This is a genomic window from Flaviflexus sp. (genome assembly GCF_052087705.1).
In the GTDB taxonomy this organism is placed as follows: Bacteria; Actinomycetota; Actinomycetes; order Actinomycetales; family Actinomycetaceae; genus Flaviflexus; species Flaviflexus ciconiae.
This window is the reverse complement of sequence record NZ_JBQCYC010000001.1, coordinates 218,989-271,235: the sequence shown is the minus strand read 5'-3', so window position 1 is coordinate 271,235 and position 52,247 is coordinate 218,989. Positions and strand designations below refer to the sequence as shown.

51 protein-coding genes and 2 pseudogenes are annotated in these 52,247 nt (G+C 57.5%); 23 read left to right on the top strand and 30 right to left on the bottom strand.

Annotation, left to right across the window (positions count from 1 at the left end; all coding sequences use genetic code 11):
• Nucleotides 1-328 precede the first annotated feature (328 nt).
• Nucleotides 329-1,753 (bottom strand): sensor histidine kinase, encoded by a 1,425-nt coding sequence (locus ACTHUY_RS01260; protein ID WP_441677327.1) that lies wholly within the window; start codon nt 1,751-1,753, stop codon nt 329-331.
• 52 nt (nt 1,754-1,805) lie between these two features.
• Here ACTHUY_RS01260 and ACTHUY_RS01255 point away from each other — a divergent pair, with 52 nt between their 5' ends.
• From ACTHUY_RS01255 to ACTHUY_RS01210, 10 genes are all read left to right on the top strand, one after another.
• The gene (locus tag ACTHUY_RS01255; protein WP_441677325.1) at nt 1,806-2,294 is read left to right on the top strand and encodes a DUF2505 domain-containing protein; all 489 of its coding nucleotides are present in this window, start codon (nt 1,806-1,808) and stop codon (nt 2,292-2,294) included.
• Entirely contained in the window at nt 2,291-2,704 is a 414-nt protein-coding gene (locus ACTHUY_RS01250; RefSeq protein ID WP_441677323.1) for an OsmC family protein, read from the top strand. The genes ACTHUY_RS01255 and ACTHUY_RS01250 overlap by 4 nt, the downstream gene beginning before the upstream one ends.
• A 474-nt stretch (nt 2,705-3,178) precedes the next feature.
• Complete coding sequence (locus tag ACTHUY_RS01245) at nt 3,179-3,595, top strand: Hsp20/alpha crystallin family protein (RefSeq protein WP_126703863.1); 417 nt, start codon at nt 3,179-3,181, stop codon at nt 3,593-3,595.
• A gap of 251 nt (nt 3,596-3,846) precedes the next feature.
• Nucleotides 3,847-4,659 (top strand): thymidylate synthase, encoded by an 813-nt coding sequence (locus ACTHUY_RS01240; RefSeq protein ID WP_323052642.1) that lies wholly within the window; start codon nt 3,847-3,849, stop codon nt 4,657-4,659.
• Nucleotides 4,656-5,189, top strand: coding sequence for a dihydrofolate reductase (locus tag ACTHUY_RS01235; RefSeq protein ID WP_441677321.1), 534 nt, complete (start codon nt 4,656-4,658; stop codon nt 5,187-5,189). The genes ACTHUY_RS01240 and ACTHUY_RS01235 overlap by 4 nt, the downstream gene beginning before the upstream one ends.
• Before the next feature lie 99 nt (nt 5,190-5,288).
• Nucleotides 5,289-5,912 (top strand): ABC transporter ATP-binding protein, encoded by a 624-nt coding sequence (locus tag ACTHUY_RS01230; RefSeq protein ID WP_441677320.1) that lies wholly within the window; start codon nt 5,289-5,291, stop codon nt 5,910-5,912.
• A gap of 2 nt (nt 5,913-5,914) precedes the next feature.
• A complete protein-coding gene (locus ACTHUY_RS01225) occupies nt 5,915-6,457 on the top strand; it encodes an ABC transporter permease (RefSeq protein WP_441677318.1) in 543 nt (180 codons plus the stop codon).
• A gap of 9 nt (nt 6,458-6,466) precedes the next feature.
• Entirely contained in the window at nt 6,467-7,078 is a 612-nt protein-coding gene (locus ACTHUY_RS01220; RefSeq protein WP_441677316.1) for an ABC transporter permease, read from the top strand.
• A complete protein-coding gene (locus tag ACTHUY_RS01215) occupies nt 7,075-8,439 on the top strand; it encodes an ABC transporter permease (RefSeq protein WP_441677314.1) in 1,365 nt (454 codons plus the stop codon). Before ACTHUY_RS01220 ends, ACTHUY_RS01215 begins: the two co-directional genes overlap by 4 nt.
• A 237-nt stretch (nt 8,440-8,676) precedes the next feature.
• Nucleotides 8,677-9,348 (top strand): HD domain-containing protein, encoded by a 672-nt coding sequence (locus tag ACTHUY_RS01210; RefSeq protein WP_441675945.1) that lies wholly within the window; start codon nt 8,677-8,679, stop codon nt 9,346-9,348.
• 266 nt (nt 9,349-9,614) lie between these two features.
• Here the strand turns inward: ACTHUY_RS01210 and pflA are convergent, their stop codons facing one another.
• From pflA to ACTHUY_RS01140, 14 genes are all read right to left on the bottom strand, one after another.
• Complete coding sequence (gene pflA / locus ACTHUY_RS01205) at nt 9,615-10,484, bottom strand: pyruvate formate-lyase-activating protein (protein WP_441675947.1); 870 nt, start codon at nt 10,482-10,484, stop codon at nt 9,615-9,617.
• Nucleotides 10,481-12,724, bottom strand: coding sequence for a formate C-acetyltransferase (gene pflB, locus ACTHUY_RS01200; protein ID WP_441655700.1), 2,244 nt, complete (start codon nt 12,722-12,724; stop codon nt 10,481-10,483). Before pflB ends, pflA begins: the two co-directional genes overlap by 4 nt.
• 233 nt (nt 12,725-12,957) lie before the next feature.
• Nucleotides 12,958-13,794: a lytic transglycosylase domain-containing protein gene (locus ACTHUY_RS01195; RefSeq protein WP_441677312.1), complete on the bottom strand. Its 837-nt coding sequence runs from the start codon at nt 13,792-13,794 to the stop codon at nt 12,958-12,960.
• Nucleotides 13,795-14,394: 600 nt separating this feature from the next.
• Complete coding sequence (locus ACTHUY_RS01190) at nt 14,395-14,664, bottom strand: metal-sensitive transcriptional regulator (protein ID WP_441655702.1); 270 nt, start codon at nt 14,662-14,664, stop codon at nt 14,395-14,397.
• 51 nt (nt 14,665-14,715) lie between these two features.
• Entirely contained in the window at nt 14,716-14,970 is a 255-nt protein-coding gene (locus ACTHUY_RS01185; RefSeq protein WP_441677310.1) for a hypothetical protein, read from the bottom strand.
• Nucleotides 14,971-14,981: 11 nt separating this feature from the next.
• Nucleotides 14,982-16,499: an FAD-dependent oxidoreductase gene (locus tag ACTHUY_RS01180; protein WP_441677308.1), complete on the bottom strand. Its 1,518-nt coding sequence runs from the start codon at nt 16,497-16,499 to the stop codon at nt 14,982-14,984.
• A 504-nt stretch (nt 16,500-17,003) separates the two neighbouring features.
• Nucleotides 17,004-17,816, bottom strand: coding sequence for a siderophore-interacting protein (locus tag ACTHUY_RS01175; protein WP_441677306.1), 813 nt, complete (start codon nt 17,814-17,816; stop codon nt 17,004-17,006).
• Between the two features lie 126 nt (nt 17,817-17,942).
• Entirely contained in the window at nt 17,943-18,698 is a 756-nt protein-coding gene (locus tag ACTHUY_RS01170) for an iron ABC transporter ATP-binding protein (RefSeq protein WP_441655706.1), read from the bottom strand.
• Nucleotides 18,695-19,891, bottom strand: a complete 1,197-nt coding sequence (locus ACTHUY_RS01165) for an iron chelate uptake ABC transporter family permease subunit (protein WP_441677304.1) — start codon at nt 19,889-19,891, stop codon at nt 18,695-18,697. Before ACTHUY_RS01165 ends, ACTHUY_RS01170 begins: the two co-directional genes overlap by 4 nt.
• 46 nt (nt 19,892-19,937) lie before the next feature.
• A complete protein-coding gene (locus ACTHUY_RS01160) occupies nt 19,938-20,966 on the bottom strand; it encodes an ABC transporter permease (protein WP_323052599.1) in 1,029 nt (342 codons plus the stop codon).
• Between the two features lie 82 nt (nt 20,967-21,048).
• Nucleotides 21,049-22,134 (bottom strand): siderophore ABC transporter substrate-binding protein, encoded by a 1,086-nt coding sequence (locus tag ACTHUY_RS01155; protein WP_441677301.1) that lies wholly within the window; start codon nt 22,132-22,134, stop codon nt 21,049-21,051.
• Nucleotides 22,135-22,600: 466 nt separating this feature from the next.
• The gene (locus tag ACTHUY_RS01150; RefSeq protein WP_441677299.1) at nt 22,601-23,497 is read right to left on the bottom strand and encodes a class C sortase; all 897 of its coding nucleotides are present in this window, start codon (nt 23,495-23,497) and stop codon (nt 22,601-22,603) included.
• 320 nt (nt 23,498-23,817) lie between these two features.
• Nucleotides 23,818-24,069 (bottom strand): DUF7218 family protein, encoded by a 252-nt coding sequence (locus tag ACTHUY_RS01145; protein WP_126703877.1) that lies wholly within the window; start codon nt 24,067-24,069, stop codon nt 23,818-23,820.
• Between the two features lie 197 nt (nt 24,070-24,266).
• Nucleotides 24,267-25,028 carry a sulfite exporter TauE/SafE family protein gene (locus tag ACTHUY_RS01140; protein ID WP_441655711.1) on the bottom strand — a complete coding sequence of 254 codons (762 nt, stop codon included), beginning with the start codon at nt 25,026-25,028 and terminating at the stop codon, nt 24,267-24,269.
• Between the two features lie 305 nt (nt 25,029-25,333).
• Between ACTHUY_RS01140 and ACTHUY_RS01135 the strand changes: the two genes are divergently transcribed.
• The 3 genes and pseudogenes from ACTHUY_RS01135 (at nt 25,334) to ACTHUY_RS01125 (ending at nt 27,031) form a co-directional block, all read left to right on the top strand.
• Nucleotides 25,334-26,245 (top strand): tyrosine-type recombinase/integrase, encoded by a 912-nt coding sequence (locus ACTHUY_RS01135; protein ID WP_441677297.1) that lies wholly within the window; start codon nt 25,334-25,336, stop codon nt 26,243-26,245.
• A 5-nt stretch (nt 26,246-26,250) separates the two neighbouring features.
• Nucleotides 26,251-26,370: pseudogene (locus ACTHUY_RS01130) on the top strand (nucleotide-binding protein); the annotation flags it as partial.
• A gap of 67 nt (nt 26,371-26,437) precedes the next feature.
• Complete coding sequence (locus ACTHUY_RS01125; RefSeq protein ID WP_441677296.1) at nt 26,438-27,031, top strand: ParA family protein; 594 nt, start codon at nt 26,438-26,440, stop codon at nt 27,029-27,031.
• A 29-nt stretch (nt 27,032-27,060) separates the two neighbouring features.
• Here ACTHUY_RS01125 and ACTHUY_RS01120 read toward each other — a convergent pair whose 3' ends face one another.
• The gene (locus ACTHUY_RS01120; RefSeq protein ID WP_441677294.1) at nt 27,061-27,219 is read right to left on the bottom strand and encodes a hypothetical protein; all 159 of its coding nucleotides are present in this window, start codon (nt 27,217-27,219) and stop codon (nt 27,061-27,063) included.
• A gap of 137 nt (nt 27,220-27,356) precedes the next feature.
• Between ACTHUY_RS01120 and ACTHUY_RS01115 the strand changes: the two genes are divergently transcribed.
• A complete protein-coding gene (locus ACTHUY_RS01115) occupies nt 27,357-28,274 on the top strand; it encodes a hypothetical protein (protein WP_441677292.1) in 918 nt (305 codons plus the stop codon).
• 1,008 nt (nt 28,275-29,282) lie between these two features.
• On the opposite strand, the gene ACTHUY_RS01110 is transcribed toward ACTHUY_RS01115, so the two are convergent.
• Together ACTHUY_RS01110 and ACTHUY_RS01105 are read right to left on the bottom strand one after the other, a co-directional pair.
• The gene (locus ACTHUY_RS01110; RefSeq protein ID WP_441677290.1) at nt 29,283-30,464 is read right to left on the bottom strand and encodes a hypothetical protein; all 1,182 of its coding nucleotides are present in this window, start codon (nt 30,462-30,464) and stop codon (nt 29,283-29,285) included.
• The gene (locus tag ACTHUY_RS01105) at nt 30,448-31,185 is read right to left on the bottom strand and encodes an ATP-binding cassette domain-containing protein (protein WP_441677288.1); all 738 of its coding nucleotides are present in this window, start codon (nt 31,183-31,185) and stop codon (nt 30,448-30,450) included. Before ACTHUY_RS01105 ends, ACTHUY_RS01110 begins: the two co-directional genes overlap by 17 nt.
• A 1,195-nt stretch (nt 31,186-32,380) precedes the next feature.
• Here ACTHUY_RS01105 and ACTHUY_RS01100 point away from each other — a divergent pair.
• The 3 genes from ACTHUY_RS01100 (at nt 32,381) to ACTHUY_RS01090 (ending at nt 34,855) form a co-directional block, all read left to right on the top strand.
• Nucleotides 32,381-32,710 (top strand): hypothetical protein, encoded by a 330-nt coding sequence (locus ACTHUY_RS01100; protein ID WP_441677286.1) that lies wholly within the window; start codon nt 32,381-32,383, stop codon nt 32,708-32,710.
• Nucleotides 32,711-33,125: 415 nt separating this feature from the next.
• A complete protein-coding gene (locus ACTHUY_RS01095; RefSeq protein WP_441677284.1) occupies nt 33,126-34,202 on the top strand; it encodes a DUF4192 family protein in 1,077 nt (358 codons plus the stop codon).
• A 287-nt stretch (nt 34,203-34,489) separates the two neighbouring features.
• Nucleotides 34,490-34,855: a glutaredoxin domain-containing protein gene (locus ACTHUY_RS01090; protein ID WP_441677282.1), complete on the top strand. Its 366-nt coding sequence runs from the start codon at nt 34,490-34,492 to the stop codon at nt 34,853-34,855.
• A 48-nt stretch (nt 34,856-34,903) separates the two neighbouring features.
• Here ACTHUY_RS01090 and ACTHUY_RS01085 read toward each other — a convergent pair whose 3' ends face one another.
• On the bottom strand, nt 34,904-35,218 hold the full coding sequence (locus tag ACTHUY_RS01085; protein ID WP_441677281.1) for a hypothetical protein: 315 nt from the start codon (nt 35,216-35,218) through the stop codon (nt 34,904-34,906).
• A gap of 370 nt (nt 35,219-35,588) precedes the next feature.
• Here ACTHUY_RS01085 and ACTHUY_RS01080 point away from each other — a divergent pair, with 370 nt between their 5' ends.
• The 6 genes from ACTHUY_RS01080 to ACTHUY_RS01055 all read left to right on the top strand — a co-directional run bounded on the left by ACTHUY_RS01080 (nt 35,589) and on the right by ACTHUY_RS01055 (nt 40,500).
• Nucleotides 35,589-35,975: a MobC family plasmid mobilization relaxosome protein gene (locus ACTHUY_RS01080; RefSeq protein ID WP_441677280.1), complete on the top strand. Its 387-nt coding sequence runs from the start codon at nt 35,589-35,591 to the stop codon at nt 35,973-35,975.
• Nucleotides 35,932-37,311: a relaxase/mobilization nuclease domain-containing protein gene (locus ACTHUY_RS01075; protein WP_441677278.1), complete on the top strand. Its 1,380-nt coding sequence runs from the start codon at nt 35,932-35,934 to the stop codon at nt 37,309-37,311. Before ACTHUY_RS01080 ends, ACTHUY_RS01075 begins: the two co-directional genes overlap by 44 nt.
• On the top strand, nt 37,308-37,904 hold the full coding sequence (locus ACTHUY_RS01070) for a PcfB family protein (protein WP_441677276.1): 597 nt from the start codon (nt 37,308-37,310) through the stop codon (nt 37,902-37,904). The genes ACTHUY_RS01075 and ACTHUY_RS01070 overlap by 4 nt, the downstream gene beginning before the upstream one ends.
• A gap of 62 nt (nt 37,905-37,966) precedes the next feature.
• Nucleotides 37,967-38,170: a hypothetical protein gene (locus tag ACTHUY_RS01065; protein WP_441677274.1), complete on the top strand. Its 204-nt coding sequence runs from the start codon at nt 37,967-37,969 to the stop codon at nt 38,168-38,170.
• Nucleotides 38,163-38,708, top strand: coding sequence for a hypothetical protein (locus ACTHUY_RS01060; protein ID WP_441677272.1), 546 nt, complete (start codon nt 38,163-38,165; stop codon nt 38,706-38,708). The genes ACTHUY_RS01065 and ACTHUY_RS01060 overlap by 8 nt, the downstream gene beginning before the upstream one ends.
• Nucleotides 38,701-40,500 carry a VirD4-like conjugal transfer protein, CD1115 family gene (locus tag ACTHUY_RS01055; RefSeq protein ID WP_441677270.1) on the top strand — a complete coding sequence of 600 codons (1,800 nt, stop codon included), beginning with the start codon at nt 38,701-38,703 and terminating at the stop codon, nt 40,498-40,500. The genes ACTHUY_RS01060 and ACTHUY_RS01055 overlap by 8 nt, the downstream gene beginning before the upstream one ends.
• Before the next feature lie 366 nt (nt 40,501-40,866).
• Here ACTHUY_RS01055 and ACTHUY_RS01050 read toward each other — a convergent pair whose 3' ends face one another.
• From ACTHUY_RS01050 to ACTHUY_RS01000, 11 genes and pseudogenes are all read right to left on the bottom strand, one after another.
• Nucleotides 40,867-41,517: a hypothetical protein gene (locus ACTHUY_RS01050; RefSeq protein ID WP_441677268.1), complete on the bottom strand. Its 651-nt coding sequence runs from the start codon at nt 41,515-41,517 to the stop codon at nt 40,867-40,869.
• Between the two features lie 11 nt (nt 41,518-41,528).
• Entirely contained in the window at nt 41,529-42,806 is a 1,278-nt protein-coding gene (locus ACTHUY_RS01045; RefSeq protein ID WP_441677266.1) for a hypothetical protein, read from the bottom strand.
• Complete coding sequence (locus ACTHUY_RS01040) at nt 42,796-43,527, bottom strand: ABC transporter ATP-binding protein (protein ID WP_441677264.1); 732 nt, start codon at nt 43,525-43,527, stop codon at nt 42,796-42,798. Before ACTHUY_RS01040 ends, ACTHUY_RS01045 begins: the two co-directional genes overlap by 11 nt.
• Before the next feature lie 759 nt (nt 43,528-44,286).
• On the bottom strand, nt 44,287-45,072 hold the full coding sequence (locus ACTHUY_RS01035) for a nucleotidyl transferase AbiEii/AbiGii toxin family protein (RefSeq protein WP_441677262.1): 786 nt from the start codon (nt 45,070-45,072) through the stop codon (nt 44,287-44,289).
• 332 nt (nt 45,073-45,404) lie between these two features.
• The gene (locus ACTHUY_RS01030) at nt 45,405-46,217 is read right to left on the bottom strand and encodes a hypothetical protein (protein ID WP_441677260.1); all 813 of its coding nucleotides are present in this window, start codon (nt 46,215-46,217) and stop codon (nt 45,405-45,407) included.
• Nucleotides 46,217-47,878 carry a transglycosylase SLT domain-containing protein gene (locus ACTHUY_RS01025; protein ID WP_441677259.1) on the bottom strand — a complete coding sequence of 554 codons (1,662 nt, stop codon included), beginning with the start codon at nt 47,876-47,878 and terminating at the stop codon, nt 46,217-46,219. Before ACTHUY_RS01025 ends, ACTHUY_RS01030 begins: the two co-directional genes overlap by 1 nt.
• The gene (locus tag ACTHUY_RS01020) at nt 47,872-48,804 is read right to left on the bottom strand and encodes a hypothetical protein (protein ID WP_441677257.1); all 933 of its coding nucleotides are present in this window, start codon (nt 48,802-48,804) and stop codon (nt 47,872-47,874) included. The genes ACTHUY_RS01025 and ACTHUY_RS01020 overlap by 7 nt, the downstream gene beginning before the upstream one ends.
• A gap of 91 nt (nt 48,805-48,895) precedes the next feature.
• Nucleotides 48,896-51,310: a VirB4-like conjugal transfer ATPase, CD1110 family gene (locus ACTHUY_RS01015; protein ID WP_441677255.1), complete on the bottom strand. Its 2,415-nt coding sequence runs from the start codon at nt 51,308-51,310 to the stop codon at nt 48,896-48,898.
• A complete protein-coding gene (locus tag ACTHUY_RS01010; protein ID WP_441677253.1) occupies nt 51,228-51,617 on the bottom strand; it encodes a PrgI family protein in 390 nt (129 codons plus the stop codon). The genes ACTHUY_RS01015 and ACTHUY_RS01010 overlap by 83 nt, the downstream gene beginning before the upstream one ends.
• Before the next feature lie 9 nt (nt 51,618-51,626).
• Nucleotides 51,627-51,824 carry a hypothetical protein gene (locus tag ACTHUY_RS01005; protein WP_441677251.1) on the bottom strand — a complete coding sequence of 66 codons (198 nt, stop codon included), beginning with the start codon at nt 51,822-51,824 and terminating at the stop codon, nt 51,627-51,629.
• Nucleotides 51,818-52,247: pseudogene (locus ACTHUY_RS01000) on the bottom strand (hypothetical protein); the annotation flags it as partial. The gene ACTHUY_RS01005 and the pseudogene ACTHUY_RS01000, both read right to left, overlap by 7 nt.

The window sequence follows — 52,247 nt, the reverse complement described above, 5'->3', positions numbered from 1 at the left end:
TGTGTGGCCCGCCCCCCCCCCCTCCTCCCCTCCCCCGGGGCCGGCCCCTCACCAAAACAACTGTTTTCGGTGTTTGTTTCAACATTTCCGGCCCCCCCCCACTTCTCTATTGCTTTGATACCGAGCACTCACCCGCCCACACCAAGCTTGGTTCACAACTCGTACCTAAATGGAGCAGCGTCCCCCGCTTGGTGGGATCGGAATTCTGCCACCGACGGGGATTAGATTCCTGGGCTGCGTTCGAGCGTCACGGGTTTCCGGATCCAAATCCAGCCTGTCTCCAAACTGTGCAGGGCCTCGAAGCACTCGCGGACGGCGCCGGGTAGGCCTAGTCGCGACGACGCATTTGGGCGTGGATCTTGACGGTCGTGCCCCCCTCAGGCCTGGGATTCCACGAGATATCCCCAAGCAGGTCGGACTTGATCATTGTTTCAACGATCTGGGTACCCAGGCCACTGCCGCGTTCACCGTCCTTGATGCCAACACCGTCATCGATGATTTGCACATCGAGCTGGTCCCCTTGGCGGTCGGCGGTGACGACAATGGAGCCGTCCCGCCCCTTGAAGCCGTGCTCGACGGCATTCGTGATGACCTCGTTGAGAACGACGGCAAGCGAAGTTGCTTCTTCGGCATGAACTTTTCCGAAGGATCCTTCGAACCGGGTGCTGACGTGCTGGCCGGTTGTGGCCACGCCGGCCGCGAGCCTCATGAGGCGGGCAAAGGTTTCATCGAATTCGACCTTGTCGGCACCCGTGGCGGCGAGTGCTTCGTGGACCATGGAGATGGTATAGATCCTGCGTTGAGCATCCTCAAGGTTCTGCTTTGCACCGGGATCCGATGCTCGTCGCGCCTGTAGCCGTAGCAGGGCCGAGACGGTTTGCAGATTGTTCTTAACCCGGTGGTTGATCTCCCGGATCATCGCATCCTTCGTCATGAGCTCGCGTTCAGAGCGCCTGATCTCCGTCACATCACGGCACATGAGGACAGCCCCTGCCCTCATACCGTTCTTTTTGAGCTGGATGGCGCGCAGGGAAAGAACAACTCCCCGCGATTCGATTTCGGTTGCCCAGGTACCTCTGCCGAGGATGACGACGGGAAGCATCTCATCAACATTGGAGCTGTACTCCATGATGTCGGTGACCTGCTCGGCCAGTACCTTCCCGGGGAGCCTGCCCCGCACACCGAGCCGGTGGAATGCTGACAGAGCATTCGGGGAGGCATAGAGAACGACTCCCTCCGCATCCATGTGGATAAGGCCGTCGGAGGCGCGCGGCGTTCCATGTCGGAACGAAGACGGTGCAGCATCCGCCGGGAAGTCCCCGCGGGACACCATGTGGAGCAGGCTTTCCACGATCTCGTGATAGTTCTTCTGTACCGCGTCCGGCATCCTATCCGTCCGATCATCGGCGACGACCACCAGGACACCGATAGTCTTCCCGGACGGCACGCGAATCGGGACCATCGTGAAACGCAGGTGATCCACACCCGTTCTGAGGATCTCGCCGGTCTCGAAGGACTTGCGGACGGCACGCTCGATGCTGTCGGAAACATTATCGCCCACGACGTCTTCACCCTCGATGGTCCCTGCCGTGGCTGGCCGACAATGCGCGGCTATGAGGAACGTGTCGTCCTTCGTGTGAAGCGCGATGAAGAGGTCTGAGAAGGAAATATCGGCAAGCGGATGCCAGTCACCGACGAGGTGGTGGATATGCTCGACACCCTCAGCGTCGAGGGTACCTGCCTGATTTATCATGTTGGAGAGCGTTGGCACACTGCCAGCCTATCCCGTCGCGACAGGAGAACATATGCATCTCGAACGGACCATCTCATTTTCCGCCGATCTCGTATCCGTTCAACGGGTGCTGATCTCCGAAGAACTCGCCCGCGCGCGCACCGAAGCAGGCGACCTTGACGCACCCCAGCACACCGTAACGAACGCAGAAACTGCGCCAAAGGCAGTCACGGTTGTCACGGTCCCCGCCGCGAAGCTTCCCGATAAGTTCCGCCGCCTGATCAACCGCGATGTCATCGCAACGATCACCCAGACCTGGGACGGCACGGGCCCGGACGTTGCGAGGGCCGACTTCACGGTCGACGTGGGATCCCTCCCCGTCACGGTCTCCCTCACCCAGACGCTGACCGCCAACGGCAATTCCGCCTCCTGCACGTACTCTGGCGAAGTGAAGGTCAACGTGCCTTTCGTCGGTGCCAAGATCGAGAAAATCGCCGCCTCGAAGATCGATGGCATTCTCGAGGGCGACCAGAAGCTCGTCAACGCCATCCTGGCATCATGAAAGCCGTGCGGACAGGGGTCCGCGAATGGATAGCAACGAACGACCGCGGCGCGATCGTTAAGATCGGTGACCCCGAAGCACCGGAGGTCTTCTCCCCCGGAGAACTCCTCCAGTTCGCAGGTGCTACCTGCGTTGGTCTCTCAATGGATCACCGGCTCACCTACGAACTCGGAGACGACGTCCACGTCGTGCTCGATGTCGAACCGGAACGCATGGAAGAAGAGAACCGCTACTCGGCTATCAAAACCGTCTTCTCCCTCGACCTGTCGGGCCTCAGCGAGGACGAACTCGTTGCCTTAAAGAAGAAGGTTGACGGAGCGGTCGAACGCAACTGCACCGTGGGACGCACCCTCGAAGCGTCCGCCGAGAACACCTACGAATTCAAGGACTCGCGCAACTCTTCCACGTAAGCGGTGCCTTCTAGTCGCACGTCATGAATCGGTAGTATCGGGATCTCAACCGGGGTCCCGATACGTTCGCCACGGGACGACCAAACCCACCCCACAGAATAGCTAGCTTCTTATAGCTCGGCTCTTCCGCTTGCCCGGTGACTCTCACGATTTCCGAATGCTTATCCCTGCCCATCACCGGCAACGCCGGGCTCGGGTCCGGGACGCACACTGGGAATCCCCAGGGCAGCTTCACATTGAAAACTCCGCGCAGCCCTCAACAGGCGGTGGAGCAGACCTTCATCTCACCTTTCCTGGCGGACCCGCGGAATCCAGGAATTGAGCCAATCCAGCACATGCAGTTCACCTTGAGCGAAGAACGCTCAACTTTATTTGACTCTTTCAGAATCTAGTTCGATACTTATATCAGTCGGTCCGAGAGCCTGGTCAGAGGTAAGGAACAGGTGGAGGACCCTGAGAGAAAAGAGAGACCTAATGGCAAAGCGAAACGATCCCTTCCACGACCTTGAGCGCATGTTCTCCTCGAGCTTTACGCGCCCGTCCGTCCCCGGTATGCCGATGGACCTGATCCGCACCGGTGACGAGTACGTGGCCGAGCTGGACCTGCCCGGCGTGGACCCCTCAACAATCGATATCGACATTGATGACCGCACCCTGACGATCCGCGCCGAGCGGAAGGCACGGGAGGGCGAGATCGAGTGGCTCTCCAAGGAGCGCCCGACGGGTACCTTCGCCCGCCAGCTCACCCTTGGCTACGGCGTCGCAGTCGACAAGATCGATGCCAACTACACGGACGGTGTTCTCACCCTGACCTTCCCGGTCGCCGATGAGGCCAAGCCCCGCAAGATCGCAGTGAACGCGAACAGCGAAAGCAAGACCATCGACGCGTAGTTGGCCCGCGCCGCGAGCGCACCAGCTAGTACACACAGCCAGAAAAGGGCTGGGACAGCGAGTATTCGCCGTTCCGGCCCTTTTCTGCACCCTCCCCTATCCGCACCGACCGCCCACCAGATCGAAAGCCAAGCGCACATTGTCGCGCCGAGTCGGTCGGGCTGGGTCGCCGGGTTGACGGCAGCGGGGTGCCCACTGGGGCTACGGCATTCGATGAGTATTGACACGGTTCCCTCTCTGAGCTCGCTCGCCTGTCCTACACTGGTGGGGTGAATACGGCCTATGAAGATTTGCTCCGCCACGTTCTGGAGAACGGTAATCGCAAGACGGACCGCACCGGGACGGGAACCCGTTCGGTGTTCGGTCACCAGATGAGGTTTGACCTGTCCGAGGGTTTCCCGCGGATCACGACGAAGTTCGTCGCGATGAAGGCGGTTAAGGGCGAGCTGCTTTGGTTCCTTCGCGGGGATACAAACATTGGTTGGCTGACGGAACGTGGCATCACGATCTGGGATGAGTGGGCCGATGAAAAGGGCGAGCTTGGTCCCGTTTACGGCTACCAGTGGCGATCGTGGCCCACCCCGGATGGTCAGCATATTGATCAGATCCAGCGAGTTATTGACCAGATCCGTAACACTCCCGATTCGCGCCGGATCCTCGTGTCCGCGTGGAATGTGGCTGACCTGGATGAGATGGCTCTGCAGCCGTGCCACACGATGTTCCAGTTCTATGTTGCTGACGGGAAGCTGTCCTGCCAGCTGTATCAGCGCAGCGCCGACCTGTTCCTGGGCGTTCCGTTCAACATTGCGTCCTACGCTCTGCTGACTCACATGGTGGCTCAGCAGACGGGTCTTGAGGTTGGCGAGTTCATTTGGACCGGGGGCGACTGCCATATTTACGACAACCACATCGAGCAGGTCAAGGAGCAGCTCTCGCGAGAGCCGTTCCCCTTCCCCACCCTGAACTTGAAGAAAGCTCCGTCGATCTTTGAGTACGACATGGACGACATTTTCACGGAGGGCTACGAGCACCATCCGTCGATTAAGGCACCGGTGGCCGTATGAGTCTCGTCGCTATTTGGGCCCAGGCACACGACCGGGCGATCGGCAGGGATGGCACGATGGCCTGGCACCTGCCCGAGGACCTTGCTCACTTCAAGCGGCTGACCACGGGCCATCCCGTGATCATGGGCAGGCGCACGTACGAGTCCCTTGAGGAGAAGTATCGTCCGCTCCCCGGGCGGCGCAACATAGTCGTGACGCGCACGCGCCGACTGTTCCCCGGATGCGATGTTGTTTCTTCCCTGGAAGAGGCCCAGCAACTGGTTGGTGATCAGCTCGCTTGGGTCATGGGTGGCGCACAGATTTACGAGGCATCGATCCCCCTTCTCGACGGGATTGTTGTGACCGATATCGACATCACCGTCGAGGGCGCAGACGCCTTCGCTCCTCCTCTTCCCGTCACGAGCTGGGATATTGTCAGCGCCGACCCGGACCGGGGCTGGCACACCGCAAAAAACGGGATGAAGTACCGCTTTACGGCACTTTCCCGGCGCGGTTCATCACCTTGGGAGACCGATCCCCTGAGTGAATAGGGGCCATCTCAGTGGTATTTCAAGGTCAATCCTTATTCTTCCGGTTACTTTTCTCTGTTTGACCGAAAACGTTGAAAGACAGTGAACCGAGGAGACCTCGTGTCGACGTCCGCGTTCACTACCACCCTTGCCCCGATCGACCAGTCGGTCATCAACGTACGTAATCTTGAGAAGACCTTTGGGCGCGGTAGCACCATCGTTCCCGCCCTCCGGGGAATCGACCTCGACATCGGTCGCGATGAACTGACAGCGATTATGGACCCCTCAGGGTCCGGCAAGTCCACCCTCATGCACAGCATTGTTAGCCTCGAGGGAGCCACCGCCGGCACCGTGACGATCGCCGGCAGGAAGATCGACCAAAAGCGGTTCGATCACGTTGTTGACACGGTCGGCCTTGCCGATCGTCTCGAGCACCGGCCAACCGAGTTGTCCGGTGGTCAGCAGCAGCGCGTCGCGTGTGCGCGTGCCATGGTTGGCTCCCCGGACGTGGTCTTTGCCGATGAGCCGACCGGTAACCTCGACTCGGAAGCAACCTCACAGATCCTGTCGTTCCTTCGCAAGTCCGTTGATGAGCTCGGCCAGACGGTCGTCATGGTCACTCACGAACCGGACGCCGCGGCATGGGCGGACAGGGTGATCGTGCTTCGCGACGGCCATATCCTGGGCGAGCTTCGCGACCCGACGCGCGACAGCGTCCTGGATGCTCTGCGGGACGGTCGGTAGTCATGTGGCAAGTAACGATGCGCGGAAGCCGCGCGCAGCTTGGCCGATTCTTCCTCACGGCACTGGCCGTTATGCTCGGCATCGCCTTTTTGTCCGGCACCCTCGCCTTCCGCGACGTGCTCGGGCAGACATTCGATAACCTCACCGAGGGCACCATCACCGATAACCTGACGGTTCGCGGTGAAGAGCTCGACACGAGTGATGCTACGCAGGTGGGGAACGCTCCCAGCGACATCACGGTCGCCGACGAGATTCACGACATCGAGGGCGTCTCCGGCGCCTATCCTTCCTTCGCTGGCAACGCAATCGTCTTCGATGCGGAAGGACAGCCAGCGAACTTCGCTCAGGCACCCGCACTGGCCTTTGGGTGGATGGAAGCAATCGACACGGAGACTGTCACGGACGGCCGAGGGCCCGCATCCCCCAACGAAATCGCTCTCGAGGAGAGCACCGCCGAGCGCGCCAACCTGTGGGTGGGTGACGAAACGGTTCTTCTCATCAACGGCAATCCGATGGACGTGGAGGTTGTCGGTATTGTCTCCTAAGGAACATCGGTGGCGGGCACCTCCGTCACCGTGATCGACACTGGACTCGCACCGGAGTCGTTCAGTCCCGGCGGAACCGTTTCCGAGATGACCGTCGTGCTCGAAGACGGTGCCGACCCGGACGCGGCCCGGGACAATGTCAGCGACGTCCGCGGTGACTTCACCGTCCTGACGGCGGACGAGGTGCGGGCGGAGACCCAGGAGTCGATCTCGTCGATCCTGGACATGGTCAACACCTTCCTCCTGATCTTCGTGTTCTTGGCCCTCGGTATCGGCATTTTCATCATCGCGAATACGTTCCGGATCTCGGTTCGTCAGCGCCAAAAGGAGTTCGCCCTGCTGCGTGCCGTTGGCGCGGCACCCAGCCAGGTCTTCGTCGTTGTCTTCGTCCAGGCCATCATCATCAGGCTCATCGGCTCCGTCGTTGGCGTCATTGCCGGTCAGGGCCTGATCCTCCTCATCAGGTGGGGGCTCGAGGCCTGGGGTATGCCACTCGATGCCGACCTCATCATGACCCCGTCGATCATCATCACCTCGATCATCATCGGTGTGATCGTCACCGTAATCGCGGCCCTCATGCCGGCACGGTCGGCGGCTCTCACTCCCCGATCGAAGCCATGAGGGAAACCTCGGGAGCTACCGAGAAACCCCTCACGGTACGCACAATCATCGGCGGCACCATCGTTGCCCTGGGCGTTGCGGCCTTCGCGGCGGGCGCCCTGCGTGCCATGGATCCCGCAGGGACCCTGCTCGGGGTGGGAGCCCTCTTCATCATCGTTGGCCTCATCGTCATGACACCGACCCTGGTCGGGCCCGCCGTGGCGGTCCTCGGGTGGCCGTTCCGCAGAATCTCCCCGATCCTCGGCAAGGTCGCCTCCGAATCAACGAAGGCCAGCCCGCGAAAAACCGCGTCAACGGCCTCCGCCCTCATGATCGGTGTCGCCCTCGTCGCCACGGGAGCAACCCTTGCCACGTCGATGAAGGCATCCCTGTCCGACATCACCGACTCAGCCATCCAGGCAGACCTCGTCTCCATGACGAACCTGCCGATCTCCGATCCTTCAGTCGGTGTGGAACGTATGGAGCAGGTGGACGGTGTTGCGTCGGTCGACACGTCGGTTGACGCTGGTCGTGCCATGATCCCGGGCGAGCAGCCGGCCCCGGCCTACGTGGTTTCCATGTCCGACTATGCGGTGGATGCTTTGGCCCTCGTGTTCGTCGAGGGTGACATGACTGCCTTCACGGACGGCAACCTCGCCATCCACGAGAGCTTCGCGGACTCGCAGGACGTTGGCCTTGGCGATACGATCAGCCTGCTCGGAGCAGATGGTGCCCCGGTCGAATTCGAGATCAGCGCGATTGTCTCCACGGAGATCATCATGACGGAGATGTACGTGTCGGAAGACGTGTTCAGCACCCCGCAGCTCAACGGCATCAACACCGCCGTGATCCTCATCGACGTCGCAGACGGCTACGACATCACGGAGGTCAAGGAAGAGGTCATTGCTTCCGTTGATGATCTGTACGTGTACCAGATCTTCGACAAGGACGACCTTGCCGGCATGATCGGTCAGAGCATCGACATGGTTCTCACCATGCTCTACGCCCTCCTCGGGCTGTCGATCGTTATCGCGGCCCTCGGCATCGTCAACACCCTGTCCCTGTCGGTTGCCGATAGGACGCGCGAGATCGGACTGCTACGAGCAATCGGCCTGTCAAAGAGAGGGGTGCGCGGCTCCATCGTCATCGAGTCGATCATCATTTCTGTTCTCGGCGCCGCCATCGGCATCGTCGTTGGTGTCCCGGTCGCCATTGGTCTCACGACCTACCTCGCCGATGATGCTGATGCGATCTTCGCGATCCCGTGGGGCACCCTCGGCATCATTCTACTCCTCGCCATCATCGTCGGAGCACTCGCTTCGATCCTGCCGGCACGGCGAGCAGCACGACTCGACGTCCTCGAGGCCATCGCTACGGAATAGGGTAACTCAGCCAGAGTGAAACAACCGGTGCTGCGGTAGTTCCCCACCATTGAAGATCCACCACAGCTGACGGCAAGATCGGTGCGGTCGCGGGTTATCCTGCGCCGCACCCCTGGGCAGTACCGATAGGCCGGCGCAAACGCGGAAGCACTAGGTCGGCAAGAATTCAGGAGCAGTATGTCGCTGGAAGCAAAATGTCGGGCACTCCTGCAGGTGCGTCGCATCTATACTTGCTTCGTGACTTCTCCGTATTTCGAGCCAGCACGCCAGGCACTGCACGATCACCTGTTTGGTCTTCCCCTCAACCGGGAGCAGGTCCTTTACCGCTACGAGCATTGCCTGAGAGTCGCCCACATTGGACGCGTTGTCGCCGAACGGGAAGGCATGGATCCTGACATTCTTGAGCTCGCCTGCCTCCTGCACGACATCGGCAAGTTTAATGCAACGGTTCCCGTTGATCACGGCAGGTCGGGAGCAATCCTCGCTCGGCCCATCCTTGAGGAGCTCGGGCTTGAGGAGACACGGATAACGGAAATCTGCCAGGGCATTGCGATGCATACGGATGGGAAATGGAACTACGATCCCGAATCACCGGATTTCCCGGGCCATGACCTGTTCGATCACGCGCCGTCGCTTCTTGCTCGTTCGGTTGGCGACTGCGATAACGTCGACCGCTACTCGCTCCTACGTATTCACGGGACGATGAACTGGGTCCGGTTCTCCGAGAAAACAGCAACCGAAGCCCTCACCTGGATCGATGAATATCAGACCATCCTGGCACGCGAACGCGAATACCTTTGCTCCACACAGTCAGCGCAGGAGCTGTGGACTCGCTCCCTCGACGACCACGAGGAATACTTCACGCGGCTAGCCGAGCAGCTAAGACCGGGAGTATCACGCTCACGGTAGTGCGCTGGTCCTGCAGGAGCCGTGGGAAGTGGCTCATCATCACGCGCCTCTTCGTAGGTCATTGTGTTGTTGGGGCTTTGCGCGTCATGACATCTGCCGATGTTCGACGAGCGGATAGGTTTTGAGATGCGAAGGGCCGGTCTTCCTACCCCGGGAAAAGTAGAAGGACCGGCCTTCGTGCCATTGGTGTATGGCAAGGCTCGTGAGGTGACGAATCTCAAGAGCAGGATATTTGGTTATATGCCCGGCGGCACTGGGCCATCGGTCTAGTAGACGAGCGAAACGCCGAGATCGCGGAATCGCTGGCGCACCCTGTCCGCTTCCTCGTTCGAGGGCGGTTCGACGTCATCGAGTCGGTACGGGATTCCGATGGTCTCCCACTTATCTCTTCCCATCTGGTGGAAGGGTAGAACTTCAAGGCGGGAAACGTTCGGCCACCGGGTAATGATCTTCGCGACTGCGTCGATATTCTCGGGCGCGTCCGTCCATCCTGGTACCAGGACGAAGCGTATCCAGACTTCCTTTCCGAGTTTGGCGAGACGGTCACCGAAATCGATGGTGGGTTGGAGTTCGCGACCGGTCAGGTCCCGATAGGTCTCGGGGATTCCTGATTTGACGTCGAGAAGGACAAGATCGAGGCCGGCCAGGTCCTTGTCGAGCATGTAGTGCCCGAGGTTACCTGACGTGTCGATTGCCGTGTGAATGTCGTGCTTCTTGGCTTCACGAAGAATGTTCTTGAGGAACGCGGGCTGCATCATCGGCTCTCCGCCGGAGATCGTCAGCCCTCCCTTGCTTGCCTTGAAGATTCCGCGGTAGCGCAGAACCCTTTTCATGACGCTCTCAACGGTGACGGGTTCGCCGTCTTTCATTTTGAGCGTGTCAGGGTTATGGCAGTAGAGGCATCGGAGCGGACACCCGGCCAGGAACAGAGTCATCCGTGAGCCGGGGCCGTCCACGGCCGTGACGAGCTCCCACGAGTGAACGGAACCTACTCTGCCTTCGCGTACCGCATGGAGGTGCGCTGAACGGCCGAGTTCCGGTGCGGGGTCGAGGCCGTCAATGCCGGATCCGGCCACCCGGGGCACCTCGATGTCGAGGGCCTCGGGTGCGGCCATACCAGTGACGCCGTCGGTCATACGCGCTCGTGGAACGTGCGGGAGATGACGTCGAGCTGCTGCTCGCGGGTCAGGCGCACGAAGTTCACGGCGTATCCGGAGACGCGGATCGTGAGCTGCGGGTACTTCTGCGGGTTCTCCATGGCGTCGTACAGCGTGTCGCGGTTGAGCACGTTGATGTTGACGTGGAACCCTTCGGCTCCCATGTAGGAGTCAAGAAGTCCGACAAGGTTCTGGACCTGCTCGGGAAGGTCACGTCCCAGGCCGGACGGAACAACCGTGTTGGTCAGGGAGATGCCGTCCTGGGCTTCCGAGTAGGGAAGCTTGGCGACCGAGAGGGCCGAGGCCAGCATGCCGTGGGTGTCGCGACCGTTCATCGGGTTTGCACCCGGCGCAAACGGCTCACCCTTGCGGCGACCGTCCGGGGTGTTGCCGGTGTGCTTGCCGTAGACCACGTTCGAGGTGATGGTCAGGACCGACTGGGTGTGTAGCGAATTGCGGTACGTGGGGAGCTTACGGATCTTCTCCATGAAGCTACGAACGAGCGCAACAGCGATCTCGTCGACACGGTCGTCATCGTTACCGAACGTCGGGAAGTCGCCCTCGGTCTCGTAGTCGACAACGAGGCCGTCTTCATTACGGATCGGCTTGACCTTGGCGTATTTGATGGCGGACAGCGAGTCGGCCGCAACGGAGAGACCGGCAATACCGCAGGCCATGGTGCGCAGGATGTTTGCGTCGTGCAGTGCCATCTCGATGCGTTCGTAGGCGTACTTGTCATGCATGTAGTGAATGCAGTTGAGGGCATCCACGTAGGTCTGGGCAAGCCAGTCCATCATGACGTCAAGCTTCTGAAGAACGTCGTCGTAGTCGAGAACGTCGCCTTCCACCGCCGGCATCTCGGGAGCAACCTGAACGCCCGAGCCCTCGTCCTTACCGCCGTTAATGGCGTACAGGAGGGTCTTGGCAAGGTTGACGCGGGCGCCGAAGAACTGCATCTGCTTGCCGATGGCCATGGCGGACACGCAGCAGGCAATGCCGGCGTCGTCACCCCAGCTGTCCTTGATGAGCTCATCGGACTCGTACTGAATCGCAGAGGTCTCGATCGAGGTGCGAGCACAGAAAGCCTTGAAGCCCTCGGGGAGCTTGTCCGACCAGAGAACCGTGAGGTTCGGCTCGGGAGCCGGGCCCAGGTTGTGCAGGGTCTGGAGGAAACGGAACGAGTTCTTCGTGACGAGCGTCCGGCCGTCGTTACCCATGCCGCCGATCGACTCGGTCACCCAGGTCGGGTCGCCCGAGAACAGCTCATCGTATTCGGGGGTGCGGAGGAAGCGGACGATGCGCAGCTTGATGACGAAGTCATCAATGATTTCCTGGGCCTCGGTTTCGTCAATGAGGCCAGCCTCAAGATCGCGCTGGAAGTAGATGTCGAGGAAGGTCGAGGTGCGGCCAAGCGACATGGCGGCGCCGTTCTGTTCCTTCACCGCAGCCAGGTAGGCGAAGTACAGCCACTGGACCGCTTCCTTCGCGGTCCTCGCGGGCTGGGAGATGTCGAAGCCGTAGGACTGTGCCATTTCCTTGAGCTCACCGAGTGCGCGGATCTGCTCCGCGAGTTCCTCGCGGTCGCGGATAACATCCTCGACCGAACGCTCGTTATCGAGAGCGGCCTTCTCGGCCTTCTTGGCTTCAATCAGGTAGTCGACGCCATAGAGCGCCACGCGACGGTAGTCGCCGATGATGCGGCCACGGCCGTAGGCGTCCGGCAGGCCGGTCACGATGTGGGAGGAACGAGCCTTGCGAACATCCGGCGGGTACACATCGAAGACACCCTGGTTGTGTGTCTTGCGGTGAGTGGTGAAGACTTCCTTCAGGAGCGGGTCAACCTCGTAGCCGTAGGTCTTGAGAGCACCCTCAACCATGCGCCACCCGCCGTAGGGCATGATGGCGCGCTTGAGAGGAGCATCGGTCTGAAGTCCAACGATAACCTCGTTGCCCTCATCAATGTAGCCGGGTTCGTGAGCGGTGATCGTCGAGGGCGTCTTGGCGTCAACGTCGTATACGCCGCGTTCGCGCTCCTCGGGGAACATGTCGGAAAGGATTTCCCAAATCTTCAGTGTGCGTTCGGTCGGCCCAGCAAGGAAGGAGTCATCTCCCTCGAAAGGAGTGTAGTTCTTTTGGATGAAGTCACGAACATCGACATACTCAATCCAGGCTCCGGTTTCGAATCCTTGCCATGCCTTAGTTTCGTTAATAATGCTCATTGCATTCCTTCCCGGAGGGTGGGTCACACCCTGTCACACTGGGCGGGTCACGCCCTTTTTGTTGGTATTTTAAGACTAGGAAGGCACCCGGGATTTTCTTGGGCCGAGGGTCCCAAATCGGACTTTTCACGGAAAAAACCGTGCGTGTAGTTAGTCACGATTCGAGACTTACAACATCTACACAAACCTGCCGAAATGAGTTAAAGGGCAGAATGACGCGGATTATCCCGCACCTACAGTCCTTCGACCACCCTTCGGTAGCGGTCTGTGGCGACTGTGACAGCCCGGTTGTACTCCACGCTTCGGTTGTAGGACCAGACGGCTTCGATCCAGTTGCTGCTATCGGACAGGTCCCCGCCCACGCGGCACAGCAGTCTGGTCGATGACAACACGGCGTCATCAATGTGCTGCGGATCCTTGACCCCGTCCAGGTTGCCGTCAGCACCAATGAAGTCCCAGGTTGACGGAATGAACTGCATGGGGCCCACGGCGCGATCCCACACCGCATCTCCGTCGAGCACTCCTCCGTCAGTGTCCGGAACGCTCGCCGTTGAGCCGCTCCCGTCGAGTGAAATGCCAACAATGTCTGGCACCTGCTGGCCCGAGCCGTCAATAGCCCCACCCTGGAGTGTCCCGTGCCTGGATTCCACGTATCCGATGCCGGCAAGCGTCGCCCAGTCAATCTGGCAGGTGGAGCCTTCCAGCCGGAACGCGATTTCCGCCCCCGCATAAGCCCGCAACGCGCGCTCGGGAATCCCCGTTGCGTCAGACGCTACCGCCACCCACTCGTCATCGACCAGCCGAGCAAGCCCAGCATCGCCGAACTGTTCGCCGCTCTCGCCAGCTTCCACGACGGGGACGGACGGAGAAATCAGCTCCGGGTCAACAGGTTCAGTTCGCTCAACTCGGGACGCGAAGAACAGCACAAGACCCACCGCAACAAGGGCCGCGAGCGCAATCCCCACCCGTAGGAGCCCATCGTTTCCGCGTGCGGTGGCACCGGATCGGCCACGCCTGCGCCCGCTTGTCGAGGCGCGCTTCCGGCTCGTTTGGCAAGACCTTCGCTTCACACCGGTCCCCTGAGAGGATCGCGAGCCGGCTGGCTTCTTTCGTTCTGCCGCAACTTGCCCGGCCGTCCGCTTTGAACCGGTTGCCTTCGTGGAGCGGTGAGCCTTCGGCTTCTTCTGCTCTGCGATAACGCTCCTCCATTCCGACCCGCGGCCCCGCACCGTAGCGGGCGGCTGACCACCCACTATTCAACCGGCTGGGGCAGGCCGGGAGCAAAGCGAAAAAGCAGAATCTCCAGGGGGCTCACAGAGAGACGATATCCGCTGAAACTCAGAAGATCGGAGGGCCCATTCCGGTCACCGACCGAAGACTTTGGAGAAGAATCCTCCGGGCTTTTCCTCGTCGTTGTCATGGCCGTTGCACCAGTTACTTGCGGGAACGCCCCGCTTCACGTCGTCTACGTGCTGGCCGCAACCGGCCCATGTTGTCTTGCCACAGGTCTTACATGTGACTGCTCGGCACATCGCGTCATCAACTTTCTCTTCTATCGACTTTTCGTTATGGCTGTCACCGCGTGAGGGGCAACAGACGTTCTGGTTTCATCGCGCTCGGAGTTCCCACCGTGCCGTAGCCAACTGCATCATGCCAGGCGTCATTCCCGGCTAGGCGAGTGCCAGGAAGAGCTTCTCGAGCTCCTCGGTGGTGAGACCTTCTCGCTCCTCGGTTCCTTCCGGATCGGAGATGCAGTTCTCCATGGCCGTGGAGACGATCAGGAATCCTGCCCTGTTGAGCGCGTGCGTCACCGCGGACAGTTGGGTAACAACGTCTCTGCACGAGCTTCCGCCTTCGACGGCTGCGATAACGCCATCAAGTTGCCCTTTTGCTCGCTTGAGCCGGTTGGCAATCTTCCGCTGAGCTACCTCATCCTTCACGGCTTCTTCCTCTCCGCCGCATTCCCGGCAGTCGTTCCCTATACATCCCTATTATGTCTCGCTTTCAGCCTGTACTGCCGTAGTCTCCGGCACCCGACAGGTCCCGGAGACGGTGCCGCAGACTGAGCCACCCAAACAGTTGCCTCGGATAGCTAGCCGGGCCGCGGAGATCGCGGCGGCCGCCGCCACAAGGGCGGCAACCTGGTTCTCGAGGGAGAGCTCGGCGGTTGCGACAGCAAGAATAATGGCGATGACTCCCGCGAGGATGCGCTCACCCGAGAGCTTGTCGCGAAGCTTACCGACCATGACGCTCGGTCCTATCGAACATTCGCGGGCGCGGTCAGAACCTCTTCGACACGCTCTCCAAGGACAGCGCGGAGCGTTAGCATGCCGCCGGACAGCGAGGCCGAATCGAATCCGTTCTGCACAAGAACCCGGTGCGCGATTGCCGAGCGCACCCCCGAGGCGCACATGACACGGACGGGCCTGCCTGCCGTAGCGTCCCGAACCTCATGAATCCTGCCACGCAATTCGGTGTGCGGGATGTGGAGAGCACCGGGAATCATGCCGGTGGCCACCTCGCCATCGGTTCGGGTATCGAGGATCAGCGCACTGTCGCGTACACCGTCGAGATCCTCCGCGTACCAGAGGGAGAGTGTGCCGTCGAGAACATTGGATCCGACCATGCCAGCAAGGTTGACGGCATCCTTCGCCTGGCCATAGGGCGGCGAATACGACAGATCGAGATCGATAAGATCACCGATAAGGGCCCCGCCCTTCATTGCCGTGGCGAGCACATCGATGCGCTTATCGACGCCATCGGCACCCACGGCCTGAGCCCCGAGAATCAGGCCATCACCCTGACGGATGTGCACCGTCAGGTGGATCTGGCTGGTCCCGGGGAAGTATCCGGCGTGTTGGGCAGGGTGCAGGTGAAGCGTGTGGAAGGAAATTCCGGCACCGACCAAAGTACGCCGGTTCGCTCCCGTCATGGCCGCAGTCAGGTTTCCTGCACGCACAATCGCGGTCCCGAGGGGGTGCGGGATAGGGCGGGCGGTTTCCGGCCTCATGACAAAGTCCGCAACGAGGCGCCCTGCGCGATTGGCCGGGCCAGCAAGCGCCACCGGTCGGCAAACCCCGGTCACCGCATCCGTACTGACCGTGGCGTCCCCAACGGCAAATACGTCGGGAAGCGACGTGCGACCATGCTCATCAACCACAAGTGCTCCCCCGTCCATCTCCAGCCCCGAATCCGCAAGGAAAGCGGTGTCGGGACGGACCCCCACGGAAAGAACAACAACGTCGGCAACAAGCTCCGAACCGTCGGACAGCACGACCGTGTCGGCTTCGGCGCCGGACCTGATCTCGGTTGCCGCGACGCCCGTGCGAACCGCAATGCCCATGCTCTTCAGCTCAGATTCAACGAGCGAAGCCTGCTCAGCATCCAACGGAGGGAGCACCTGCGGGGCAAGCTCTACCAGCGTTGTCTCCAGCGCGTTCATAGCAAGGCCTTCGGCAGCCTCAACACCGATGAAGCCAGCACCGAGAACAACGGCCCTTCGCACACCCGAATCAACCTTGCCCCTGATCGCAATCGCGTCATCGACAGTTCGTAGCGTGTGAACGCGGGAAGACTGGCCTAGGCCCGCAATATCGGGCTGGATCGCCTTCGCACCAGGTGCCAGAACCAGCCTGTCGTAGTCAATAGATTCTTCACCAGTCTCGGTGCGAACAAGCAGTCGGCGGCCCTCCCCGTCGACCGAGACGACGTCGTGCCCCGTTCGAACATCCAAGTTCAGGGAGGCCGCAAGTGACTCCGGGGTCTGGACGAGCAATTCGCTCTATCCTCAACCTCGCCACTGACGTAGTAAGGCAGACCGCAGTTCGCGAACGACACGTATGGGCCACGCTCAAGAACGATAATCTCGGCCGACTCGTTCAACCTTCGGGCACGCGCCGCGAAGCTCATGCCACCGGCAACTCCTCCAACAACAACAATCTTCATTTCAGCCTTCAAGCTCGTGCGATACAACAAAACCAAACATACCCCCTGGGGTATGTTTGGTCAAGCGCCCCGGACCCCGCTCCACCGCAGGACACGCCACCCGCCACGCGTGCGACAGAGAGGAAACCGGCATGCCTAACCCGCGCAAGCGCACGCACCGACACACCAGGCGGGAAAGGCAGTGTCGACAGGGCTAGACAATCAGGAACGGATCGAGTTATTCACGCGATGAACTCCAGCTGCTCGCTAGAGATAAACGAAGGGGCCGACCAATTGGTCGACCCCCGTCACGTTTATTCAGACTCGGCTCGCACCCAGTCCGGCACCTCGGCCCCTATACTTTGCCAATGTCGGTACGCTTCTCGGCCTGGAAGACATCCTCCACGCGGCCGTTCGCCCAGTAGCCGGAGATCGAGAGGCGTTCCCTGGGGATCTCAAGCTCGTTGAACACGCGGCGTAGGCCCTTCATGGCCTCACGCTCACCGTGGGCGAAGACAGCCACCTGGCCTTCGCGACGTGCGAGATCGAGTGCGCGCACGCGCTTCGACAGAGCATCCGGATCGTAGGCGGCTTCGCCGCGCACGATCCAGTCGATCGATACGCCTGCGGGGCTGGAGATCTCCAGCATGTGCTCGGACGCCTCGAGGACAACGGCGCCGACCGCGTCCTCAGGAAGTCGCTCAAGGCCCGCCGCGATGGCGGGTACAGCAGATTCGTCACCAACGAAGACGTGGAAATCGGCATCCTCAACGGGTGACCAGGCACCGCCGGGCCCCATGAATTGGATGAGATCGCCGGGCTCAGCCGCGACCGCCCACGGGGCAGCAAGCCCCTCGTCTCCGTGAATGACAAAGTCGATGGCAACTTCTTGCTTGTCATGGTCAACCGAACGCACCGTGTAGGTACGGGTCTTTGGCCACCGGTCGCTTGGAAGTTCCGCCTTGAGGGCACTGACATCAACGGGTTCCGGGTAGGGACGACCCTCGTGATCGAAGACAATCTTGACGTAGGCATCAGCGAAGCCATTATCGACAAAGGCCGGGAAGTTGGGGCCGCCGACAACAAGTCGAAGCATGTCGGGCGTCAGCCACTCCTTCGAGATCACCTCGAGGTGCGTGGTCGGGCGGTTGGGGCGCTCGCGGGTCATGTAACTCCAGTCAACTTAGGTTTACCTAACTATAGACCATTGGTTGGGGGCGATATCAAGGGCGTACGCCACACGCGCACCCCAGCGGCGCCACTTCCCTGTTCGGGCAGCACGCCTTTTTAGTTTCTAGTAGTAGGAGGCGACGAGACCTTCTTCAGTTTCGAGAATCTTGACTTCGGTGTGGAAGACGCGGGACAGCACCTCGGGCTGCATGATCTCGTCGACCGGACCGAATTCGGTGACCTTGCCGTCGTTCAGGGTGCAAATGTAGTCGGCATACTTGCCTGCGAAGTTGATGTCGTGGAGGACGATAACGATCGTCTTGCCCAGTTCATCGGCGGCGCGACGGAGCTGCCTCATCATTTGGACGGAGTGCTGCATGTCGAGGTTGTTGAGCGGCTCGTCAAGCAGAAGGAAGTCGGTGTCCTGGGCAAGCACCATGGCGACGTAGGCGCGCTGACGCTGACCGCCCGACAACTGGTCGAGGTAGCGGTTCTCCAGTTCGGTCAGGTTGAGGAACTCGATGGCCTGGCTGATGCGCTCCTCATCTTCAACCGTGAGGCGTCCCTGCGAGTAGGGGTAACGGCCAAAGCCGACGAGCTGACGCACGGTGAGACGCGTGATGAAGTGGTTCTCCTGGCGGAGGATCGACAGTTTCTTAGCCAACTCCTTCGAGGGGGTCTTTTTCACATCCATGCCAGCGACCTCGATCGATCCACTGTCGATGTCGAGGAGTCGGCCAATCATCGTGAGGATGGTGGACTTTCCGGCACCGTTCGGGCCGACCAGGGCGGTAATGCCGCCTTCGGGGATGTCGAGCGTGACGGGTCCAATCTGGACCTCTTCGCTGTAGACCTTGAGGAGCTCCTTGAGCCTAATCACAGGCGTCCCTTTCTCATGATGACGATGAGGAAGACGAGGCCGCCGACCATCTCGATGATGACGGTGACCGCTCCCCCAGCGTAGAAAACGTGTCGAAGAATGAAGTAGGCCCCGCTGAGGACGACGTAGCCGAGGAGCGTTGCCACCGGGAAGATCAGGCGGTGGTCGTACGTGTCGGTCATCGAGTACGCGAGCGTCGCAATAAGGAAGCCCAGGAAGGTCATGGGGCCGACAAGCGAGGTCGTCATCGCCATAAGGATTGAGACAAGCAGGAGCACCTTCATCGTCTCGCGCTTGTGGTTCATACCGAGGTTGCTGGTGACGTCCTTGCCGAGTGCCAGCACATTAAGGCGGGGCCCCTTCATCCACAGCAGGACACAGCAGACAAGGACGGCAGGAATAACGAGCGGGAAGTATTCCGAGTCGGCATTCGACAGGTTTCCAAACAGCCGAGCGGTAAGGACATCGAACTCGTTCGGGTCCATGACGCGCTGCATAAAGGTGGAGAGTGAGCCGAGGCCGCCACCGATAACAACACCAACGAGAAGCATGATGTGCATGTTCCCGAACCGGCCCGACAGCAGCCAGCCGTAGAGAGCGCCCGCGAAGGCAACCATGAGGCCAACCTGGAGAATGAACTGCGTCATTCCCATGGTCAGCATGACACCGGAGGCGCCGAAGAAGAACACGACGGATGTCTGGATCACCGTGTACAGGGATTCAAAGCCCATGATCGACGGCGTGATGATCCGGTTGGCGGTGACGGTCTGGAAGCTGACGGTGGCAAACGCCTGGCAGAGCGCCACGATCACCATGACGACGAGCGATTCCGCCCTCATCCCAGCGATCTTCCAGTAGCCTTCCGAGCCAAACTCCATGCCATTGTCGTAGCCGAGCACGCCGAACGTGGTGACAACCGCAAGCGCAAGAAGGACTCCGATGACAAGTGTGTAGCGAACCCGCTGCTTGGTGGAGGTGAAGGGGCCCGAATGAGCACCGCGCGAACACGTGGAGCGCACGAAACGCTTCTTACGCGGAGCCTTCTGCTTGGGCTCTGCCGCCGCTTCGGGCTCGTCGGTGACAGAATCGGGCACGATATCCGCCACCGTGTTCGGCACCTTGACGGGCCTTGCCGGAGCGATGATCGAATCAATCACCGGCAGGTCTTCAAGCTTGTTGCTCGGCGGGTTCATGCTCAACTCCTTCAGTTCTTTATCGCAGATCGACAGTGTTGCTGCTCTAGCCATATCGACGCTGCCTCACGAGAAGGAACACAAAGACGATCGCGCCGAGAACACCGAGGATCAGAGAAACCGGAATCTCGAACGGCATGATGATCGTGCGGCCAATAATGTCGCACACGGTCACGATAGAAATGCCAACGATGCAGACCCAGGGCAGGTTCGTCCTCAGGTTGTCGCCTCGGAACAGGGACACCATGTTCGGGACGATCAAGCCAAGGAACGGCAGGGAGCCGATGACGACGGTGACCACGCCGGTGATTGCCGCGACGATCGTGACGCCGGTAAAGATCACCGCGTTGTAGTTGAGGCCAACGTTTGTCGCGACTTCCTTGCCGAGGCCAGCAACCGTGAAACGGTCCGCAATGAAGAAGACAATGATGAGAAGAAGGAGGACTGCCCAGAGCGGCTCGTAGCGACCCCTCGTAACCTCGGTGAATGAACCGGAGAACCAGCGTCCCACATTCTGAAGCTGATCGGTCTGAAGCGCAATGAATGTGGAGACGGATCCAACAACCGCGCCCAGCATGATTCCGATAATCGGAACAATGAGAGAGGACTTCAGTGTCACTCTCCGCAGGAACATGAAGAAAACGATGGTGCCGAAGAAGGCAAAGCCAATGGCGCCAATCATGCGGACCATGATCGAGGCGCCCGGGAAAAGAATCATGGTGACGAGCAGGCCAAGCCCTGCCCACTCTGTCGTACCAACCGTCGACGGTTCAACGAACCGGTTCTGCGTCATGAGCTGCATGACGAGCCCGGAAATAGCCATGGCCGCACCGGCCAGGATCAGAGCAATGGTCCGCGGAACGCGGGTAATGAAGAACATCCACCAGCCGTCCTCCGTGCTCCACACGTCGTAGACACCGACGAAAAGGGAGAGGACAACCAGGCCAATGGTCACCGCAATGCCGATTGCGAGAGCGCCACGTTCCGTGGGTTTACGGAACCGTCGCTTGCCCGCGATCTCGATGACGCCGCGTTCCACCTTTGGCGTCTTCTTGGTTTCAGTTGAGATGACCACAATTCTTCCTTCCGGCCCCTGGCCGGGTTGTGCCCGGGGCAACGGATGCTGCCCCGGGCGAATCACTTAATCCCGATGGATGCTAGTTCGCCTCGAAGGCGTCTGCCATGTCGTTGAAGAGCTCCGTGTAATGCTGGATATCTTCAGCGGTGTAGAAGTTCGGGTTCAGGTAAATGATGTTTCCTTCCTGAACCGCGGTGACGTTCTGCAGTGCCTCCGAGTCGGCGATCAGCTCCTGCGCTGTCGCTGCGTCTTCGGTGCCAGCACCGGAGTCGCGGTCGAGGACGAGGATCCAGTCGGGGTTCGACTCGGCAATCGCCTCAACGGAGATGTCATCGCCCTGGTGGTTCGTCGAGCCTTCGCGGTCGAGAGCCGGGGTCAGATCAAGAACGTCGTAGACCGGTCCGATTGCTCGGCCGGTGGACGGGGCCACGTAGTTAATGGAGCCGCCGGAGGTGAGAAGACCGACAACGCTCCACTCTGGGTCATATGCCTCAGCGGCGCGCTCGATCGAGGCGTCGAAGTCGGCAATGAGTTGCTCAGCCTCGGCCTGACGTCCGAAGACATCACCGAGGAGGGTGGTAAGAGCGCGAAGCTCTTCATCGATCGTGTTGTTTTCGATATCGATGTTCGTGTTGACGAAAGCGGTGTCATCCCCGATCAGGCCGCGGATGTCCTCTTCGTACTGCGTGAAACGCTGGCCGTTGAGAATCAGGTCCGGAGCCGCGGTCACGAAGACCTCAAGGTCGGGCTCGCGGTGGTTACCGATGTTCTCGATATCCGGGTTGTCGATGTAGACGGAGAGAATATCCTCGCCCTCGGGCATGAGATCAACCGGTGCGCCGGACAGCTCAACATCCCACTCGGCAAGCGTCGTGAAGATACGGTTGTCGGTTGCGATGATCGACTGCGGATCCGAGGGGATGGCGACGGTGTTGCCACCCATGTCGGTCACCTCGGCGGCGGGGGTACCTGCCGCGTCGTCGGAACCTTCGGTGTCTTCGGTCTCAGCATCTGCATCCGCATCGTCCGACGTCTCAGCAGAGGTCTCCTCCGGGGTCGTCGCATCCTCATCGGTGTCGGCGTCATCGGAGCAAGCAGCCAGCGTCAGGGCTGCAACAGCCGCCATGGCAACCAGGCCAGAGCGGGTACGGGACAGAGTTTTCATCTGCACTCTTTCGTATAGGCATCAGTAAACGAACAGACTTCGTTAGTTGTTAGGTTAACCTAACCTATTTAGGAAATGCCACCGTTTCGTTAATGCTTTTTCGTTGACGATTCAACGATCGCCAAAGGTCCCAGTGAGTTTTCCGCGCAAAATCAACAATCACGTCAGATCTGAGCGAATCCGGACAAACCTCAACAATGAGGTTAATCACTTGAAAAGCAGGAAAAAACGTGGATAGACCCGAAAACCCTAAAAAATGGATTAGTTAAAGTTACAGTTCCGAATTCGTGAGATTTCATTGATATATCACCGATTTCTCGGGCTTACTGAGCATCTCGGACGGAGCTAACATTGCCCTGCTACCGTCGGGACCATCATCCCAATTTCGGACGAAATGGACGCCAACTGCGCCACTCTCACAGGTCGTAGCGACAGGTTTGTCCGAGGAGCCCGATATTTTTAAACGCTATCGTCGCCCGCCCGTGCGAACAAAGAGCACCGTAGCTCCGGTCCCCGTTGTAAAGATCAGAGCCCACCACGGGAAGCCGGCGCCCGCACTCGTCTCCCCTACCGCCGTGTCAGTGTCCTCTTGAGGGATGCGCTCGCCCCGCACGAGCAGTCGATGGCTGTTCACCCCGACCGGGGTGCAAGTGAACAGGGTGACGTAGTCACGCCCGGCGACAATGTGAATCGCGTCGAGCTCATCAGGCTCAATGATGGCAATGTCGTCCACTCGGTAGCGGTGGACTCTACCAAGCACCTCAACGAAGAACTCATCGCCCACCTCAGCTTCGTGTAGCGGAGTGAACAGCCGAGCATTCGGAAGGCCGGAGTGCGCGGTGAGAACTGTATGGGACGACGAACCACCCACCGGTAGCGACGAGCCAACCAGGTGCCCGGCTCCCGCACGCAGCACGTCGTCGCCTGTTCCGCGATAGATCGGCAGGTCGATCCCAACCTCCCCGTAGCGCACCCGCCCAATCGCATCCGAGCCTTCCACGGCAAGCTGGGTCCCATACGCAGCGGGAACGGTGACCGAATCAGTTTCCTCAACACTGGGCCCGGCGGGATAACCGCCCGCGACCGCATAGGGATCCGTGAGGCTGTCGGGTGACAGGGTGGCGTTGTACGCCTCGGCGCTGTGCAACAGTTCTTCTTTCTTCTGGCTTTCCAGCCCGCTGACCACCCGCTCGTAACCGCCGATTTCCTCAGCGTGACGCAGGCGCGAGTACCAGTCAGCTGCGGTTGGGAACAGCAACGCAGCCAGCCCCAGGACGACAACGAGGACGATACTCAGCCCTTGAAAGACTGGGCGGGACGAGAGGGCCAGAATCGCCTCGTGTCGGGGTCGCAGAACAGTCAACGCAACTCCTCCCGATCGGCACCCCGCCAGCAAGCAACCCCGTGGGCTAGCAACCCCGTGGGCTAGCAACCAGCCTTCCGTCGATCAGACTGCCACGTACTGAGCGGCACACGCCGCCGACTCCAATTACTCGTGGATAAATACCGTCGGCGGGGAACTGTGCAAAACACCGAATGGAACCGGAAGGTGCGGGCGTTGTGGTCTTTACGCGCTCCTCGGCGCAGGGCGCGACCGGGCACACTCTGAGGGAAGAGGGTGCCCGGTCGCGAAGTAAAATGCCTGGTTGAGTAGCGAAGCCCTGTGTGACGAAGGAGGCGGACTCAGTGGTTCCGGAGCTTCTTGATTAGCTCGTCCTTCTTGAGGGAGGAATAGTTGGTGAGGCCGAGTTCCTTCGCCCGGTCCCTCAGTTCATCCACGGTTCGATCTTCATAGTCATCGGCTCTTCCCCCGCGTTTGCCTACATTCGACCTACCTTCATTGGCGGCCGCATTGGAAATCCGTGCGGCTTTCTCCTTGGACGCACCGTCTTCGCGTAGGGACTCGTACAGTTCTGGATCATTGATGCTAGACATTGCTCCTCCTTAGAGCCTGGGCCAGCCAATCTACGCCTCCACGATACTGAATACGAGGTGCTGAGGCATCGCACCCAAGTACCTCCCAGGTTCTGGGCGCCTCGATGGATAGAGCCACAGTGGATAAGGATTGTTCTGAAACGAATCGGTTACGGTCCGGTACGCCGCCACCTCTCATTTCAGAGCCAACGGTCCGCCTAGAACCAGCTCTGGCCCATCGTGTAAATGCCGACGGCGGCGACAAGAACAGCGAATGTTCCCGTGAGGACACGTTGGGGAATCTTTGACGAGAAGACGGAACCGATCAGTCCGCCGACAATCGAGCCCGCGACGAAGAGGCCGATGAGTTGGAAGTCGAGATCTCCCTGGAATGGAAGCCTGCCAAGGATTCCCACGAGGGAGGAGATAACCATGACAAGGAGGGAGGTGCCGACGGCGTGCCGCATTGTCATTTTCATGATGAGAACGAGGGCTGGGACAACCATGAATCCCCCGCCAACGCCGAACAGTCCCGTGGCAAAACCAGTCACCGTGGCAACGGCAATGAGGCCAAGCTTCTCCCGCCACGTCATCGGCCCATCCCGCGGCGGAGCCACCTTCGTGGATCCCCGCACCGTGTTATACGCAAACAGAACTGCAACAAGCACAAGGAAAATGGCGAAGACGCGAACAATGAGGAGGTCGTCAATAAGGAGGGATGCCCTGGCACCCAGGAATGAACCGAGAACCGACAGGGTGCCGAAGACCAATCCCTCTTTGATCCGCACGTTGGACTGACGGACGTGAATCGTGAGCGATCCGGCCGATGTGAGCGCCACTCCCAGCAGGGAGCCAATGGCTGCCGCGTACGCCGGCTGGTCAAGAACGTACATGAGGACCGGGATCGAAAGGATGCCTCCACCGGCACCGAGCAATCCGACGACGATACCGATACTAAGACCAACCAGCAACGGGATCATGCCTCGGTCCTTTCTGTGAGTTTCAGGCCAGACCAAGGGTAAACCCAACTCGGCTCGCGACCGGCACCAACTCTACCTGGGAAACACAAAGGCCCAGTTCTTTCGAACTGGGCCTTTGCCACTTGGTGGCGGGGGCAGGATTTGAACCTACGACCTCCGGGTTATGGGCCTGGTGCGCGAGCATCCTCGCTGGTAGAGGCGGCAAATCACACGTAAACACCTCTAGCGATATTAGTACCCCCTATCAACTAGTTGCATGAATCAAAGAGTAGCGTCCACTTCCATTACGGAAAATAATTCCCGGTATGGATATCAAGTTAGCGAATTCTATGTGGAACGTTCCGGACCCGTGGGTCGAGCCCCTGACCGGCTGGGAGCAACTCTTGAGAGCTCTTAATCGATCACCGGAAACGGTCAGGACGCGCCTGGCTCATCTGCGCACAGCCGCCCGAGCTCTTGAGGTGCCTCCCTCAAAGGTCACTGAAGATCAGCTGCTGAGGTGGGTGGCCTCCCGTCCGTGGAAGCCTGAAACGAGGAATTCCTACTATTCCTCGTTGCGCGGCTTCTTCGCGTGGTACAGCCGGAAAGCCGGGTGCTCGAACCCTGCCGCCATTCTGCCCTCTGTCCGACGCGAGGTTCCGCCGCCGCAACCAGCTCCAGACGATGTGATTCTTGAGGCGCTCAAGCATTGCAGTTTTCGAGATGGCATGATTTTGCGCCTAGGTGCGGGAGTGGGCATGCGGTCAGCCGAGATCGCCGTCTGCAACGGCAAGGACGTTTTCGCTGATCTCATGGGTTATTCACTTCTCATACACGGCAAGGGCGGACGCCAGCGCTTTGTTCCTATCGCTGACGAAATGGCGCGCGACATTTTGTACCTAGCCTCAAAGAATCCCAAGTCCTGGCTCTTTCCAGGGAGCATCAACGGTCACCTCTCCCCTCGGTGGGTATCCAAGCTCGGTCGCCAACTACTCGGCAAGCCGTGGACATTACATAAGCTCCGCCACCGTTTCGCCACTCAGGCGTATTCATGCGAGCGCGACTTGATCGCGGTTCAGCGCCTCCTTGGCCACGCGCAAGTCTCCACCACTCAGCGTTACGTTGACCCTCCCAAGGATGCGATGCGCCGCGCTATTGAATCTGTCCAGATTTCAACCCCAATTGCCAGCAACTCCGATGTTGCCAGCCTTGCTGGCAAGATCTCCATTGAAAGGTAAACACCATGATCATTGCCGTTTGCAACCAGAAAGGTGGCGTAGGTAAAACGACGATCGCAACAAATCTCGCCCACCTGCTTTCCAGGTACGGAACCGTGCTTCTCGTCGATGCCGACCCTCAAGGTAATGCCACCACAACGGTAGGAATCGAACTCTCAAAGAGTTCTTTCACGCTCAACGACGTTCGCTGGAGTGGCTGCCGGCCAGGCACCCACCGTCATCCATCAAGCGATTATCCAGGCTCCGCCAGCATGGGGCGAGGTGGATATCCTACCCTCAGACCGTCTTCTTGCTTCACGCCAAGAAGACGTCTCGATCGGTCGAGAATCACGCTTGAGGACCGCTCTTAGCGCGGTCGCCGACGACTATGAGCATATTGTTATCGATTGCCCGCCAAACCTGGGCGTGCTGACCACGAACGCGCTAGTTGCAGCAGATAGCGCGCTCATCGTGACCACCTCACGTGAAAGCTCGGTCGATGGTGTTTCAGAAATGGTTACAACTATCGCGTCCGTGCGTAGCTACTACAACCCACAGCTCTCCCTTGCCGGCATCTTGCTGAACCAGCACCGCGAAGACCGTATTGACCGACGTCAATGGCGAGAATTCCTTCAAGATAGCTTCGGCTCATTCTTCCTGCCCGACTACATTGCCGAACGTGAATACGTAGCTCATGCCGCAACCAATCACCGACCATTCGCTGCCAACGGCAAAGATCACGGCATCGATCTCGCTTTCGATCGTCTCGTCCACGCCCTCCTGCCTGTAGAAGAGGTCGTGCGATGAAAACTCCAAACCTTGCCGCCCTCGCATCTTTAGGGAAAGCCAGTGTCGCCGATCCAATAGTTGCCGGCAATGCCAGCAACGCCAGCGTTGCCAGCAACACTGGCAGCCCCACCGCCAAGTTCACGATCCGGCTCGATCCAACCCTCCTTGGACGTATTCGCGCTGCATACCTGAAAGATCTCACTCACGATGGATCTCATCGCAGCCTTTCGGCTTGGGCGGCAGCTCACCTCGAACAAGCTGTTGCGGCTGCGGAGGCTCGCCACAACCACGGCCAGCCTTATGAGCCAGTAGATCGTGGCGTGATCCCATCTGGACCACTATCGTGAACAAGCAATTCAATCGACGCACGGATCCTGCAACGAGCCAGTTAGCGGCGCGAAAGCTCGCCAACCTTGGCCGCGAGAAGCAGCGAATCATTTCCGCTTTCCGCAGGGTTGGTGATATGACTGACTCTGAGCTAGAAGCACTCGCAACAAAGGAAGCCTGGCCGTATGCGGGCCATACCTACTACCGGCGTCGCAGATCTGACCTCAAGAGCGAAAGGCAGGTTCGGCCGACCAGCACTCGGCGGGCAAATGCCCAGGGAAACAGTGAAGTTGTCTGGACTCTCGTTGAGGCCGATCTAGAATGCAAACCAGTAGAAAACAAAGGAGAAATCATGAACCACACTGCCGTATTCCGGAAGATTGACGATGAATGGGGTGTTCAAGGCGAAGGCCTAATTCCTGGCGAACGTGTGGTCGTCACTACCAAATCGGGTATGGAAAAGACTGTCATTATCAAAGAGATCCTTGAAGAACAAAATAGGCTGCAAACAGCCCGATTTACGACCGATGCTTCTCTAGGTCCAGACCTAGTCAAAGATGGAAGGGTGATCTTTCACCGCATTGACGACTCCACATGGGGTATCCAAGGCATCGATCTTGTCGAGGGAGACGAAGTCACGGTCACAACAAAGGATGGCCAGACCAAACAGGTCATCGTCGGACAGATAGTCTCCAGTGACGAGACGCTGTGTACGGCCACCTACACGTGGGCCGAGGAACCCGCTGATACGGATCAAGAAAGAATCAGCTTTAAAAAATATCACGGCGACTACGCGATTCGCGGCAAAGACCTCGAAGAAGGATGCTCAGTAACCGTGACCAAGAAGAGCGGCGAAGACGCCGAAGTTATTGTCGGAGCCATACTGCATGATGACGGAACCACTCAGATCGCCGAATTTGAGTGGGCGACATAGCTCCTAGTCCTCACAGGCGCGTGGCCCCGCTGCCAAGCTCCCTCCTGAGTTGTCCCCGTGTGAGTTCCCTCATCAAATCTCGTCCATCTTAGACTCAACGAGAACAGGGTAGGTTCAATGGCGAGTTGGGGAGTAGCGCAGTGTTAAGGGTACTATACTCGTCGCATTTCCACGCAAGAACTCTTAGTGGCCGTAACATATGCAATGCACGCCTATGGGACGGCAGACCAGCCTTCCAGTCCCACTGGGCCTAACAAGACTAGCCCGTCACCGTGGTGGCGGGCTAGTCTTTTGAGCTCTAGTGATTTCAGATGAGGATTCTGAGAATCCTAAAATGCCTTCAGAAATGCTATCTCGCATCTTATTCTCGCGGATACTAGCCAGATGAATAGGATTCCAGCTGGACGACAAGCGACTATGGTTTGAATCGGGTCAGCGCAGAGTTCGAGAATGCTGCGACGCCTAGAAACCATAATCCTACGAAAGCCGTGACTGTTGCCGTGGAGGTCGGGTAGATCAAATACGCCCATGAACGCGGGAACGATGAGTATTCGTGCACCCCGCTTATCCATGTGATCAGGACAAGTGTGGCAGGTCCGACCCATAGATATGTGTGAGGGACAATCAATCGGAGAACACAAATGAGTCCAAGTCCGCCAAGGAAATTACGACCTAGCAATACCAGCTCTCCGGGCGGTAATCCACGCAATATCCCGCCCGCGGATAAGGCGAGCAGGCCCAGCCCTGAAAGCATCAAAATCCACAGTAAGCGATACGTCGTTGAGGGAAATATCGGGAGTGCCTTTTCTAGTTCGTCGGATGGTGCTTGGAGTTGGGGAATAAAAAGTACCGGTAGGCCAAAGGACAACACGTAGATTGGACTCACGTTAGCGTCATATCGGAACGGGATCGGCTCTGGCTGCACTGGTACGAGCCATGACACAAACAGAATTATCGCCAAAGCAATGAGTAGGTGGCGCACCTTGCACCACTGGGTCAGATACGCTCTCACTCTGGTGCACCTTCACACGCGGATAGCACCTGAGCCGCTTTTCGAGCACCGGGTTCATCATCCCGGGAGCCACTGGCTGTCCACTGCGCTAGCAGGTCGATATTCTGCTCAAGTTTCGCGCTTTCCATAGGATGACTGTCCGACCACTGCACATACTGGGCATCTGATAGATCCGTATAACAGGAGACCGCGAATCGGGACAGCCCGTAGCCAAGCTCTAAGCTGTCAGTATCTGTATCAAGGAAGCTTTGGAGAGGGAGAACGTCAGTGAGTCGCAGTTTTTCTGGCATCCTCGCGTCAACCTTCTCCAACCGTACGATGTAGGGAACGATTCGAGGGGCAATCTCCTCAAGGCGTGCCTCTTGTTCTCGCGGCACGCACACTTCTCGTTCAATTTCTGCAGGCGCTTCACACGACCAGGCATTGTCGCCAGCCTCTTCAAATAACGGGATTCTCACTTGAACCGGAAGCGTCAATACCACGGCCAAACCGAGCATTCCTCCAAGAAGCGGAAGAAGACGGCTCTCGGTAAGGCTGCCAATCATAAAGGTTAAGCCCACTGCTAGTACACCGAGAAACGACAGAGCTAAAACAAGTAACCCTCGAGGACTATAAACACTTTGACCAAACCATCCAGAGGTCGCTCCAATGTAATCGAACAGTACATCTACGTTCGCGAAACCGAATGCCATTAGGCAATACATCCCAATAGCAAGAACTGGACCAGTGAGTTCGAAGGGCGCAACCGCGCCAAGGCCAATACCTAAATAGGTGAAGCAAACAATCTGCAGGAGCGCTGGTGCCAATGGTGCGAAAGCTGGCGCAGTTACCACCACGTCCCGCATCGCCAACATGATAGTTAATCCTCCAGCAACGCTAGCGATACCAAGAAACACTCCTCCTATGATCGGCATACCAAGACTAAATAAGGAACGCACTTGACCCCGGAAAGGGAATCCCGATAAAACCTCTACCGAGCGGTGCAGCAAAAATGCTCTACTTGCTCCCAGCCCAACCGCGATAGGGACAAGGATAAGAACAGCTGACGTCGCGCTATCGATTGACCACACCAACGATTCACCCGTGGCCTCCGAGCGGCTCTGCCACACCATGATCGCTATTCCTGCGCTGAGCACATAGCAAAAAAGAAACCATCGGTTCTTAAGCACCCAAGACATTGAGGTACCCCGATTCAAGACGCGACATCCCGGGTTGGCTAGCACCAGCTGTTTCCATAGCTGCCACAGTTCCCGACCAGCCGATCACCCCACGGTGCAACACGTGGATAACATCAGAGGACTCTGCCAGATCTTCAATGAGATGCGTCGAGGTAATAACAGTTCTGGACTTTGACAGATCAGCTATCAGCGCCCGAAATGACACGCGCTGTTGAGGATCTAATCCCACTGTTGGTTCGTCAAGAATAAGAAGACTCGGTTGATGGACGATAGCACCAGCAAGGAATACCCGACGCTGCTCCCCACCCGATAATTGGCCTAACCTACGGTTGCGAAGATGCTCGATACGGGTTTGACCGAGCGCGAGGTCGATCGCATCAGCAACGTTGTCCCGCCGGTTATTAAGCCGATAACTGTAGCGAAGAAAATCATCCACGGTTGTTAGCGAGGCCCAGTGTGGATTTTGAGGTAAGTACCCCGCCAATTCACGTAAACGCGACCTCTCTCGAAAGGATCTTACTGCCTTGCCATTAACTAACAGCGCACCACCAGACGGAGATTCAATACCCGCAAGTATACGAAGTAGCGTGGTCTTGCCAGCCCCATTTGGGCCAACTAGCCCCACTAAACCCGTAGACAGTTCAAGAGAAACATCTATAAGAACACGATTTGACCCATAACTAAACGAAATGCCCTCGCACTCAAGCGTGACATCGCCCATCTGGCAACTCACTATCCCTAGAGCGCATGACCAACAAGTGAAACGCAGCGATCTGGTGCCAACGGTATATCTTGGCATATCTTAGTAGAAATATAGCGGTTCGAATTGCCGATAGGGAGTTGAACGCCTTGCGAAAGCGTGGTGGTAATCGTCCCAGTAGTTGTGTAATTGTTGGTCTTCTTCAAAGGGGCGGCCGACTGGATCAAAGTCCCACTACGGTACTGATAAGTCGTTCTGAGTTCACCAAAGATTCCTCGATTCCCGGATCGGGTATCCTTGTTTGTAATCCTAAACTTAGCACTGTTAGAAATATAATTGACTCTAGCGAAACTTGAGGTCAGCGTTACCGAACCTGTACCGACGGTCCTACTGTTGTGAACAATACTCTTAGTTCCAGAGCTTGATTGCACGGCCGCGGCGGGAACACTAAGACCCAGAACGAGCATAATAGCTGCGAAAATGCTACCGAGCTTCCTTCCCGAATAAAAGCTCCTTTGTTTCAAAAATATGATTTCTCCTAATTCAGATCAACATCCTCAATGATATCGATTAGAGTCTATACAATTCCCCAACGCCTCGCGGGTATTCTGCATAACTCATTGAAGATCGTCTTCAGTCCAACGAAAAACAGCTTTATGAAGCGTTCTTGGACGCCGGGTGGGCCATCGGTTTCATCGAGTCCGACTACTACTGGTGTGCCTGGCATCCGTTCTCACGCGAGGTGCTGACCTAGATTGAGGGCGATGTCTACCAGACCAACACCGCCACTACTCATCCGCTACCGCCTTACTGGAAGACCTAAACAGAAACGCCCGCCACCGTCGGTGGCGGGCGTTTCTTTTGAGCTCCACCGCTTACACCCCCACGAAATAAAACAGCCCCTTGCGGGCTGTGCTGTGTGGTGGTTGCGGCCCGGTATGGCCCGCAACCAGGGATGGGGTTGCGTCGATGGTTGGGATGGTTTCCGCTCGGGATCTTCCAAGTGTACGTGTGGGGCTACCACGTGGCCGTGGCCGGCCCGCCAAGTCCCTTGCCTTACCGGCTGCTGGCCCTGATCCTCACCACGAACGCTCTGCTATTTCATGGTGAGGTTCACCGCGCACCCGGCTGCGGACTGGACTGGCCTAACCCCACACCCTTACGAAGATCGTCCCCGAAGCGGGGAAGTATCAATTCGATCTCAAAGGAGAATCTCATGTCCACATCCACCGCTGCCAATGTTTCGGTTATCGCGCCTGGCACGATCTTTGCCTCCTCGTGGGGCTACGATCAGACCAATGTCGATTTCTACCGGGTGATCAAGGCTAGCGCGAAGACGGTCACCCTGGCCAAGATTGGCCAGGGCGTTCAGAGCGTCGATTCGTGGGCCTCTGAGTGCGTCATCCCGGTTAAGGACCAGTTCGAAGGCGAGGCTTTTAGACGCAAGATCAACTACTCTTTCGGCGAGCCAACCGTGGCGATTAACTCTTATGAGTATGCACGCCTATGGGACGGCAAACCGGCTTTCCAGTCTCACTGGGCCTAACACGACTAGCCCGTCACCTAGCCGGTGGCGGGCTAGTCTTTTGAGCTTTACACATCGGCGTGGGTGTATGAGCCTGTGGGCTCATTGTTCAACCGCGCAAGCGGTTGGTGGTTGTGCCTGTGGCACAAGAGATCAAGGAGCACCTTCGGTGCTTGTCTTTTTGGTTTTTGTGTTTTCCCTCCTGACTTTCCATTATTGCGCCGACGCCTTGCACGCAAGTCGCAAGCGACCATGTGCGTGAGCTGCTTGCCCTGTTGTGCCCCACACTTCACTGGCGTTACGTATGCGGCACAACACCGCGCATCACCCACACCTGCCCTACGGGTTGACGCTCCAGGCTTAGACCGGCGCAGTCATTTCAAGAGTCAGGAGGGACAAAAACAATGTCCCTCACACACGAGAAAGGCTACCTGACATGAATGCTCCTACATCTATTACTCTCAATGCCCCTGAAGATGTTTTGACCGTTGTGCCGCACATTATCGGGCACCGGCCGGAGAATTGTGTGGTGGTTATTGCCCTTGAACGCGATGGTGTCGAAAACATCGGGCCGATGATTGTTGCCAGTGAAGATAATATCGACCACGGCTTTGGCGAGCAATTGGCCGAGTTCGCTGAACGTTTTGAGGTCACGACGCTTGCTATGGCGTGGTACACCGATGGCCTTGAGGCTAAGACTGGCAGTGACGTCGCCCGTATTCTTGATAAGGCAGCACTAGATACCCAAGCATGGCTTGATGAGCGTTACCAGTCCGACGTTAAGGGGTTCGTGTCCTACTTTGCTACCGATTATGACCTGTATGTTCACGGTTCGCAGGTCGCAAACGGGCTCGCCGAAGAGATGGGCACCTACCGTGACCTTGAACAGTCGGTGGCTAATGTGGAATTAATTTTGGCCGGTTCGGCTCCAGCGGCACATGCCACGCCGGTTCTCATTGACCGTCTTGGCTACGGTGAAGATTCGGAATTGGTCACTGAGTACCGTTCACTTCTTGCTGACGGTGAGATTAACGCGGCCGAGCAGTGGAACGCGCTTCTTGTGAGCGTCATGGCAGACGCGGACGCTTTGAGTGCAGATGGTCTCCTTACAATGGTCGGCGGTCAGCGCGCTATGGCTCGGCTCCATGCAGGGCTGACCGATATCACCATTCGTGACCGTGTGCTTGTGTTCGCGGTGAACCCTGAGGTGGAGAGCGTGAGCGGTATGGATATCGACGATATCGAAACCGCGCTGCACGCAGCAACGGCAATGAATCCCGATGGTGAGCGGCTTGCTCGCATCACCGACGTCATGCGCATGATTGGCGCATACTCGCCCGAGGACGCACCGGCAGCACTCGCACTCGTTGGGTATTTGTACTGGTGGGCTGGCCGCTCGGGCGCGGCGGCCGAGTACGTTCAAGCCGCGCTCGACGCTGACCCGTCGTACTCGCTGGCGCGGTTAGTGGAACAGGCGCTCGACATCCAGTTGCCACCGCCGTGGTTTAAGTAGCCACTAGCGGGTTGCCCGAACCTCTGGTTTGGGCAACCCGCTTCAACTTTTTGTGCGGGCGCTCCCCTCTAAGGGGAGCGCCCGCACTGTCCCCGCTGAGCGCGGTGAGATAGACTGGGTGGTAGTGAACTTTATGTTTGCTTCTGTGTGTCCTAGCGCGCTGACATGGATAGCCGGCATTGCCGGCCGTATGGCGAAGCACGCTAGTCAATGGAGAAGATGCGCGGGCACGGGTTCGTTGATTCGGTTCGTGTCCGCGCTACTCATTTTCGCGTTAGGACTGCCTTATGATCACTGTTTATTCTCAGCCGGGCTGCCAGCCGTGTAATGCTACTAAGCGTGCTTTTGATCGTGCCGGGATTGATTTTGGCGAGGTTGATGTGACGGCTTCGCCTGAGTCGTTGGCGTATGTGAAGTCTTTGGGCTATGCCGCGACCCCTGTGGTCGTCGTCGAGCGCGGCGATAGTGTTGAGCACTGGTCGGGATATCGTCCCGACTTGATTCGAGCACAGACTCGAATCAAGGACAGTGTCGATGCTCGACCGCAATCGCCCAACGATGTTCGCCGTCAACTCGATCGGCGATTAGAGGTGCGCTCGCCTAAGCGCACCTCCCCACCACCCACTCCACGTCGGATGAGTCAAGCTCGCTGAACATCCAAGGGCGCGGCACCACACTTGGTGCCGCGCCCTTATTTGTTGCTAGAAAACGTCGGACCCGCTTTGAGTTTCCTCATGGCTGGAGTTAGGTTCGTCTGGTTTGACAGTCGCCGGTGCGCGCAGCAGGCGCGCGAGCGAAGGGCTGACGTCGAACAGTGCGAGAATCTCGTTCTTGGAGTAGCCCAGATCCATGAGTGTCTGGCGAGCGTGCAGGACGCGCTCTTCAAGCGCGCCGAACTCACCGATAGCGTCTTCGATCTCGATCAGCGCGGCAGTCTTTTCTTCGTGGCGCTTGAGCTCTTGATCGAGCATCGCTTGTGCCAGCGTTGAGCGCGGCTTCTTACGAGCAGGTGGCATTGGCTTCTTCTTTCATCACTGATGGTGATGATTCTCCACCGGCCAGCATACCCCGACCGGCGCTATCGGTGATTCAAGGTTGCGCGCCTCGCGCGCACGCGCGCCGCGTGCCGGCGCGCCCGTCCATCGACGTCGATGGACGGTGGTGGAGAAAGCAACCGCAGTTGTTTTCGTCGTCGAACACGGCTATGCCGTGTTCGCGTAGGCGGAAAAACGCGCAGCGTTTTTCTTCATTGTGAACTCACGTAGCCACCCACGGGCGTGGGTCTTTAGTCCTACGTGAGTTGGGTAGCAAGCAAAGCATATGTCCGGACAGAATTTCCGAACTGATGCTAGTATGGGTCGTGACCCAAACCCTTTAGGAGGAAGCGTGGACTCAAGTTCCACGCCATCGCGGAGGCGCAAGTTTCGCCGCGATGTGTATTTTTCTCAGGACGAATTGAGTCAGATTGCGCAGCGTATGCGCACCCATGGGCAGACTAACTTCTCCAGGTTCGCCCGCGAACTTCTGTGTTCGGGCATCATTACCACCACTGTGACGGCCTCCATGGCTGGCCGGATTGACCGGCACCTGTCAGCGATCGGTAACAACGTTAACCAGATCGCGCGTCAGGCTAATACCGATCATGTTGCCACGTTCGAGATGGTCAGCGAGACGCTGGCCTTGCTGACAGAGGTTCGCTCTCTTGTTAGACGTGAGCTTGGAGAAGGTAGTGGCGGTAGTCAAGATCAAGGCGATCCGATCGACCTTAGGTAAGGCGATCGGATATATCACTGACGGGTCGAAGACCAACAGTGGCTTGATGTGCTCGTCAAACTGTTCCATTGTTCCCGGCATGGCTGAGGACATCACGGCAAATATGGAGCTGACTCTCGCCCTAGCAGATCATTCACGTCGCTTTGGCAAACCGCCTTCAGTGGTGGCATATCACGTTATTCAATCGTTTAAACCTGGCGAGGTTGACCCTAATGATGCTCATGATTTGGGGTGGGAGTTCGCTATGGCGATCACGAAGGATGAGTATGACGTGGTGTGTGCGACCCATTTAGATCGCGACCATGTCCATAACCACATCATCTTTTGCGCCGCGAATCGTGAGACGTTGAAACGGTATCGCAACCCGAAACAAAACCTGGACGCCCTTCAAAACCTCTCCGATAACTTATGCCGCAAGCATGGACTATCCGTTATTGAACGACCCGGGCGCGGTAAAAGCTTGGAATCTATCTATGCACAAACCCATCCTGGTAGCGCTAAAGAGCGCTTGATGAACAAGATCGATGAAGCGGTTCGAACCTCCTTCACGTGGGAAGCGATGGTGGCATCTTTGGCCGAGATGGATGTCAAAGTGCGCCCCAAAGGAGTCAATATCATCTTCGCCGAGCCAGATATGTCGCGCCCAATTCGGGGGCGAACCTTGGGAGCGGCCTACACCGAAGCAGCACTAATGATGCGCTTGGGACGCGAACACGTCGCGGAGTTTTCATTAGCGCCACGTATGGTGCACATCAAGGGCGACCAGGTGCGTATACGCATACCTGGCCACCAGCCGCCGGCCTATTTCCGTGTCGATGCTTCCAAGCTTGTCGATCATGGATCAACCTATCGGTTGTTCTTATCTGAGGCCGGCGACGTCACTGTCACCGACCGGGGCGGGAAGATCATCGCCCCGATGGCGGTGGCCGACCTGTACCACTATTTCGATCCACCACAGCCCGCGCGCGAGCTCTCGTCAGCCCCGCACTCCCCCTCGCGTGGAATTAGTGCCAAACAGCAACGCTTCTTCGCCCACGTGGACCGACAAGTGAGTGCACTGCGCGACGAGATCGACGTCGTCAATACTCTTGCCGATTACGACGCGACCACGCCAAACCAGCGTGCGGCCTTCATTGACAACTTAGGTCAAAAAGTAGCCAGCCTCGATGCAATCGTCCACGAACTAATTCTTGAACGTCAGAACCGCCTTGACGCTGGCTTGCCCGTCAAACACGTTGGTGCGCGACTGGCGAAAGCCTCACGTCAGCGCCGCAACCTTGCCGCCGTCCACACCAAACTCGCAACCACTGTTGTCCATGAAAGGAATCGACGATGACCGTCCTTCAAGCAGAAATGTTCACCGATCAGATCATGATGGCGATCGCACGCGGTGGCGTAACAATATCCGTTAATGTCGGTAAACGTATATCCGCCGCGACCCTCGACGCGGCTCATGGCGGGGCTGAACGTATCATCGCCGCCTACAAAGCTAGGCACGGAAATAGCGGTGAGACCGGAGTGATGACACTATCGGGGCTTCAAGAAAAGGCCGGCGGAGACCTCCACTCTATCGACGTCTCCGATGAACTCATCACAGACCTCAAAGCCGATCTGAAAGAACGCGGGGTCGATTTTGCCATCGAGCACGCCCCTGATGGCAACACCTATGTGCACTTTCGCGGAGCTGACACCGACACTGTCTCCCATGGAATCACCCAAGCAAAAGCGACGCTGGAAAAGAAACTCAAAGACGCGCCGGCAAAAACTGACGTTGATGAGCCCTCGAAGAAGCCGCAAACACGCACCGACGTCAGTCGAAAGATCGAAGCAAAAGCTACTAAAAAATCAGCGGCCGCGAAGACCCTCAAGGCAGCCAGGCTCGATAAGAACGCCCCGCATATTGTGAGCCCGAAAGGAAAAGCTCGATGAACCAGGTCCTCGTGCGCGCCCCATTAGCGAGTCCTATTAGTCACGGACAGGGCCAATGCCACTTGCGCGTCAAAGTCGAAACGATGCTCGTCACCGTCAAAGCAGACGCCGAGCTCGCCGCCTGGATCGCGGATAACCTTGACCAGTTTGACGTCGGCACACACGTCTTCATCTCCGGGAAGCTAGCAACCCCGCCAGGAACCAAGGCAATGATCATTCACGCTGACCATCTCAGCCCCGATCTGAGCGAGATGGCACATGCTTAGCGATGGACGCATCCTCGTCCTGTCACGTACCACGCGCGACACCAGTCTCCTTGGCCGGCTGGCCACCATCGCCACGGTCGAAGAAGAGCTCCTCGACGTCGATGACGATGGCGCAATCGCCGCTCACCCCATTTTGCGCCGGCTCGGATTGACGAGCCGCGACACGTTGATCTTTTCCCATCCACAGATCTTCCTCGTCACCCAAGACGACGATGAGCTTTTCACACACGCCCTCAGCGAAGGGCAACACTGCCTCTTGTCCACTCTTGGCGAGCAGGCAGCGCTCAGAACGGCTCCTGTAGAACACATTCAGCCCGCTCTCGACATCCCAGGCATCGACGGGGAGCCACCGGCAACCCCGCTGCCACCATCGCCTCCCACGCCGGTCACACCTGACCACATCACCACCAGCGACATACTTCCAGCTCGTCCACAAACACGGGCCCAGATCGTGGCCATCCTCGACCACAAATATGACCAAGGCACTCCGCAAACGGATCTGCGCACAACCTCTATCACAAGGACTCATCATGGCTAAACGAGTATTCACACTCTTCTTACTTGTGATCGGCTTTTGGGCCGGAAATAAAATCTCCTACCAGATACGCACCGATCTGGCTGCCGGGGTAGGCTTCGATAGGCTCTTAGACCGCTTCTGGCTGGACCTGACCCAGCCCTTCCACCTGTCTAACGAACCAATCGATATTGGCATCGGGGTTGGCGTGATAGTCGTGGCCGGCCTGGTCTGGCTCTACCAGAATGCTGGGCGAGGTCAGCGTCGCCAAGGCGAAGAACACGGCTCGGCCGCCTGGGCCACACCAGCAGCCATGCGGCCCTTCACGGACAAAAACTCCCGAAACAACCTGCGCATGACAGCCAGCGAATCGCTTTCTCTTAACTCGCGCAAAACCCAACGTAATCTCAACGCCCTGGTCATCGGCTCTTCCGGCTCGGGTAAGTCCCGCTACTACGTCATACCCAACCTTGCCCAAGCCAATACCTCGTTCGCTGTCACCGACCCCAAAGGCGAACTCCTTTCACAGACCGGCGCTTACCTTACCGAATCCGGATATCAGATCCGATGCCTGAACCTCGTAGATTTTGCCCGCTCGGACGGATTTAACCCGCTCAAATATTTCAACGATGACCAGCCCGAGGTGGACTGCACCATCTTGACCGAAAACTTCATCACCAACACGACCGGTAACAAGCCCTATGCCGGTGGAGACTTTTGGGAAAAAGCAGAACGAGCCTTACTCAACGCCCTGATCTCCTACATCTACTTCACCAAAGGCCACAAGGGCACCCTCGTAGACGTCGTTGATCTACTCGCCCGCATGCAAGCCTCAGAGTCCGACGAAACCCGCAAGTCTGACGTCGATCTCCTCTTCGACGCTGTCCGTGACCTCATCGCAGACTTTGACGCCGACCCCTTCCCAGACCAATGGGGCCTAGAAGCCCGCCAAGCCATCAGCGGCCTTCGCTTTGCCTGGGCACAATACAACACCTACACCCAAGGTGCAGGAGAGACGAAAAAGTCCGTCATCATCTCGTTGGGCGTTCGCATGGCCCCCTTACATATGGCCTCCATGCGAGAACTCCTCTCCCGCGACACGATCGATCTTGACCAGATCGGGCGAACCAAAACAGCCCTCTTCTTGATCATTCCTGACACCCACGCCGCATTTAACTTCCTCGTCTCGATCTTCTACGAGCTCTTGTTTGAGGTCAACATCTATATCGCAGACCACCTACCCGAACGTCACCTGCCCGTGCACGTGCAATGCTTCATGGACGAGTTCGCCAACATCGGCAAAATGCCCTCCTTCGAACGCAAAATCGCTGTCATGCGATCACGTGGCATATCGACATCGATCATCGTCCAGAACTTCTCCCAAGGCAAAGCCTTATACAAGGACGACTGGGAGACCATCGTCGGTAACTGCGACTCGATGCTCTTCCTAGGCGGAAACGAGAAATCAACAACCGAATACGTCTCAAAACTCATCGGCAAACAAACCATCACCTCAACCGACATCTCCGAATCACGAGGCCGCAACGGGTCCTGGACCATGCAAAACCGCTCCCTCGGCCGCGAACTACTAACCGCAGACGAAATCGGCCGCCTCCCCGGACAAGAATGCCTCTATGTCCTACGCGGCGTGCGCCCCTTCAAGTCCCGCAAACTCCCCGCACCAACACTCACAACCCCATACACCTACACCCCAACAAAAGGGAAAGAGCCCTCCCGTATCGAGATCACCTGGCACCCCGACCTAACCGGAGAAGACATCTTCCCCGGATCGCAACACCTCCAGATCATCAGCTAAACTGGCAAGTCCACTGGTGAAACCAGCTTAGCGTCAGTGACGTTTGCGTCTGCTAAAATCTACCTTTTGTAGTAGCCTCGAACACCTCTCTAAAGTCGCAAAGCTAACTCTCTGGCTAGCTCAAAAGGCTTTGAGAAAAGAACCACGTAAGCCATTTCGGCCGTTTCGTACTGCAATTGGAGCCGTGCCGAGCTACAAACCCAGAGCATAGCTGAGCCGACCTGCAGCGATCATCTCTCGTATCCGAAACAACTATGTGACTCCAGTTACGACCATGCGAGTTACCACCGACACGAAACGTTCGTTCGATCAGTTCCTATCGAATTCTCATCGACAAGCTCGCCCGCGACACTCCCGTACGGCCCCTCATCGCACCATCCAACCGATGTATCCATGGTCCCGGAAAACGCCAGCTACTATCACAGTAAACGCCAACATAAGACACACGACCACCTGTCCCACTGAGGCTGCCTCCAGGGACAGCGGAAACACTAAATCAAATATCGGATGCACATATAGAGTGCCCACATAAAGTGCAAGCGCCAGAATCGGGACGCTCCCAGTGAAAGATAGAAGGCTAAGAAACTCTGCTGTATAGCTGATTATAAGAATACCAATACTGATCTGGATAAAATAAGATACAGGAATCGTTTGGTCGTCAAGCCCAAAGGTTTCACCGAAAGGAATCTTGCCGGCCGGCAGGAACTCAAATGCTAAACCTAAACCTGCCAGTAAAAGAACCACAAAAAGGCTGCGGCAGACAAAGGCACCTAACTGATAATAGAAAAGGCGGCGAGGCGATTGCCGCTCAATCCACTGGACGGGAGAATGGCTTGCCAACGTCAGTAAGCTGTATGAAAGCAGCGGAATCAGTTCCAGCCCTCTACCCGGTGGCACATCCGCACTGAGCTGAAGGATGAAACCCCAACCAAAGAACAGAGCCACTGGAGCAAGGATAAAAACGCCGAGCAGCGTCTGCCTTGCTCTCCCCTCAAGCCAGAAGATGACGTTTCGCACGCGCCTACAACCTACTCGGATATTGCACAGGCTCTGATGTTGTTTGCATTCTCATCGAACCACCTAGAGAATTCCTGCGCAGACATGCTACTCAGGTACTTGCTGAAATCTGAGTCGTGGCGGCTCTGGCCCTCACCTTCCAAACCAGTTCTGCGTATAAGCTCTTCTGACAGGTCGAAGCTACGGAGGAGAGACTCTTCCGAAACCTCTACGCCACTGTCTCGCTTATTGAAACATACAGTCACACCAGACAGAAAGTCTGCGAATGACTGGGAGGTGGCACGTGTCCACGCCTGCTCAGATCCATACGGGCGCGGAATTGGAACTGCCGACTCGTCGTACTCCGTAACCGGCATCGCCGAAATAATACCAGGGATGACCTCAGAAAACTGGTGTCCTATTGAGGCAACTGTCGGAACCAAGGGCTGATAAACCGGATATTGGCAAACCTCCACTTTACCCGAAGACTCGCACGGGATTGCCGAGCCATCCTTGACAAACGGTTGCGGAACAATAAGTACTCCGATGCCAGAAATCGTTACAATCGCAGCTGCCATCATCGCTGCCGCTGAGTACTCGATCCCTGAACGTCTGGCACCTTTCGCGCGAAACAGGACAACAAATAGGAACAAGCCAACTATCAGGATCATTAAGTAAAAGAGTGCTCGAGTCATCTCAGCGAGGTAGCTAAACGTGAGATCCGCACTCGGCTCATTAATTGCCCACACCATGCCCAAAGCACGCGCAGAAACACTTGAATCTGGCAGAACATATGAATTCACTACAAGCGGCGCATATACAAGAATCAAGACAATAATCACCACTGCAAAAATTCCGACGTTACTTCGCAGGGTGCTTCCTATCAAGAATCCCCAGACCGTCAAGCCTAAAAGACCAAGACACACCGCAAGAATAGGTAAGACGACCTCGCTGCCACGTTCAAATCCAACCATTGCCAGAGCGCCGAGTATACCCGTGAGGTAGCCAGAAACCTGAGCCGCACAAGCAGGGGCAATAAGCACACGTCCGACCGCTTTTGGATGCCGTGCACTCGAACGCCCGAGGACGACTGAATCCGGCAGGAACAGCCTGCCAACACTAAAACCGGTGAACGCTCCAATTAACCCTAAAACGAAACTGTTTTCTCGAAAGGACACCACAATTCCGCGGCTGTCAGTCGGAATCCAAGATCTAATCGGCTCGGTTGTCAGGAGGAGAACCAATAGAGCATTGACAATAAAGATGCCAACAAGAAACCAAGTCCTCTGCGGACGAAAACTACGACTCATGACCCTGCACAATCCTCAAATAACCATTTTCAGCAGCAGAGCCATGTCGATCTTGCGCTACACCTTCACGACCGATCTGTTCAAGATCATTGACAGACCCATCGAACCTCACAGCACCATGATTTAAAACAAGAACCCTGTCGCACACATGTGTGACATCGTCGACTAGGTGAGTCGAAAGCAGAACAGCGGAATCAGCAGATAACTCTCGGAAGAGCTTTCTCATCTGTGATCGCTGAACCGGATCAATACCGACTGTAGGTTCGTCAAGTATTAGGATCTTCGGTTCATGGGCGATCACACAGGCCAGTCCGAGGCGTTGACGCATCCCTCCAGAAAGACGAAACGCTCTGGTGTTTGAACGATCCTCCAGTCCGACCCTTGCAATAGCGTGATCGGCTGCCCTCGCACAATCAGCAGTGGGCACACCATGAGCCCACGCCGCAAATTCAACGTTGGCTCTGACCGACCTTAAGGACATTACCTCAAATCGCTGAGGAAGGTAACCAATGAGCCCACGGCACTTTCGTGCCTGAGCCTCATTGGTGACCTTCGCTCCGTTGATCTTTATAGAACCAATACTCGGACGCAGATTAAGTGTCAATAGCTGTAACATTGTGGTCTTGCCGGCACCATTTGGCCCAAGAATCCCGGTGACCCCATTATCGAGATTCAAATCTATATCATTCAGAACTCTATTACGACCGTACGAAAACGACACAGACTCCAACGTAGCAACAGGCATATCGACAACTCTCTACCAGAAGAATTATAGCTCAGTGTGCATAGATCGCGGATCGAGCCGAAGCGCCGGCTGAGTCTGAGGCCTTCGTATAGTAATTCCAGCCCCGATTCGCTATTGCTACTGAGGTCACATTTCCGTTGGTAATCGACCTCGTTGCCGACGCAATTCGAGCATCAGGGAGGAACCCTGGCATCTCGTGATAAAGCGCTGATGTCACGCTGCGGGTGTTGCCACACCCGGATCGCTTCGCGACACCGTGGATGTTACCAGCAGATGAAGCATAGTAGGTAGAAGCAGAAAGGGAACAACCAGCAGCCTCGGCATGAGTACTCACACCCACAACCCCTAGGCCCGAGAGAACACTGGCCAAAGCAAGTGATAACGCAAGCTTGCTCTTAATGAAATTCATGATAACTCCTTCGGTATCAATTCAACACAACTCGTTCGAGTTACATTCTAGAGTACTCCACGAGACGCGATAAATAAGGGGCATTCGACTTCCACCCTCAATCGCGACACCGCTACTCCGCTTATCACGACAAATCAAACAGGCTAGCAAACTGGAAGCTGCGCTGTTCCGCTTAGGTTCTCTTGAGTGCGGGGCTACATGGCCGACCCGTCGAGTTCGACTGCCACTGCCACACCTCGCGCCTCGACCTGACCGGGATAGTTAACTTTCCTAGGTTACAGTATCTCCAGATCATTAGCTAAGCCGGGTGTGCCCGCGAACGGGCCTTATCGTTGATAACGCTTTGGCTTGTGAGTGTCGCTCGTCGGAGACGAGTTCGAACGGTTTTCTAAGCGATTGATGATATATCGACGTGATTGGGGAACGTGGCGAGGTACTATCGCATCAGCCCACAACACGAGTCGGCCTTGCACGTTAGTGAATTCGTCCCGGCTAAGACCATAGTGTTTGACGGCAGCATAAGGAACGTGCTCGACCAAACGGAGAACCTTGGAAAACCAGTTCCGATCAAAACCCGCGTCGATACTCTCGCCCAGGCCCATGAGCTCATCATCAGCGAAAATCCCCGATTGCCGGATTGCATCAACATCAAGATAGTCACGCGCTTCGTGCCGTGAAAACAAGGCGGCCACCTTCGCACCAACAGCGTCCTTGCGATCCAAGGCGAGGCCGACGCCGAGGCGCACAGGCATATGTGCTCGATAATCGAAGCCGAGATCCAACCGCAGGATGAGGTCGCCGCGGCAAACGTGGACAGTGGCGAAAGAATCAGAACGCCGTACGGTGTGTACGTCGAACCGATGGCGATCTAATACTTCAACGAGCCGGTCAAGCGCGGCCGGTAAAGCTGCCTGGAGTTCAAGCACACTAAATAGATCGATGTCTTCGGTGGGCCGGGTAATTAACCCGTGCTCTCGTATTGCTCCAGATCCAGCTAGGACAAAGCCGTAAGGCTCTAACGCAGTCAGGGCGATCTGCGTAACCTCAGACTGAAATTCTAAGAGCGACATAGCAACTGATTCGTTGGCAGCTGAGGAAATCTCGTCATCCATGCCTCGTAGGTGACGTCGGGAAGAATCAAGCGTGGCCACACCTCTATCAGTACGTCGCGATTCATCCACCGTTCTTGCTCGCCTTGGGTACCTTCGTTGATTAGTGCCACGTAGGCACGGAAAGCCTGACCGAAGTCGGACAAAGTAATGGTCTGGGAGTCCGGTGCCCAAATCACCGAGTGGTGTAGCTCGATAGTTCCACCCCATGTAGGGCCTTCCAGCGCATCAAGGCTTGACGGGAGAGCAAAGCCCTTCAGCTGCGCGAATCTACTCATGGTGCCCCTTCCCTCCATCACGATCCTATCGGCTGATGACAGGTAAGAATAGTGCGCCTATCCTTCACCCACGAGCGCTCGGGCGAATTTACCTGAGCCGAAGATGAGGAACAAGAACAAGACTGGGCCAAGGAGGAAATCTCCAAAGCTCTTCATGACTTCTGATAGGGAGAAGTCCTCGGGGATGTTGCTCCCTCCGATTTGGAGGGCGGAGTATATAGCGATAACCACCAAGATCATCACCCCGTGTAGGACGGCTGTCGCGTAGCGCTTTAAGTAGCCAATGGCGATTTGTTTCGTATCCTCGTGCCCGAGAAACGCCAGCGGCAAAGTTGCTCCAGCGGAAAGAATATAGACCTCAGCGAAGCGTAAGAGGACAACAAGCTTGACGGCAATGCCGGCTACGATCGCGATTAGCCACGGAATGAACAAGATAATCATCGCCCCGACTTGCTCTAAGGTTCCCATGTCAAGGGAATCGATGTCAGCGGCTGACGTGACTTGGTCGCTGGTGATCCCACCGATAGAGGCGATGATGGTATCCCCAATCTCGTTGATGGCACCGAGAATGAGGTCAACATTTTGGATGGCGATGATCAGCATCGCTGCTTTGATCATGATGGAGGCGATAACCTGGACGCCCGTCTTTGAATCCCCGTCAAAGCGTGAGGAGACTCGCGCGAGCTCAAGGACAAGGATGATGGCAACAACGATAGCGGCAATCGGTTTAACGGCTGTGTCGTTGATCGTGTTCGCAAGGGCGAAGGCTGTCTCGTTGTAACCGGAGATCTCTTTGCTCAGCGCATCTGAGCTAATGAGGAAAGTGTTGGAGAAGATGTCTTCGAGCATCCTCTTAATGAAGTCTTCCACTAGTCCTCCCCTGCTCCGCTTAGCGCGGGGTTATGCTTAATCACGATCTGTCCAGAAGCAATCAACGATCTAGCGGTACTGGCCGGAATGGTCTCGATGTAGTACTGACCTAGCCCATAGTTTTCCGTGGTAATACTGCCATCTAAGTCAACGGCGGATACGTATGCCACATGCCCGAAGGGGCTAGTGTGCCCAAAGGCTCCAGACTCGAAGGAAACGACGTCACCTGGTTGGGCTTGAGCTGGATCTGTCACTGTCTGCCAGCCGGGCATATTGCCCGGCTTACCCCACTCGCGCCCGTTTCCTCCTAAGGGCGTGAGCGTGGGATGAGTAAAGACCCAGGCCGTATCTGCACCGTTGAACTCGACACCCATGTCCCGGTTGACGCGCCAGAACACGAAATCGGTACAGTTGCCATAATAAAAGCGGGTGGACCAGTTGACCGTGTTATAGAGCGAAGTGACAGAACCGTCCGCGGAGCGCACAACGCCAGCCCATGGATAGTCATCGACCATCGGCCCACCGACCTGGCCGGCCACGCCAAAAGTGGCGTAGGTCGTGGCCGCAAGATGGGGTATCTTCTCGACATATGCGCGAGTTTCTGAAAATGGTGGAACACCATTGAAGTTCATGACGTTACCAAACCCGGCATTATAAGCAGCAAGGGCTAAGACGATGTCACGCTCACCAAAGCGAGACTCGACAAGATCGAGCAGTTGGCACATGTAGTGGCCTTGGGAAATGATCGAATCTGCCGCATTATACGGATCTCGGATACCATCGCCGTTACCGTCTTTGCCGGCACTGGCCCACGTGCCAGGCATGAACTGAGCGATGCCTTGAGCACCCACCGGTGAGGTTGCACGCGGGTTCCATCCAGACTCAGCATCGATCTGAGCAGCGATGATCGATGGGCTTAATCCTTCGCACAGCTGGCCGGCTTCGAGAACATAAGTGGCGTATTCGCCGGGAACCGCAGCGCTAACCTTTCTCGTTTCAACATCGAGACCAAAAATGAAGGACGGTAAGATCGAGACGATCACGGCAACGATACCTAAAACTGCGACAACGACGAGCGAGATCGCCCCAATCTTGAGGGACGCAGCGGCCACAATCTTGCGGACAACGGCCGCCAGCGCGTGGGCGGTACGCACCGCCGCGCGCTGCATAGCGGTCGCGGCCTGTCTACCTGCATGCCGAGTGGCATTCTGTGAGGCCCCTACAGAGCGTTTCAATGCCTGTTGAGCTGGGCGTGCGGACCGGGCCGCACCCGAGCGCACGAACGCGCCGCTAAGGCCACCTGCGCGCTCGTCGGAGTCCTGATGTGGGCTGGTCGCTTGCCCAATCACCGCCACCCTTTGATAGGTCTCGGTAAGACGCTGTCCAGCCCCGCGCATATTCTTCATCTGGCTGGCCGGCAGGACACTGCCCTCCGTCAGATTGCCAGCCTTGCTGGCAACGCTGGCAATGCTGGCAGCCTTGCTCGCGTTCCGTTTCAGTTTCGATCGTGGCCGGCCAGAGCCTCCAGTGACAAGCCCTTGGTGCTGTGGCCCGTGCTTACCAAGCAGGCGCGCACGTCCGGTACGTATCTGTTCCTGTTTCAGGTGGGGAGAAACGTAGCGCACAGAGTCAGTGCGACGAAACGGCGTGCCGGTCACCATGAGGCGTCCTGGTGGACGACCGTGGGTGGCAGGATGCGTTCGTCGGTGTCGTTAATCCGCCCCTCGTCATTGGCACCCCAGCACACCAGGTCGGCTTCAGTGTGGGCACAGGTGGTAAACCCGGAGGCGTAGATATCTTGGGGTATCTGCCCCGCCGGTAACGTGATCTCAGTGAGCCCTGCACCTTGCTCGCCTTGAGTACCTGAGCCGAGCTGACCCGAATAATCCGAGCCCCAGCACACGATGTTGTCCTCGCTGAGCACGCATGCGTGGATGTTGCCGGCGGTGAGCCCATCAATGGGCGACAGTGCGGGGAGTGTGGTTGGCGGCAGGATGCGAATGTCGGAATCTCCGGCCTGTTTCCACCGATTATCACCCCAACACGTCACCGTCGTCGCCGAGCTGGCACAGGCAAAGTCCGCGCCGGCAACCAGGCGCAGCACTGGCTCATCGACCTCGAAGGAGTAGTAGTGATCCTCACTTGCCATGCCGGTGCCAAGTTGGCCGTAGGTATTTTGCCCCCAGCAGGTCACCACTGCCTGTCTAGCCGTGCAGGTGAAGCCAGCGCCAGAAGCAGTAAGGGAAGGATCGTCCGCCGGCACTGGCTCGGGCAATGGCGTGGAGGCCTCCTCACGTGCAGGTGCCGTCGTGGGTGCGGGCTGACTGGATTGACTGGGGATGACCGTCCATCCCACGCCCGCCGCGACCGCCAGCGCTAGAAGGAGGATAAAGAGAGGCGCTCTGTTTTTCTTTGTGCGCGGCAGCGGCGCTTGAGGAATCTCCGCGGGTGCCGCAGGCGTGACCGTAGCGGGCGTGGTTGACGGGTCGAAATTCTCAGGTGGACGGGGAACCGGGATGCTTGGGCGATCCTCGTGTGGGAGTTGGAGGAGATAGTTGGCCCATGTGACCAGCTTGGGCCAGGCCATGGGATGAGCGGCTATCTCGCTTAAGCGATCGTCTGTCAAAAGAGCGTGATTGGAAGCGATGGAATGGAGGTTCAATGGAGAAAGAGTGGGGTCAAGCATGGGTAAGCTCCTCGAATCGGGTGGAGAAGACCTTGAAGATGTGGCTTGCAGGGTCCATCGTGTTATCGAAGGGAATCACTGCGGCTCCCATCCGCAGCAGACCGCACCCTGGATCGACGTTGGTGAAGTAGGTGCGCTGCTGCTCGGATAGCTTGAGCAGATCGGTCAGGGCATCGGCGTCGGTAGCCTGCTGGTTTAGCAGAAAAAGCCCATCAGCGTTTGAGAGCATCAGGCGAGCCCGGTCATTGAGCAGGAGCTCTTCAATGTTTTGGGTGATACCGGTAGCAGCCGCGCCCCATTTACGGACGCGCTTGAAGATGGACTGGCAGTATTCAGCCGCATAATCATTGGCGAATAGCAGGTGGAATTCGTCGATGTACAGCCATGTGCGCACACCGCGTGCCTTATTGCGCGCAATACGCGCCCAGATTTCCTCTAGGACCACCATCATGCCGAAGGTCTGTAGATCCTTACCCAAATCGGCAATGTCGTAGATCGTAACCCGGTTCGTGGTATCCACGTTTGTTTGACGAGAAAACCCTTTAGCAGACCCGCGTGCATACAGTTCTAGGCCGGTGGCAATCTCGCCGGCCTCGAGCTCGGGTTCGCCTCGTAGCCCGTCATAGAGCGTTTCTAGTGTGGGTGGCAGGGCCGCTGGATCATTCCAGTAGGCCCGATAGATTCCTTGCGTGACGCGGTCGATGATGGAGCGTTTCGTTGGCGTTAACCCCTCGGCCCCACCTAGGAGAACCTCGCACAGGGACAACACGTAGGAACACTTGGCGCGGATCGGATCGCCCTCGGTCGCCGTGATCGTCTTATCTAAATCCAGCGGGTTAATCGAATCGTTGGATCCGGCGGAGATATTGACCGTTGTTGCTCCAAGCTCACCAGCTAGAGCCCGATACTCCCGTTCAGGGTCAATAATGAGGATCTCATCGTTGGGCCGGCGTAGGAAAATCTGTTCCATCTCGAACTTGGCAAACTGGCTCTTGCCAGACCCAGAGGTTCCTAGCGTGAAGGCGTTCGCATTCATCGCTTTCGTGCGGTCGGCCATAATCAGGTTCTTTGACAAGGCATTGACCCCGTAGAAGTTCCCCGAGGGCTCTAAGAGTTCTTGGGTAGTAAACGGGACCATCACGGCACCCACTGCGGTTGTCAGGGTCCGGTAGACCGGGACCTTGCACACCCCCAGCGGCAAGATCGCGTTCAGCCCATCCAGCTGCATATACTTCAGGTTCTCTAGCGTGCATGAGTGCTTACCGCACACGCGCTTGACTCGCTTGACGGCCTCATCGAGCTGGTCGGGCGTATCGCCTGCCACCCCAACGATAATTCTGGTTGTGAACAGCTTCTCATTAGACTGTTCCAGCTGGGTGCGAAGTTGGAGAGCTTCTTCGTGAGCGCTTTGGAGCTCGTGCGGAAGCAGGTCCTCCCCAAGGCCTTGCTTGGCAAGCTTGCGCTGTTCGGTCGAGCGCTGGATGTCCATCCCCGCGATCTGCCGCTTGACCAGGCTCAAACCTTCAGCCTGGTCGATTGGATCAAAATGGATCGACACCGTCAGATCTGCTGGAATTTCCGAGAGCTCTTTCAGAAGACGATCACTCATCCAATTCGGTAAATCCCGCAGAATCATGGTCTGCCAGTATCGATCCCCCGACGATGAGAGCAAGACCTTATCCGGGTGTGAAACATCGATGAGCCATGGCGCAACAAAGTCTTTCGTGGTCTGCTTTTGACCAATGAGCGAAACATAGTCAAAATCTGCGGGCGCATGGGGGCGCAACATGGTCTGCAAAAGCCTCACTCTGGCCTGCCCATCGAGGCGTTCTGCTTTGCACCCTCCAACCGAGCGCAGCGCTGCCGCGTCCTCGGCTGCCATGCGCGAAAGAATGACTTTGGCTTCTTCTACAGACTCGGCCTCAATCGATAACGTGAGGTACTTTTCGGTCACCGTATTATTACGCCCGGTCTCCAAGCGTCGAGCGATGAGCGAGTTGTACTCCTGGCGCTGGGAATCATAGCCATCCCCACGCGGAGAAATCTCCACTTGATCCATCAGCCGGTCCTTATCAAGGACTCGGTTTAAGATCGTGATCTGGACGTGTTGACCTGACAGGTGAGCGTTCAGAAAGCGAGCATAATGCTCGACCAGGTTTTCTTGGACCTGCGGCGGAGCAAGCTGATAGTCAATATCAGACAGGCTCAAGGTGATCGAATAACGGTTCCCTCCCAACCAACACAGGCCCGACTCGGTCATGGCCGAGTATTGAATCTGACCCTGAGCTGAGGCACGCTGGCGGCGAGAGTAGTCCTTGGCCGTTTTAGTTTGTTGCTTCAAAGGCTGCAAAGGCGCGGCGAGCTTTACGGCTTTGCGGCGCGATTTGACCATGATCTTGTCCTTCACTTGTCGTGGGTGTTTGGCGATAGAGGTAGCGTTTGCGACCCTGGCGAAACGCCCACATGTATCCCCAGTACTTTTCGAAGGGAACCCCCATCGGCCGCCACCAACCAAGGGCGGCGGCCGGGACCCCTAACAGGCACACAACTAGGACTCCGAGATCATCAAGTCCAAGAAGATAGAACCCGGCATAGATCGCGGCCAACACTGGCAGGCCGAGCGCAGCAATGCCGAATTGTCGCCAGCTCATCCCAAAGAGCACTTTGGGTTGATACTGGGTCACTTCCCGATAGACCTTGACTTCCAGAGCCATGCAGGCCGCCTAGATCTGTACCTGGGAGAACAGGGCGGCAGCAGCAATAATGAGCCCGCCACCGATCGCCTGCCACATGCCCGTCTGGGTTTGGGCACCGTTATGATCGCGAAGACCACCGGCAAGGGTAATCACGCCCCACACCGTCCACAGACCGCCGCCGATAATCGCGAACTTGGTAAACAGTTCGACAGCTTGTTCTAACATGACTCATCCTCCTTGCGTAGATGCTTCGGGGTCCGCTTCGTGGCTGCCTGCTTGTATTTGGACGTGCGAAAAGCACCAATCCCGGCAAGAAGCGAGCCTGCCGAAGCAAAGGCAAGGGTGCCCACGCCAGCACCCGTATAAGCCAGTTCAGGCTCGTGCACAGGCATCTGCTCGGCCACGCGCTCAACGCCCGCACCAAGGCCACTAGAGATGGTCTTCGGGACTGGCACGTAGGACCACAGGCTCGATGCTGGCGTCACCGGCACTAAAGTCTCACCGCGCGAGGGGAGACTCGGACGCGGGGTTGGCACAGGGTCAACGTTTTGTGGAACCGACGGCGTCAACGGTTGGCCCGGAACGGTTGGCGTTATCGGAACCACCGGCTCCTCAGGCTCAACCGGGAGTTCCGGTTCGGCGGGGGTT

What these genes read in the sequence shown, in the direction of transcription:
- ACTHUY_RS01260 (WP_441677327.1), bottom strand. Translation starts at nt 1,753, where the DNA reads ATGATAAATCAGGCAGGTACCCTCGACGCTGAGGGTGTCGAGCATATC.
- ACTHUY_RS01255 (WP_441677325.1), top strand. Translation starts at nt 1,806, where the DNA reads ATGCATCTCGAACGGACCATCTCATTTTCCGCCGATCTCGTATCCGTT.
- ACTHUY_RS01250 (WP_441677323.1), top strand. Translation starts at nt 2,291, where the DNA reads ATGAAAGCCGTGCGGACAGGGGTCCGCGAATGGATAGCAACGAACGAC.
- ACTHUY_RS01245 (WP_126703863.1), top strand. Translation starts at nt 3,179, where the DNA reads ATGGCAAAGCGAAACGATCCCTTCCACGACCTTGAGCGCATGTTCTCC.
- ACTHUY_RS01235 (WP_441677321.1), top strand. Translation starts at nt 4,656, where the DNA reads ATGAGTCTCGTCGCTATTTGGGCCCAGGCACACGACCGGGCGATCGGC.
- ACTHUY_RS01225 (WP_441677318.1), top strand. Translation starts at nt 5,915, where the DNA reads ATGTGGCAAGTAACGATGCGCGGAAGCCGCGCGCAGCTTGGCCGATTC.
- ACTHUY_RS01215 (WP_441677314.1), top strand. Translation starts at nt 7,075, where the DNA reads ATGAGGGAAACCTCGGGAGCTACCGAGAAACCCCTCACGGTACGCACA.
- pflA (WP_441675947.1), bottom strand. Translation starts at nt 10,484, where the DNA reads ATGACCGACGGCGTCACTGGTATGGCCGCACCCGAGGCCCTCGACATC.
- pflB (WP_441655700.1), bottom strand. Translation starts at nt 12,724, where the DNA reads ATGAGCATTATTAACGAAACTAAGGCATGGCAAGGATTCGAAACCGGA.
- ACTHUY_RS01185 (WP_441677310.1), bottom strand. Translation starts at nt 14,970, where the DNA reads ATGGTCGGTAAGCTTCGCGACAAGCTCTCGGGTGAGCGCATCCTCGCG.
- ACTHUY_RS01175 (WP_441677306.1), bottom strand. Translation starts at nt 17,816, where the DNA reads ATGACCCGCGAGCGCCCCAACCGCCCGACCACGCACCTCGAGGTGATC.
- ACTHUY_RS01165 (WP_441677304.1), bottom strand. Translation starts at nt 19,891, where the DNA reads ATGAACCCGCCGAGCAACAAGCTTGAAGACCTGCCGGTGATTGATTCG.
- ACTHUY_RS01155 (WP_441677301.1), bottom strand. Translation starts at nt 22,134, where the DNA reads ATGAAAACTCTGTCCCGTACCCGCTCTGGCCTGGTTGCCATGGCGGCT.
- ACTHUY_RS01145 (WP_126703877.1), bottom strand. Translation starts at nt 24,069, where the DNA reads ATGTCTAGCATCAATGATCCAGAACTGTACGAGTCCCTACGCGAAGAC.
- ACTHUY_RS01140 (WP_441655711.1), bottom strand. Translation starts at nt 25,028, where the DNA reads ATGATCCCGTTGCTGGTTGGTCTTAGTATCGGTATCGTCGTCGGATTG.
- ACTHUY_RS01135 (WP_441677297.1), top strand. Translation starts at nt 25,334, where the DNA reads ATGGATATCAAGTTAGCGAATTCTATGTGGAACGTTCCGGACCCGTGG.
- ACTHUY_RS01110 (WP_441677290.1), bottom strand. Translation starts at nt 30,464, where the DNA reads ATGTCTTGGGTGCTTAAGAACCGATGGTTTCTTTTTTGCTATGTGCTC.
- ACTHUY_RS01105 (WP_441677288.1), bottom strand. Translation starts at nt 31,185, where the DNA reads ATGGGCGATGTCACGCTTGAGTGCGAGGGCATTTCGTTTAGTTATGGG.
- ACTHUY_RS01100 (WP_441677286.1), top strand. Translation starts at nt 32,381, where the DNA reads ATGTCCACATCCACCGCTGCCAATGTTTCGGTTATCGCGCCTGGCACG.
- ACTHUY_RS01095 (WP_441677284.1), top strand. Translation starts at nt 33,126, where the DNA reads ATGAATGCTCCTACATCTATTACTCTCAATGCCCCTGAAGATGTTTTG.
- ACTHUY_RS01090 (WP_441677282.1), top strand. Translation starts at nt 34,490, where the DNA reads ATGATCACTGTTTATTCTCAGCCGGGCTGCCAGCCGTGTAATGCTACT.
- ACTHUY_RS01085 (WP_441677281.1), bottom strand. Translation starts at nt 35,218, where the DNA reads ATGCCACCTGCTCGTAAGAAGCCGCGCTCAACGCTGGCACAAGCGATG.
- ACTHUY_RS01070 (WP_441677276.1), top strand. Translation starts at nt 37,308, where the DNA reads ATGACCGTCCTTCAAGCAGAAATGTTCACCGATCAGATCATGATGGCG.
- ACTHUY_RS01060 (WP_441677272.1), top strand. Translation starts at nt 38,163, where the DNA reads ATGCTTAGCGATGGACGCATCCTCGTCCTGTCACGTACCACGCGCGAC.
- ACTHUY_RS01055 (WP_441677270.1), top strand. Translation starts at nt 38,701, where the DNA reads ATGGCTAAACGAGTATTCACACTCTTCTTACTTGTGATCGGCTTTTGG.
- ACTHUY_RS01045 (WP_441677266.1), bottom strand. Translation starts at nt 42,806, where the DNA reads ATGAGTCGTAGTTTTCGTCCGCAGAGGACTTGGTTTCTTGTTGGCATC.
- ACTHUY_RS01035 (WP_441677262.1), bottom strand. Translation starts at nt 45,072, where the DNA reads ATGGATGACGAGATTTCCTCAGCTGCCAACGAATCAGTTGCTATGTCG.
- ACTHUY_RS01025 (WP_441677259.1), bottom strand. Translation starts at nt 47,878, where the DNA reads ATGGTGACCGGCACGCCGTTTCGTCGCACTGACTCTGTGCGCTACGTT.
- ACTHUY_RS01020 (WP_441677257.1), bottom strand. Translation starts at nt 48,804, where the DNA reads ATGGCCTGGCCCAAGCTGGTCACATGGGCCAACTATCTCCTCCAACTC.
- ACTHUY_RS01010 (WP_441677253.1), bottom strand. Translation starts at nt 51,617, where the DNA reads ATGGCTCTGGAAGTCAAGGTCTATCGGGAAGTGACCCAGTATCAACCC.
- ACTHUY_RS01005 (WP_441677251.1), bottom strand. Translation starts at nt 51,824, where the DNA reads ATGTTAGAACAAGCTGTCGAACTGTTTACCAAGTTCGCGATTATCGGC.